The sequence below is a fragment of the Halomonas daqiaonensis genome (assembly GCF_900109725.1).
Taxonomy (GTDB): Bacteria; Pseudomonadota; Gammaproteobacteria; order Pseudomonadales; family Halomonadaceae; genus Halomonas; species Halomonas daqiaonensis.
The window spans coordinates 1-50,137 of sequence record NZ_FOBC01000026.1 but is presented as its reverse complement, the minus strand read 5'-3'; the positions used below and the strand labels follow the sequence as shown (position 1 = coordinate 50,137).

Here is a 50,137-nt window from a genome sequence, read left to right as displayed (position 1 = left end):
CAATCGGCGGCCGGCCCCGCTTGCCTGCCGAATTCGGAAAGTAGGACGGCGACAGTGCGTCGATCAGTCGTTGCCATGGCACCAGGGCATTCATCTGGGCCAGGAACCGCTCTCGGCGGGTAACCTTCTTCTTGTTCTGGTGCTCAGCCTGGGCGAACGAGATCTGCTTCATCGGGTGGCTCTGTCAGAGGATGGCAGGAAGGTCAGATTATACCCCGCCGGTACCCATCAGGCAGCTGCGGCGAGATTTGTGCAGCGTTTCCTTAGTAGCGTTGCCAGAATGGCCTAATCCCGTCATGGGGGAAGAACAGCGGCTTGATTGCCGCTTTCGCCGGCACCTCGATATGCTCCAGGCCGGGCGGAATGCCGTAGTGCTCCCGATAGGCATGGTAGAGGGGATAGAAGCGTTCCGTATCGAAATCATCGATCTGCTGGTAGGGCCACGCCTTGCCCATGAACGGCAGCAGCCATTCCATGGCCTTGCGGAGGCTCTGCCCCTGCGGCCCCTCGAAGCCCCAGAGGTCTTCCCCGCAGGACTCCGCCAGCTGGGCCAGGTGAATCCAGCCCTGCAGGTTGAAGCAGCAGTAGTGGGCCGTGGTGGTGCGCTTCAGCTCTTCCGGCTGGGCGCCATCGGCCGCAAACTGCTGCACGATCCGACAACGGCTATCGAGCAGCGTATGGCGTAGCAGCTTGCCCTCGCCGAGAAAGGCCGCAATGGCACCCACCTGAAGATCATAGTAGGTACCGTGGTTGTTCAGAGACGCACGCTCCCTGACGCCCTGGGGGCTGGTGCGCAGCCAGTGCAGATATTGAGCCAGCCACTCCCGGAAGGCGGCAGACTCACTGGCGCTAAGGGCACCGCGCTGCTCCAGCAGCCGCACCGCATCGAGAAAATAATAGAAATCCTTGGCCTCGATCAGCCCCGAACTGCTTCCTCGATTGCGGTTCCAGCCCTGGCGCACCTGGGCATATTCGAGATGGGGTGACATGGCACTTTCAGGATCAAGAAACCAACGGCGGATCAGCTGAGCCGCATGGACATCGAAACGGCCATTCGCGGTGGCGCTTCCGGCCAGTGCCAGCACGAAGGTATCATCGAACAGTCGCTGAAGACGCATACGGTCATAGTTGTCGCTCATCGGCTCATAGAGGCGCGTGCCGGGTACGCGCTTGCCGTCTCTGGGCCAGTAGGGCAAACCAGGGATCGGAATAGGGTTTGGCCAGTAATAAGGCGCCGGATGCCAGTAGTCATGAGAATTATTACTGGGTGGCAGGGTCTTTTTATCCACTACCGAGTAAGGACCACGTCCTAGAGCAGTTTCAGCCGCCTCCCTTAGTGTCGAATACAAAGCCTGGTCATTACTAAATGAGCGCTGCATGGTGCTGGGTGAGCCAATAAAGCATGTGTTCGATGCCTGATAATGGGCCTGGAAAGCCTGCTCATCCAGGTGCTCCAGCAAGCCAGCGATCGCATCGTTTCGCGCTACTCCACGGTCGACCACCCCCTTGGGCGTATTTTCCAGATGGGCTTGGCCTGAAAAAAGCCTCGCTACCCAGCCTGCTTTCGCGTAAACACCGGCCTCCTGACTATATTCAGGACATGGAAGATCCCAAGGCTCAATGGCCCACTTATCCCATACCCCCGGTATCCCGAGCCGCCAGAATAGTTCAACCTTAGGACGGCGACCGTAATAACACTCAGGATCGAACCCTTCCTGACTATCACTACGGAAAATCAGTTGCGGTTCCTCAATGGCTACAGGCCGCTCTTCCTCCGCAAGCAACGCATCATTATCGGTCATGCGCGCCATCGGTACGATAAAGTACGGGCACTCCGGGCGAGCAGTAACATCCCGCACGATATCTTGCCAGGCCGCAGAGGTGACAAAACAGTTGCCATCCCATGGCAAGACCCACTTGGCCAGCTTCTTGCCATCTTGCAAGGCGGCATTGCGTGCCCCATTATTGTTCATCACATAATTATTCTTGAATCGAAAGAGGCGCATGACAACACGACGCTTTTCACTGTCGCTTAGCCTTGAATAGCCCCTTGAATAGGGCGCATATTCACTGGGCACTCCCCCTACATCCCAGGATGTTGCCCGATAGTCTTCCCAACTGAAGGGAATGTGCAGGTACGGCATTCCTGCCGCTTCCAGCATGCCGATAATGGCACGCTCTTCTTCTGAATCGACAAGGCGATTGACGACGAAGCGCTTTTCACATCCTGGGAGTTCCGGCTCATGATCAAGAATGAAGGCCAGGTTCTGCCGTGACTGGCCCTTGGCATGGCGTGGAACCAGATCATTGCCGATAATCCGGTAGAGAACGAAAGTTTCGTCCTTCTGAGTGATATTGCTATGCTGGTAATTCTTCTTGGCCTCTACCACACTCGATGCATCAGGAGCCCCGCGCTCAAAGGGAAACGAGACTGGAACGGCACTTTTAAACCATCCTTTATCAGAGGCACGCTTTTTCAGCCTATACAGTCGTGACCGGAGCATCGCAAGTGGCTTTCTGGACTTTGAAACGCTATCTTTCAGCAACGTTACCATCAACCCTTACATCCTTTGTCGTGTCATCGATCACACTTTTTGCAATAGCTCCCACACTCTCCCACGCCCTTTCTCTGCACACCCACTCACGTCCGTTTTTCCCAAGCCTGCTTCTCAGAGAAGGATTCTTCACCAACTCTTCCAGCTTATCGGCAAGGTCTTCGATATTACCCTTCTTGAACACAAGGCCCGTCTCATCATCGTGTACCATTTCAGCTAGAGCACTGACACTTGACACTACCACTGCCTTTTCCGAAGACAGTGCCTCCAGTGTCTTCATAGGCGATACCATTTCGCACACGGGAAAGGGCTTTCTGGGAAAAGGCGCGATATCGATAATAGAATAATAACCCTCAACCTCATCATGCGGCACCCTGCCAGGCATGATTAATTTCTCTACAAAACCCTTTTCAGATGCTATGGCCTTTATCTGGTCTGAAATATCGCCGAGGCGATTGGCCAATGTATTTTCGCCTCCTACCAGCAATAGCCTGAAATCTAACCCTCTATCGTGCAGCATCCCGCATGCCCGTGCAATATCGTCGAGCCCTTCATATTCAGAAAAAGTACCGATATAACCAATAACAACTGAACCTCCACCCATGCCCAGCCGCTCTTTCAACTGAACATTGACAGGCTTGTGATAGAACCTCTCTGGATCACAACAGTTCGGCAACAGGGTGATCTTTTCTGCATCGACCTCTCTTCTAACGAGCTCATCTTTCATTGCTTGGGTCAGGGTAAACACATGATCAGCTTGCTGGGCAACGAATGCCTCCATGGCTTCTTGGACTTTATACTCAATGGAGTTGCTATAAGCAGGCTCACGAGAAGCTCGGCTCAGTTCCCAGAACCCTCGAATCTCATAGATAAAAGGAATGCCCAGATTCCTGCAGGCAATCAACGCCGGCAGGCCGCACACGAAATTTGACGCTGCAACAACGAGACCGGGATCGAGCTCTTTGAATTTCTCTTCCAGTGCTATTGATGCCTTGGGAATATAATCGACAAGACGCATCTCTTTCTTGTTAGGGGACAGCAACCTGTGGTACTCGACTCCATTGACATGGTCGACCAAAGGAGAATCCATCTCGCTATTGAAACCAAGGCCAGCATCCAGGGGAAACCCTGGCCGAGTAACACCAACGACCTGAAAACCCTTTTCAGTCAGGCACTCTGCAACGCACTGTGAACGTATTGCATAACCAAGCGTCGAGTGAGGTAAACTATTATTCAAGACATAACATATTTTTTTGTTATTCGCATTCTGCTGGCTTGCATTGCTGGAGCCGACCAGATCGCGGAGTGACAAGAGATTGACGGGAGATGCCCTCAACTTCCTGAAACGGAAACTATACCATAAATCACCCACAAGGCGCTCATATCTTTTCAAGCTTGACCATGCCACATCGATATCACCACACTCTTGGGCAGCAAGGAGCAGTGCATACAACGAGTCTTCCGATACATGATAGCCAACGGACTTCTGTGCCAACTCGAACCTGACATCACGAAGATGGCTGCCATTTAGTCTTCTGGATATAGTAGAGATGCGCTTTGACTTAGACTCATCACTCCTCCTTCTAAATTTCTTCTCCACCTCTTCAAAAAAAGCAGCATGACCTATTTTTTTCAACTTTCTTTCATACCGAAATCTTAGCAGGAAAATATAAATATCGAAAAGTTTTCCAACGACGCGTTTAGCGCGAGCGCTATATTTAAAATTACTTTTTAAAAACTCACAAACACGAAGAAACAAAACCAGCCTCACAAAATCGAAGATCAGATATACAACTCATCAACATAGAACCTATTCTCTTATATTTCCATTTCGGACAAGAAAAATCTCTGCACGCCACCCCCGGAATAATCCTATCTTCTGTACAACCTATCACCCTATCATCGCCAACGAGCATTTTTTTCCCCACCCCCTCGTCTTAATCGACCAGCGCGAGTCTGTTATGGCGGAAAATTGCCGCGCCGACCGGCGATGACGACCCGTTTTGTTATGCATTTCCACCAGCCAGGCGCGATATCCCTGCCGGTCGCGTGTCACTCGGAACTGCCTGTGGATAGTTTGTCGTCGATCGACGGTCAGTATGGCGCCGCCTTGGGATATCGAAACCGGGCGCGCAGGGTCTTAAGCACCGTCATGCGTCCGATATCCGTAAGCGGTCCACAAACCCCACCTGTTGCGGCGTGAGTCAGGCCGGTAGAGTGTCCTTCCAATGCCAGGGCAGCAGGGTGTCGAGGTCGTCATCCTCGCCGAGTGTCGGCAGGGTCTCGAACACGAACTGCAGGTACGCGTAGGGTGAGAGGCCGTTGGCCTTGGCCGTCTCGATCAGGCTGTAGATCGCCGCGCTGGCGTGGGCACCGCTCGGTGTGTGGCTGAATAGCCAGTTCTTGCGGCCCACTACAAAGGGGCGAATAGCGTTCTCGGCGGGGTTGTTGTCCAGCGGGATCAACCCGTCATCGAGGAAACGCGTCAGGCGCTCCCACTGGCCATTCAGATAGTGCAGCGCCTTGCCCAGTGCGCTTTTCGGCAGCACTTGTTGGACGGATTTATCGAGCCAAGTACGGAGCTGGGTGATCAACGGGCGGCTCTTCTGGTCGCGCAACGCCAGGCGAGCCTCGTGATCCAGGCCCTTGGCCTGTGACTCCACGGCGTAGAGCTTGCGTATCTGGTTGAGCGCCCAGTCGGCCTTGCCGGTCTTGCCCTTCGGCTGCACCTTCTGGGCTTCGACGAACTTCCGGCGTGCGTGCGCCCAGCACCCGGCATGGGTGATGCCATTACGACGCACGACCTCGGCATAGCCCTCGTAGCCATCGGTGACCAGGCGGCCCGCATAGTCACCCAGCAGGCGCACGGGCACCCGACCAGCGCGGCTGGCGTCATAATCGAACAGTACGATCTGTTGGCCCGGCGGGCCGCCACGTTGCAGCCACATGTAAGACGTTGAGCTCGCCGCTCGGTCGGCTTCGGTATTAACCTGCAGCGTGGTCTCGTCCATGTGGATCAGCGAGGCTTGCAGCAAATGCTGGCGCAACGCTTCGATCAGCGGGGCCATCCGTTCGCCGACCTGAACCATCCAGCGTGCCAAGGTATTGCGCGGGATCTCGGCGCCATGCCGGGCAAAGATCTGGCTCTGCCGATAGAGTGGCAAGGCATCCTGGTACTTGGCGGTGGCCACGTAAGCCAGCAGTGTGGGGCTGGCGTTGCTCTTGGGTAGCAGCTTTGCCGGTGCCGGGGCGATCTGCACGCCCTCTTCACAAGCCGGGCAGGCGTACTTGCGCCGGACATGGCGAATCACCTCGACCCGCGCCGGGACCACGTGGAGTTCTTCGCTGATCTCCTCACCGATCACCTTGAGCGCAGTGCCATCCTCAGCGCAGTGTCGCGCGTCCTCAGGAAGCTCGTGCACCACCTCGACGCGCGGCAGTTCAGGCGGTAAGGCGATACGGCCACCGCGGGTGCGGCGCTTGGTGGGTGCGTTGGTTTCGGGAGCCGGCTCGGCCGGAGCGGTATCTTCGCCAACGGCGGCGTCTTCCTCATCGACGGCCGCTTCCGCCTCATTGATATACAGGTCGTGCTGCTCGACGCGGTACTTCTCCGTGGAGGGACCGAACTGGCGTTCGATGGCCAGGCGGAACTGCTCGAACAGCGCCGCCTTGGCGGCTTCCCACTGGGCTTCCTTCTTGGCCATCAAGGCCAGCAGGCGGTCATTCTCCGACTCGGCCGCAGCCAGCTTACGTTGAAGTTGGGCGACGGTCTCGGGTGATGTGGAAGCGGCGGTTTTCATGCTGATAATACTACCAAAAACCGCCACGAAAGGGCAGCGAAATATCACCCAACCGATTGATATTGAAGCGCCTTATGGGGCTTCATGAGGCTGATGTCATAGCCGTCCAGTAGCCAATTGAGTTCCTGCCCGGAAAGCCTGAGCGTGTCGCCGTCCAGACGTGCCGGCCACTTGAAACGCTCCTTTTCGAGGCGCTTGTACCAGACCACGAAGCCGTTGCGCTCCCAGAACAGGATCTTCACCTTGTCGCGCTGGCGGTTGCCGAACACGAATACCGCTTCCTCGAAGGGATTGAGTTCCATGGCCTCCTGAACCAGCAGGGCCAGCCCATCGATCTGCTTGCGCATATCGACCGGCTCACGGCAGAGATAGACCCGCAGTCCGGTATCCGGCCGGATCATAGGGCCACCTCCACGGCCACAAAGCGTGCCGGGCGGTGACGCAACGGCACTGGCACACCCTGTACCACCAAGCGTTTTTCCCAGGCCAGAAGTGCCGCCAGATCCAGGGCTTGCTCCTGAGCGTATTCGCTCAGCGACAATTGCCGAGACGAGGCATGAAAAAGATGGCCCAGCCAGTAGGCCTGAGACGAAGTCAGTTCGTTCATGGTGTCCTCCTATCGATCAGAGGACACCAGTCTGGCCGACGCCGATCAGTTCAAGAAGATGGGGTTGGTGGCGCGCTTACCGATATCCTGGCCGAAATCGAGAATGATCTGCCGCGCCTTGTGGATAACCAGGGCGGCACGATACACCAGCTCCTGCAGTACCGTGCGCAGCCGGCGACGTTTCGCCGGATGACGCACCGGACTGAGCTCGCCGGTCATGCCGAGTTGCCCCATCAGCCGCAGGATATTGTAGGCCAGCTGGGCCAGATGCAGGATCTAGTCGTTAGTGGCAAACTTGCCGGAAGGCAGGCGCTCCAGGTCGAGGTCGGTCTTGATCTCGCTGTGAAACTGCTCGTGGGTGGCATGCGCCTGGTAGCGCTGGATCACGGCCTCCGGGGTGTCATCCAGGCTGGTCCACCAGCCTTCCAGCTCATAGTCGGGCTCTAACAGGAACTGACCATCCGGCTGGGTGGTGCGCTCCACCAGGCGCATGACCCGCTTGACCTCGTATTCGACCTTGTCATGCCGGATCGAGACGCGCTGCGTCCACAGGGCCTGACGCTTGCCGGGTCGCAGTTCTTCCCAATAATCTTCCGCGACGGCCTGCCAGGTGGCCAGGTCTTCCTTGGCCGAACTGCGGGGGTTCCACTTGACGATGTAGTCCAGGACGCGCCCGTCATCGGCACGGGCCTGGCGTTGCTGTTCCAGCAGTGCCAGGTGTTCCTGACTGTCGAAGCCGCTGTCTTCACGTACCAGTAGCGGTGCGTCGGTCAGAGGGTAAGCCCGCGTCAGCACGCGTTCGAGGAAGGCGTTGCTCTCCTTCATGGTGTGCTGCTTACCGGGACGGAGTTCCATGCCCAGGCACCAGCCCTCGTTGCCCAGGTACGCCGCAATGGGGGTGTAGCCGTCGACCTTCTGATAGGTTCGCGTCACGCCCTCCTTGTGGGAATTGCTGTTGTCCATCACGAAGGTGTCGATATCCAGGCAGACATGCCCCTTCTCCGCGGTGATGGGCGCCTCGGCCAGCGACAGTAACGTCGTGGACCAGGACGCGGTGCGCTCCTGAAGTCCCTGGGCGGCGAGCTTCTCCAGGCGTTGGCGCAGCGTGGCGGTGCTGGGCACCTTCTGCAGGGTGAGCAGCTGCTTGAACGGCGTGTCCTGGCGAAAGTTCTCGATGGCATCGAAGTCACTCATGCCCAGGCACAGTAGCCCCAGATAGGATTTGATGATGTCGCTGGTCGGCACCCCTTGAGAGGGGAAGCGAGCATCGAGGCTGTCGACGCCGGCAAGATCCAAGCACTGGCCGATGATCGAGAGGCCGGCATGGCTGGTGAGGGTGCGACCACTGGCGCGGAATTTGACGTTGGGCATGGTAGGCTACGGGTGAAGGGCTGATTGGGCTATATTGCCATGCAGGTCAGTGGGTTAGAAGTGTTTTCAGGTGCCGGGTTCACGGATTCAGGTAGTATTAAGGATATAACAGCGATCAATATCCCTGGGGGGCTCCCCACAGAAATTGTCCAACCATATACCCAAAGGACAAGAGAAAACCTACCCCTGTCGCACTATTTACATATTTCGGCAGGTCATCAACAAGCCCCTTCCTGAACCTGTTGTTCTTGCTATACAAAAAACCAAAAAGTAAAAACACGCAAACAACATAACCAACCAGAAACAGCATCAACCCAGAATATATAAGGCCAATAACAGCCGAAACCATCAGCAAGAACACACCACTTGCCACACTTCTCGAGTACCGCTGAAAAGCACGTCTTGCTGCTTCTTCTTGGTTTTCAAAAAGAATCATTTTCTGGCTCTTCAACAGCAGAGCCTCAGATTCACTTCTAGAAATACTCAAAATAACGCGCTCAGACGCCATGTGTACCACATAAAAGATCACGGCACACAAGCTGAGCAGCAAGACCAGAACATCGCGGCTGAATACAGAGAGGAACGCAGGAAAATAGCTAGCATATCTGGCGAGCCCAACAACATTATGATCTTGAGTGGCAGGAGGAATGCAAAAAAAGAATGGAGAGCTGTGATACCAGTGTCGACGTAATGATAAGCAGTGTGGTGCCAGGCACCACACTAAAAAACTTAGTAACTATTCAGGTGGTTTCGCGAGAGGGTCGCCAATCCCCTGATTTCTCTGGCACAGTGTGTCCAAACAACCGACACGCCATACGGTGACATGACCATCAGCGACATCAACGTCGACGAGGCCCTGGAGCGGGTCCGGCAGCAGCTCAAGGAAGACCGCACGGTCTCCCCGTCGCTGCGTGCCGCCATCGACGTGTTGATGCTGCTGGTCAAGCTCATGGCCGACCGACTGGCCACCAGTAGCCGCAACAGCAGCAAGCCACCGTCCCAGGACCCCAATCGCCAGCGCCGCTCACGGGCCAACGGGCAGCGCCGCCCCGGTGGGCAGCCGGGGCATGAGGGCAAGACGCTGGCGCCGGTGACGGAGCCCGACGAGGTCGTGAAGCTGCGCGTCGATCGCCGGCGTTTGCCGCGCGGGCGCACCTATCGCGCGGTGGGCGTTGAGACTCGTCAGGTGCAGGACATCGTGATCCAGGCTGTCGTCACCGAGTATCGGGTCGAGGTGCTGGAAGATGACCAGGGACAGCGCTATGTCGCGCCATTCCCCGAGGGCGTGACCCGCCCTATCCAGTACGGCCCTCGCCTCAAGGCACACGTCGTCTATCTCTCCCAGTACCAGCTGCTGCCCTATGCGCGTATTCGGGAGCTGCTCACCTCGCAGTGCGGCCTGTCGTTGAGCACGGGCACCCTGTTCGCCTTCAATCAGGAGGCCTACCAGCGGGCCGAGTCGTTTGCCGAGTGGGTGATCCCGGCGCTACGGGAAGCGGCCACCGTGCATGCCGATGAGACAGGGATGCAGGTCGGCGGCAAACGCTACTGGCTGCACAGCGCCTCCAACGAAGCGCTGACCTGGCTGGCGCCGCATCCCAAGCGCGGCCAGGAGGCCATGGACGCCATCGGGGTGCTGCCCTTTGTGCGTGGTGTGATGGTGCATGATCACTGGAAGCCCTACTACCGCTATCCGGATTGCCGGCACGCCCTGTGCAATGCCCACGACCTGCGTGAATTGACGGCTGCCTGGGAAAACGACGACCAGGCGTGGGCCAAGTCGCTGCATGACCTGCTGTTGGACATGCACCACGCCGTTGATGCCGCCGGCGGTAGCGTCTCCCCGGAGGAGGCCCAGCAATGGCGATCGCGTTACCGACACTGCCTGGCGGAGGGCGACGCCGAGTGCCCGCCACCGATGAAGCCACCGCCCGGGACGCGAGGACGTACCAAACGCACCAAAGCGCGCAACCTGCTGGAACGCCTCCAGGCGTGCGAGGACGACGTGCTGCGTTCCTCGAGGATCCCGCCGCCCCCTTCACCAACAACCAGGGGGAGCGCGACCTGCGGATGACCAAGGTTCAGCAGAAGATCTCGGGCTGTTTTCGCACCTAGGAAGGCGCCGAGATCTTCTGTCGAATGCGCAGCTTTCTCTCGACCGCGGTCAAGCAGGGCCTGGCGGCGCACACGGCATTGGAGCAACTGTTTGCCGGTGAGGTGCCTACCTTCATGCGACAGGACGACCTGAATCAGGCGGCGTGACCTGAATAGTTACAAAACTTATTCCCAACCGAAAATGATCACCTCAAGGTGGCCAGAATTTTCTCAAACAAATTATGCTTCCTCGGGCAAAATGTCGTCAGCTATGCCTTAAACAATAGACAACAACTCATCTCCATTTAACAGCATTACATGAGAACATATATTATTTTTTCTTAAGAACACCCAACCCCTTTTCCATCTCTACAAATTCAACAGAAAAACCATACTTTTCGCCCCAAACAGAGCAAATCGTCGACTCTTCCTCACGCGTAGTGTCATCCATCCATACTTGAGCACCATCTTTTAAACTGCCAACGATGGCTGGCATAGCCGGGTAGCGAGAAAACTTGCACGTCGCAGCTGGAGGGCCATCCACCAATAAGAGGTCAATATCCCAAGCATCTTTCAGACAGTCTTGAGAATACCAATACAGCTCCTCTTCAGAATCATCACTCAGATGTTCACCTTCCCAAGATTCTAAAGGAGCGATTTTCAAGTCAACCCAACCCGATAGATTATCCCTTTCCAACATCAATCGAGTTTTCGAGCCATAGTGACTCGAATGCTCTAGCGAAATCAGCTTTCCTGATCCATTTTGCCTCAAGGCATCGGCTATGACCAGCGTGGAGACTCCGCTTCCAAGTTCGACCACCGACTCCGGCTTCGTCGATAAAACAAAGTCTTGCAACTCCAATAACAGATCGGGTGAAGAGGCCCACCCCCTCAAGGGAGGCAGGCGGTGCCGAGTGGTGAGGCCATTAGTTAACCAGTGAAGACTTTCCATCTGGCGATAGTTCCTGAGCTCGGCACTCTTTAGTGAGTTGACAACATAACTCTTGATTGATCTTGCATTCTTGTCACTTTTTTCACCAATCTCACTTATGACATCACGCAACGTGGCCTCGTCATTGTCGCCAACATTTTTTTTAATATCAATCAAGAGCCTTTCAATTCTTTTTATCGAGCCAAACCCTGCGAACATTCTTATATCACTCCAGCCAGATATTAGTTGCAGAAAGCCATTATTCACAACACGTGAATCACAAGCGCTTTTTTCATCTCACGAATAGGCTAGCCTCTGAGGGCCCGTTCATAGAGAGCATAATCTTCAGAATACAAGTATTTTATATGCCTAGATGCACTCGGATCCACAAGGCACTCAAACCTTGGAAGCTTTCCTGTTTGTTCATAGATCTCAAACATATCCTTCGAGGTACTGTAGGGCGTTGATATTTCCTGCCTCTCAATTTGCTGAGTCGAGTTGGATTTTTTTAGGAAATATCTGTCTGCAATATGTTCGCCAAACACTTCTTTTGCCTTTCCATGTATCTGCGATATCGGCCAGACATGGCGATAGCGAATATCTGCCATATGTGACCTTTGAGTCCAAAAATGAGCATCGACTTTGTCATCACCTATGTCCGTTACATAAGCGTACAAAAAATCATTAAATGTGACATCTTCAGCCCGCTTTCCAGTATATTGCTCGACAGACTCATGAAGTATCGAGCGACGATCAAGACGCATCAAATATTGATTTACGAAACCAGAGAACAGCCTCTCTGCCGACTCCCTTACTACAATAATTGAATCTTCTTGAGATCGGCAACTGTCTTTATCTTGTGATATTTACCCATGAACCCTAACAGGTTTTGATATTCCTCTGCATGTTCTTTGTATGGAGACACTCCCGTAAAAAACTTCTTCCAACTCGAGCATGCATTCTTACGTATGTAAAGGTAGCTCACACTTCGACCATTGACAGTGACCTTGAAGTGTAGCTGCCGACTATTCAAAAGCACAAGAACCCCTTAACACTCAAAGATGCGTATAATTTGATTCGCAATCACATCGCGTTTGAAACTTTGCTCAACAAACAAGGCATCTGACCGCCTCCTTGTCTCGAGGCGCGACAACGGCTCGTTTGCGAGAAGCGAGATGGCATTAGATGCAGCAGCCATATCCGGATACACCCACTGCGGGGGATAAATCTCATCCGCGCCCTCCCAAGGCAGAATCACCGGTGTACAGCCGGCTGCGGCGCCTTCTGCCACGGCCAAGTGGAAACTTTCGTGATCACTGACGGACAATACATAGTGGATGCCCGCATACCACTCGGGCATATCGTTACCGTGGGGGTCGAAGATGACGGCATCTTTGAGATCAGGATCGTCTACCAGGCGACGGTATTGGGCTTCGTACCAGGCCATTTCCTCCCGGCGGTTGGCCATCCAGGGGTATTCTTCAGGGCGCTTTCCCTTGATGCGTAACGTGTAGCCGTCGTCTTCCTTGCGCAGTTCCTTGAGAATATCCAATGCGCGGTCCAGGCGCTTGCTTTGCGGCACCATGCCCACCAAGCCAAGTGCTTTGCCGTTAGTGGGCTTGCGCGGTACGGCTCGCAGGGCATCTACGTCCACTCCGTTGTAGATAACTACCCCGTTCTTTTTCAGTGCGAGGTTGCGCTTTTGAGCGTTGCGCAGCATATGCGGCCCCACAAAGATGACCTTATCAAACTGCTCGAACGGCACCTTGTCGAACAGCGCGCTGCGTAGCTCCTGGGCGTGCAACCGCCCTACCAGCCTCTGGCCTTCCCGCTTGTGCTTGCCGTACCAGATGGCATTGCCCAGCATCCATTCGCAGAACACCGTATCGGCCTGGCGTATGAGGCGCTTGCTGGCCATTTCATTGTGCTGCTTATGACCACTCCAGAAGTCAAGCAGGAGACGAATCCCGGCTTGGGTGAAATAAGGATAGAACGGCTTGATAAACTTGAGGTCATGCCCGGCAATCACCACCGTTTTCTTGGGTGGGACGTTGGGCGCCAGCTCGTGGGTCTGCACTGGCTTCCGCAGGGCCAGCGATGGCTGCTTCGCTGCCCAATTGTTGAGGGACTCGAGAGACATGCCTTCCGGCGGGCGGGTAAGCGCCAAATCTGGCGCAATGGCTTCACTCTCTAGGGCCACGCCGGGCCACTGACCCTTCGCCAAGGTAGAGTCGCGCATAATGCCAATGCGCACTTGAGGGGCGTAGCAGGTCGGCCAAGCCAGGTCCTCCAGATCTTCTGGCTCGAGTTCTTCCAATACTTGAGGCTCGGCCAGCAGCCAGAGATCATCTCGTTGGCTGATCTCGCCATCCGGCGTAGCGCATTCGATACCGGCGGCTTCCAGACGGGCCTGGGTCTCGGCCTGCCACTGGCTGGCGACGACGCGCCGAGGACGTAGCGTCTGGGCGAGCAAACATCGCATGCCAGCCGTGGTGATGTCTGATGCCAGGACGCTCAACGCCGGCGGTTCAGGTGCCATCATCACCAGGCCAGCCGTGCGCAGCATCTGCGTTAGACGCAGCTCAGTGGTGTGTGCGCGCATCACCGCACGGGCGCCCTTCAGGGCCATCCGCCAGCGGTAGGCCGGGTGATTCAGCAAGTTCTCCAGCGCTTGTGCAGCTTCGCTTTCAGTGCGCACGATCTGCCCTACCCCTTCGAGGTAGCGGTTCATGCCCAGCGCGGGGCCGGAGATGATCGGCGAACCGCAGGAGGCGGCTTCCATCACTCGCCGCGAGAACATGGTCGGGGAATCCAGCACCGAGTTGACGTTGATCTGCACCGGGTGGGCCTTGTAGGCCTGGATCATCTCCTCGTAGTTGAGGCTGCCAGCCACATAGTCGCCCAGGCCGCCAGGGTATTTGTAGGGCGATTCCGGATCGTCGTGCTGGCGGTCGTAGATCGTGAGGCCCAGCGGGGCCGCCGCACTCATGATCTTGTCCATGTACTCGGAGCGCTCGGGATAGCGCGTGCCGTAGTAGGTGCCGCCATAGGACGCCGTAGACTGCCATTCACGGGTGGAGGGTAGCAGGTTGTGGATCTTCGGCGAGGCGTAGAACGGGCAACTGCTGGCCGTCTGGCTCAGTGCCCTTGGGGAGGCCAGGTAGGGAATGATCCGACGGCTATCGGTGGTGAAGACGTGATCACACAGGCTGGCCGCCTTGCGGAAGCGCTCGAAGTGGACCGGGTCTTCCTTGTTCCAGAACAGCGAGGGAATGCCCTGACGGCGGCAGTGTTCCAGCAGTTCGCTGAGCGGAGCGAACTCTTCGTCACTGTAGCAGCCCACCTTGCGGTGCCACTGCCCGTCGTTGCCCTTCCAGGCGGACTCCACGAACATGGCGTCAATGGGCTGCCGGGCGAGTTCCTGCCGCCAGTTGTCCGGCGAGAGCGGCACCACCTTGACGGCGCTGGCCAGGGTATCGGTGGTGAACTGATCGGCGATCAGGCCCAGCGTGATCTGCTCCAGCGGCTTGGCCTGGGGGGCTTGTTGCGCAGGGGCTGCGGTGTGATTGGTGGAGCGCACACGCTGGAGGCTATCGGCGTAGAGCCTCGTGACGTGGTTCCAGGTGCGTTCCTGCTCTATCCAGGCACGAGCCACCTGGCCCAGGCGCTTGCGTTCTGCAGGGCTGTCAATCAGCGCCTTGAGCACGCGGCAGAGGTCGTCGGCGCTATCCTTGGTGAACAGCTGGGCACGCTGGTTATCTCCCGCCAGGGTCTTGTGGGGGGAGACATCGGAGAGCACCACCGCCTTGCCCATGGCCATGGCTTCGAGGGGCTTGAGCGGCGAGACCATCTCGGTGACGGCACACGAGAGTCGCGGCACCGGCATGATATCCATGCAAGAGAGATAGAGTGGCACAGCATCGAAGGGTACCCGTCCGGTAAAGCGGCAGTGCTGCTGAATGCCGAGCGTCTTGGCCTTAGCCTTGACGGTATCGATCAGCTTGCCGTCGCCGACCAGCACGAAGACGAAGTCCTGACCTTGGGCCTTGAGCTGAGCCAGTGCCTCCATCAAAAATTCCAGCCCTTCGTAGGCCACGGCGCTACCAGCATAGCCGATCACAGGGACACCAGGTTTGAGTTCCAGTTCCTGGACCACATCGGCATCGGGGGGCATGGGCTGAAAGCGCTCGGCATTGACGGCGTTGGGCACCACCACAATACGCTCGCGCGACACGCCCCACGACGCCAGCTCATCGGCCAGCTCTTCTGTCAGGGTTATGACCAGATCCGCTTCGCGGGCCGCCTGTTGCTCCAGCTCGCGCATCAACTCATAGCGCTCGGAGCCAGCCCACTCAGGTTGGGTGGAAGCTTGCGTTACCTCCCACAGGCCGCGAACTTCATAGACAAATGGCAGCCCCAGGCGACGCGCCGCCATCAATGCGGGAAGCGCGGTGATATGGTTGGATGCGGCGGCGATGATCTCGGCACCGCTGGTCTGGGCTTCGCGAAGATAGTGATCGGCGGCCTCGGCGAGATAGTAATCCAGCGGGGTCTTGTTGAGGTTCCATCCCGCACAGGCGGCGTAAGTCACCCCTTCCACCTCAGCCTCGTAGTAGCCCTTGTCGAGTGCTTTGGCGCCGACATCCCAGGGAAATCCTGGGCGAGTCGTGGCCCGGACTTTCCAGCCAGCTTGCTGTAGCCCGGCAGCAATACCGTGTGAACGGGTCGAGTAGCCGTTGCTGGCATGGGGCACCGACTGGTGCAGGCAGTAGAGAATATTCTGACGTCGCGTAAACAAGCCCGCATTTGGCTGACGCGGAGGAATAGAAACGCCACCCTTAAGGCGAGCCAGCCCCTGAATAAAGCTATATAAATCTTGGTGCTTCTTATTGAAAGCTACGCCTTTACGCCAAAGGTCATCCAGAATACTCAACGCATCACTGATGCCACCTTGCTTATAAAAAATGTAACTCGCACGCGAAAAGTGATCACTATAGGCTTTACTTTTTGCATAGGAAATCAATAACTGTGGAGAAAGTGCCGTTCCAGCCACTCTCAGAATTCTCTTTTTTGTCTTTACAAGAGACGAGTACACACCTAATGCATCAGCAACTTTTAGAGAGGCTGTTTTTCCTCTTTCTATCATTCTTAACTTTATTAACATCGCGACACCTCTAGCCTTATAACCAGATGTAGACTATCAAGTCAAGAACTTTAGTTCTTTTCCGCCCAAACGCCTCTGGTATCAATTAAGTAGTCGCGATCGGTATCCTTTACGATGATGTTCTTGAATGGCTTGTGATCCACTAGCATGACCAGCACATCCGCTGACTCCAGCGCGTCGTTCATGTCGACCAGCTGAGCATCGCCTAACTTCTCTCCAGGAAGACTGCCGATATTCGGTTCCACCATCATAGACTGGCCGGGATGCTTCGCTACGATGGCCTCTGCGATCTTCAAGGCCGGGCTTTCCCGCAGATCATCGATATCCGGCTTGAACGCGAGCCCGAAGCAGGCGATGGTCACGTCCCTGGCGGTCTTGTCCGGATTGGCACTCAGGTACTTGCCCACGGCCTCGTTGACCTTGTCGACCACCCACTGCGGCTTGCCATCGTTGACCTCCCTCGCGGTGCGGATCAGGCGCGCCTCATCTGGTGTCTCGCTGACGATGAACCAGGGGTCCACGGCAATACAGTGGCCGCCCACGCCAGGGCCAGGCTGCAGGATGTTGACCCGCGGATGACGATTGGCCAGGCGAATCAGCTCCCACACGCTGATGTCGATCTTGTCGCAGATGATGGAGAGCTCGTTGGCGAAGGCGATGTTCACGTCGCGGAAGCTGTTCTCGGTGAGCTTGGCCATCTCGGCGGTACGCGCCGTGGTGGTGATGCACTCTCCTTCCACGAAGATCTGGTAGAGCGCCGTGGCCGCCGCGGAGCACTTGGCGGTCATGCCGCCGATCACCCGGTCGTTCTCCACCAGTTCGCGTACCACGTGGCCGGGCAGCACGCGCTCGGGGCAATGGGCAATGCGGATATCGGACGCTTCCCCATGGGTCTGCGGGAAGGTGAGATCGGGCCGCGCTTCGGCCAGCCAGGCCGCCATCTGCTCGGTGGCACCCACCGGCGAGGTGGACTCAAGAATTACCAGATCACCCGCCTTCAGCACCTGGGCAACGGCCTTGCTCGCCGACTCGATATAGGTAAGGTCCGGTACGTGGTCGTTGCCGTTCTCTGCCTTGAACGGGGTGGGAACGGCAATCAGGAAGGCATCCGCCGACTCGGGGCGAGTCGCCGCCCGCAGGTAGCCTTCCTTCACGGCGGCATGAACCACGATATCCAGCTCGGGCTCGACGATATGAATATCGCCGCGGTTGATGGTATCCACGGCGTGCTGGTTGATATCTACGCCGATGACCTGCTTGCGACGAGAGGCAATAACGGCAGCCGTCGGCAGGCCAATATAACCGAGACCAATAACGGAGATGGTGTCGTAGTTCATGGTTCCGTCCAAAGACAGGTTGAGTTCAAGGAGTCTGGAGCTGATGCGATACCAAGGCGAGCGATGCCGGCTTGCTACAGGGTGCTGGCCAGGATCTCGAGAATGCGGCTGCAAGCCTTGCCATCGCCGTATGGATTATGGGCATAGCTCATGGCCTCGTAGGCGGCACTGTCGGTCAGCAGGGTATGCATCTCATCGACGATCCTCGCCACATCGGTTCCCACCAGCTTGACGGTACCGGCATCCACGGCTTCCGGCCGCTCGGTGGTATCCCGCATCACCAGCACGGGCTTGCCCAGTGACGGTGCCTCTTCCTGGATGCCACCAGAATCGGTGAGGATCAGGTGGGCCCGGTTCATCAGGTAGACGAACGGCAGATAATCCAGCGGCTCAATCAGGTGCACGTTGTCGATGTCGGAGAGCAGGCGCTTGACAGGCTCAAGGACATTGGGGTTCAAGTGCACCGGGTAGACGAGCTGAGTCTCGGAATGCTCTGCGGCGGTATCGTGAAGCGCCCGGCAGATCCGCTCGAAGCCGCCACCGAAACTCTCGCGCCGATGTCCCGTCACCAGGATCAACTTACGGTTGGCATCCAGGAAGTCGAACTGCTCGGCGAACTGTTGCTGAAATCGTTCGCTATCCTCGAGCTTATGCACTACCTCCAGCAGAGCGTCGATCACCGTGTTACCAGTGACATGCACCTTGGCCGGCGCAACCCCCTCTTCTAGCAAATTTTGGCTGGAGCGCTCGGTAGGTGCGAAGTGCAGCTCGGCCAGGGCACCGGTCAGCTTGCGGTTGGCTTCTTCCGGCCAGGGGGAGTAGATGTTGCCGGTGCGCAAGCCGGCTTCCACATGCCCCACCGGAATCTGCTGGTAGTAGGCCGCCAGCGTGGTGGCGAAGGTGGTCGCCGTGTCGCCATGCACCAGCACGATGTCCGGCTTGACCTCGGCCAGAACGCCCTTCATGCCTTGCAGGATCGACGTGGTCACGTCGGTGAGATCCTGCCCCGGCTTCATGATGTTCAGGTCGTGGTCGGGTATCAGTTCAAAGAGGTCCAGCACCTGATCCAGCATTTCGCGGTGCTGGCCGGTCACGCAGACCTGCGCCTCGAAGCGCTCATCGGCGGCGAGGGACAGGGCAAGGGGCGCCATCTTGATGGCTTCGGGACGCGTGCCGAACACACAGAGGATCTTGATGGGCATAAGTAGGCGGAGGATGTCTCGATTGATGGGGGCAGGGTCAGGTATGCCGGCGGCTATCCAACGGCGCAGCCGAAGGCGTCTCTACCGAAAGTGCCAAACGAGGCACTGGAGTCAGGATGTGCCGGAAACAGGCACGCTACCGCCCGAGGATTGTCCCGGGCGCATTCCCATGCCCTTCAGAAACAGGGATATGGCCAGGTAGGCCCTGCCCCCGTGACGACATCCTTCGATGGTCGCGCCATTCTACGCAACTGTACCGGCCGGCTCCACGCTGAGCGCCGAATGAGCGCCGCACACGGTAGCCGGAGGCTAAGATTACTTGGTCGCTGAAGGATACAGAGCCGCCACCGCGGCCACAATGGCACACCCCGACATTCATCGCCGTGCAAGTCGAAGCGTCGAACGCTGCATAGCAAGGGATGCGGGCTACCTCCTGATCCGAACGCGGCAGCTCAGCTTGTCGCAACGCGCATTGTCTTCTTCACGGGAGCGTGATCACGTCGGGCGGAAGATCTCGACCTCCAGGCCATCGATGTGGCGATAGTGGCGATCGTTGGCAGTTAGCAGCGTCACCCCAAGTTCCAACGCGGTTGCCGCAATCAATGCATCGGCCATCTGCATGCTGTGGCTGAGCGCATAGCTCTCGACCAGGAAAGTGGCACGTGCCGAAATGCCCTCCTCCAGATGCACAAGTTCGGTCTCCCAGTAGCGCATGGCCCGACGCAACTGACGAAGCTCTTGCGTGTTGCGCAGGCCTTGAACCAGTTCCATGTAGCTGATGGCGGAGATCGCAAAGCCCGGCATCTCATCCAACCTGTTGGCTGCGGCGGTATTCCCGCGCAGGTTCCAGATCAGCACATCGGTGTCGACCAGCATCAATCGTTGATGCCGAAGGTGCGCGATGCACGAAATCGGCGGACCTCGGCATCGACGTCCATCTCTTCTCGGTCCGCCCATAGCCCAAATGCCGGGTTACGCGAAGGTCGTTCTTCCGCTTGATTGGCCGCCAAGCCGACCAACCGCGCACAGGGCTTGCCACGAAGGGTGATTTCAACAACTTCGCCGCGTTGCGTAGCAGCCAGCAGCGCCCTAGCCTGAAGGCGTAGATCTTTTACCGTGGCGTGCATCTCTTCGCCCTCTTGTTGCCAAGACTTTTGACATTCGATTCACGATACCATGGTTACACTTGGTAGTGTAACTTAGCTGCCAGGGGCATGACCTTAAGGAAATTTAGAGCTTGAGCTACGCTAGAAAGGAAACACCAGCAGCGGCTGGTCACGGATGCACCCGAATGGGTATTGGATGTTAACTTTGGTTGACACTCCCCGTAACGTTAACTACAGTTATCACTATGCTCGAACTCATAAAAACAGATGTGTTTGATCGATGGCTCCGAAGCCTACGCGACACGCGGGCCCGTGCCAGGGTGGCGGCTCGGATCAAGCGGTTGAGCATGGGAACCCGGGGGATGTGAAGCCCGTAGGAGAGGGCGTTTCGGAAATGCGTATTCCCTATGGTCCCGGTTATCGCGTCTACTACATCACCAGAGGGCCCGTTATCGTGGTGCTGCTCTGCGGTGGCGACAAAAGCAGCCAGCCACAGGATATCGACAGGGCCAAAGCCATTGCCGCGCAATGGGAGGAGTGAATTCATGACCAACCAAAAGGTGTCATTCGGCCATTACGATACCGCTGAATATCTCCAGAACGAAGAAGATATTGCGGCCTATCTGGAGGCCATCATGGAGGAAAATGACCCATCTCTGTTGGCTGCTGCACTAGGGGATATCGCCCGAGCGCGTAACATGAGCCAACTGGCCAAGGAAGTAGGCATGAGCCGCGAGGGACTCTACAAAGCCCTGTCCGGTGAAGGCAACCCCGCTTATGCCACCATCAGCAAGGTCGCCAACGCCTTGGGGCTGCGCCTTACCATCAAGCCTCTCTCACGGCCTTCCGCCCACGGATGAACGCACGCTAAGCTCTCACCCAAGGGCCTCTACCGCAAGGCACGGCGCGACGAGCTGAAGAACTTCACCGGCATCGAACGGCTGCGGGAACGCCAGCTCATCGCTTGATTCTGCCGATCGCCGTGCGAGTCGAAGCGTCGAACCGACGGCTCCCACAACCCTATGCTGGCTCTGTGCCCTTGTGGGAGCGAAGCTTGCTTCGCGATTGGATGCCGGTTGCCATCGCCGTGCGAGTCGAAGCGTCGAACCGACGGCTCCCACAAAACCCAGTCCTGTATTGTGCTTGTGGGGGCTGTGCTCTTGTGGGAGCTGTGCTTGCACGGCGATTCTCGCTCCTTTCGCGGTGCAAACACCGCTCCTACAACATCAACCCTCCGGCCGGATGGGCCGGGTTTACCCGATAGGGACAATCACATGCCAATGAATCCCCCCGACCTGCTGGAGCAGGTCTTTTCCATCGCCAAAGACGCCGGCGACACCATCATGGCCATCTACTCCCGTGAGTTCACGGTAGAGGAAAAGGACGACAAGAGCCCGCTCACCGAGGCGGACAAGGCTGCCCACGAGGTTATCGTGGTGGGCTTGAACGCGCTGCCCGAGAGCATACCAGTACTCTCCGAGGAGGATGCCGGGGGCTTTGCCGGCGCGGATGCCGATGGCCGCTACTGGCTAGTGGACCCGTTGGACGGCACCAAGGAGTTCATCAAGCGCAATGACGAGTTTACCGTCAACATCGCACTGATCGAGAACGGCAAGCCGGTGCTCGGCGTGGTCGTGGCGCCTGCGTTGGAGGTGAGCTATCTCGCCGCTGAGGGCATGGGCGCCTTCAAGGTAAACACCAGCGGCGAACGAAAGCCGATCCGCGTCGCAGGCAAGCCCGCCGAGGGCGCTACCTGGCGGGTGGTGGGCAGCCGCTCCCACCATAGCCCCGACCTGGCCGAGTGGCTGGAGCAGCTTGGCGAGCACGATATGGTACCCATGGGTAGCTCGCTGAAGCTGTGCCTGATCGCCGAGGGCGAGGCGGACGTCTACCCGCGCCTCGGCCCCACCTGCCTATGGGACACCGGCGCCGCCCAGGCGGTGGTCGAGCAAGCTGGGGGCCGAGTGGAAACCCTGGAAGGCGAGCCGCTCAGCTACGCCACGCCTCAGGAACACCTCAACCCCTACTTTATCGTCTGGGGGCATCAGGCCTGAATCGGCAGCCCTGAAACGACGAAGCCCGGCACAGGCCGGGCTTCGTGGTTAAGTCCAGGGGGTCCAGCCCCTAAATCGCCTTTTGGTTCCGCCCCCGGGAGGGAAGGCGGCCGACGGAGTAGTAGGTGAAGCCCTTCCTGGCCATGCGCGCGGGGTCGTACATGTTGCGCCCGTCGAAGATGCTGGGCTCGCTCAGCTGTTGATGGATCAGGTCGAAGTCCGGCGCGCGGAAGCTCTGCCACTCGGTAACGATCACCAAGGCGTCGGCGCCCTTCAGGGCCGTTTCCTTGGTGCCGCACAGAGTGAGCTCGTCGCGGGTGCCGTAGAGGCGCTGGGTCTCTTCCATCGCCTCGGGGTCATAGGCCTGTACCCGGGCGCCGGCCTCCCACAGTGCTTCCATCAACACGCGGCTAGGCGCCTCGCGCATGTCATCGGTGTTGGGCTTGAAGGCCAGCCCCCACAGCGCCAAGGTCCTGCCGGCCAGCTCGCCACCAAAGTGCTCGCGAATCTTGGCGAACAGGGTGGTCTTCTGCTCGGCGTTACGCGCCTCAACCGCCTTGAGCACCTTGCTGTCGAAGCCGATGGCGTCAGCGGTGCGAATCAGCGCTTGTACATCCTTGGGGAAGCAGGAGCCACCGTAGCCCACCCCGGGATAGATGAAGTGATAGCCGATGCGCGGGTCGCTGCCGATGCCCTGGCGAACAGCTTCGATATCCGCCCCCAGGCGCTCGGCCAGGTTGGCGATCTCGTTCATGAAGCTGATCTTGGTGGCCAGCATGCAGTTGGCCGCGTACTTGGTGAGCTCGGCGCTCTTCACATCCATCACGATGATCTTCTCGTGCTGGCGGCTGAAGGGGGCGTAGAGCTCACGCATCACCTCCACCGTGGCCTCATCCTCGGTGCCGATGATGATGCGGTCCGGCTTCTGGCAATCGGCGACCGCGCTGCCTTCCTTGAGGAACTCGGGGTTGGACACCACATCGAAGGTCAGCTCCGCCCTGCCCCGCCTCTCCAGCACTTCCGCCATTCGCGCGCTCACCTTGTCGGCGGTACCCACCGGCACGGTGGACTTATCCACAATGATGCGATGGGCTTCCATGTGCTCGGCAATGGTCTCGGCCACCTTGAGCACGTGCTTAAGGTCGGCGCTGCCGTCTTCATCCGAGGGCGTACCCACGGCGATGAACTGGATATCGCCATGGGCCACCGCCATGGTCGCATCAGTGGTGAACTGCAGCCGTCCGGAAGCGCTGTTCTCCTTGACCAGTGCCTCCAGGCCCGGCTCGTAGATCGGGATATGACCCTGCTTGAGCTTCTCGATCTTCTCGGCGTCGACGTCGACACAGATCACCTGATGGCCGACCTCAGCCAGGATGGTGCCCTGCACCAGGCCCACGTAGCCGGTGCCGAAAACCGTAACGTTCATCCTTGCTCCTTAGACATGATAGAAATCCCGGTACCACGCCACGAAATTCGCCACGCCCTCCTTCACCGGAGTGGCAGGCTTGTAGCCCACCGCCTTCTCAAGCTCAGTGCTGTCGGCGTAGGTATCCGGCACGTCGCCCGGCTGCAAGGGCAGCAACTCCTTGATCGCTTTCTTGCCCAGCGCCTCCTCGATTGCCTCGATATAGGCGGAGAGTTTCACCGGGTCGTTATTGCCGATGTTGAAGAGGCGGTAAGGCGCGTTACTGGTGGCGGGGTCCGGGGCATCGCTGTTCCACGCAGGATTGGGCTGAGCGATATCGTCGCTGGCGCGGATCACCCCCTCGACGATGTCGTCGATATAGGTGAAGTCGCGAGTGTGGTTGCCATGGTTGAACACCGGGATCGGCTCGCCGGTCAGGGTTTTCCTGGTGAACAGGAAAAGCGCCATGTCCGGGCGGCCCCAGGGGCCATAGACGGTGAAAAAACGCAGCCCGGTAGTCGGCAGGCGGTAAAGATGGCTGTAGCTATGCGCCATCAGCTCGTTGGCCTTCTTGGTGGCGGCATAGAACTGCAGCGGATGATCGACGCCCTCGTGCTCCGAGAACGGCATCTTGGTATTAGCCCCATACACGCTGCTGGTGCTGGCGAAGGTCAAATGCTGCACCTGGTGATGCCGGCACGCCTCCAGCATATTGGTGAAGGCCACCACGTTGCTCTGCACGTAGGCATGCGGGTTCTCCAACGAGTAGCGCACCCCGGCCTGGGCAGCAAGGTGGATCACCCGCTCCGGCTGGTACGCCTCGAACGCCGCACTCACCGCCTGCAGGTCGGCGAGATCCTCACGCACGAACACGTATTCGCTGCCGGTGCGCGCTGCCGTCTCCTCCAGAATCTTGAGGCGTGCTTCCTTGATCGTCGGGTCGTAGTAGTCGTTGACCACATCGAAGCCGATCACGCTGTCGCCCCGCTCCAGCAGGCGCTTGGCGGTGTGGAAGCCGATAAAGCCGGCGTTACCGGTCACGAGAATTTTCATTGCCATCCTATGAGGATCGAGATTTCAAGAGATCAGTGGGTCGAGTGGCGGCACGTGGCTCTTGCTTGAATTCAGGATTCAGAAAGCTCAGCTCCTTGGTGTTCTGGATCGACGATCTCAAGTTCCAAGAGCAGCTGACTGAAAAGATACTATATCCTGACCCAACCATGATGTTCTGACACTCCCCGCCCGCCGCGCTTCGCGCTTTGGGCGAGGGTTCTAAGGTCACCCCCAGAACCTTCCTGCTTCAACACGCCTTCACTAGGCAGCGGCTAGGCCGCTGCCCCCGATCCAGTCGCTCCACAGGCTAACCCCGCCAGCCCGGCGGTTCGGATATTCCTGGCTGCATTGATGTCGCGATCGATGGCTTGCCCACAGCTTGCACAGTGCCAATGACGTTGCGAGAGCGGCAGTTTTTCAACCTTGTGGCCACAGCCATGGCAGAGCTTGCTGCTGGGGAACCACTGGCTCACTTTCACTACTTGCCGTCCCGCCCACTCGGCCTTGTACTCGAGCTGGCGGACAATTTCACCCCAGCCGGCATCACTGATGGCTTTAGCCAGTGAACGGTTCTTGATCATGCCGGTGATGTTGAGCGACTCGACGCAGATGACTTGGTTTTCGTTGATCAGCGTTCGCGTCGCTTTATGGACCGCATCGCGGCGGCAGTCCGCAATCTTGGCATGCAGCCGCGCCACACGTTGCTTGGCCTTGGCGCGATTCTTTGAGCCTTTTTGCCTCTTGGCCAGCCGGCGTTGTAGATAGGCCAGCTTGGCTTCGTATCGCTTCAGGTGGCGTGGATTACCGTATTTTCCCCCGTCGCTGGTGATGAAGAGATCGGTCAACCCCAGGTCAATCCCGGTCATCGTCGGCGTGATCGGCAGCGCTTCGGGCGAGAACTCGCACAGGCAGCTGATGAAGTAACGCCCGGCACGATCCATTGAAATCGTGATGCTGGATGGTTCACTGGGCAGCGGTCGGCTCCAGCGTATCGGCAGCGGCGTCTTCGTCTTGGCGATGGTGATCTCGCCATCCCGATAGCGAAACGCGGCCTTGGTCAGCCGGATCGATTGTCGGCCATCCTTACCCTTGAAACGCGGATAACGTGCCCTGAGCTTGGGGTTGAAGAAGTTGTCGAAGGCGGCTTTCTGGTCACGCAGGGTTTGTTGCAGTATCACACTGGACACATCGGCAAGCCAGGGGTACTCAGCTTTCAGCGCCACTAGCCGCTTTTCCGCGGCGGCATGCGACACTGTCTCACCGCGCTGCTGATACGCCTCGGTGCGATACTGCAACGTGTTGTTCCAGACAAACCGTGCACACCCGAACGACTGCGCCAGAAGCTCAGCCTGCTCAGGCGTAGGATAAAAGCGTTCCTTGTAGGCACGTCTTGTCATACTGGATAAATTATCAGCATAATAAAGTGTTATCAACACGGCACCGCTGCGTGGTGCGCGCTTATATCACCGCCCGATTGGGCGATGCTTTACGCGCTATTTGGTAACAAAGAGCGCTGGAAGACCGCCACCAGCATGGCAGCAATCAGCAGCACGATGATACCGGTAGGGCCGGTAAAGCGCAGCGGCATGGAAAAAGGCGCAGCACCACCACCGTAACAGAGCCCGCGGCCGAATCGAAGGCTCCTACAATGCCCTATGCTGGCACTTTGCCCCTGTGGGAGCTGTGCTTGCACCGCGAAAAACAACCCATCGCCGTGCAAGCACAGCTCCTACATAAAACCTCCACTATCGCTCTGTGAGGTAATCTCGACCGAGGGTGACCTCGACCTCCCGGCCGGCGTCCCTTGCCCATTGCTCGATGTGAGCCTTGAAGGCGAGTTGGACGTCATGGTCGCCGTGGACCAGGCGGATATGCCGCGGCGGGTGGCGCATGCGGCGGATGAAGGCGAGCAGGTTCTGCTGGTCGGCGTGAGCGGAGTAGCCGCTGACGGTGTGGATCTCGGCGCGGATGTCGATGCGCTCGCCGTCGAGGAGTACCCAGCCGCCGCTCGGCCCGTAGCGCTGGATGTCGCGACCCGGGGTACCGGCGCCTTGGTAGCCGATGAACACCACGGCATGGCGGGGGTCGCCGAGCATGCGCTTGAGGTAGTTGACCACCCGCCCACCGGTGACCATGCCGCTGGCGGCGATCACCACTGCCGGCCGATGGGTGCGCGCCAGGTAGTCCACGGTCTGCTCGTGCTCGGCGTGGTCATCCACGGTGTAGAGGTTGTCGAAACTTAGCGGGTGGCGGCCGCTGCGCACGCGCCGGTGGGCCTCCGCATCCCACCAGGGCTTGAGGTCGCGATAGACCTGCGTGAAGCGCGCGGCCAGCGGGGAGTCGACGATGATCTCGAGCTCGCGCCAGCGGGGGTCGGTGGCGGTGTGGATCAGCCCCTCGAGCTCGTAGAGCAGCTCCTGGGTGCGGCCGATGCTGAAGGCGGGGATCACCACGCTGCCGGCATTCTCCAGCGCCCGGTCGATGGCGGCCTTGAGCCGGGCCCGGCGGGTGGTGCGGTTTTCATGGTGGCGGTCGCCATAAGTGCTCTCGAGCACCAGGGTGTCGGCGCGATACGGCGCTTTCGGCGCCGGCAGCAGCGGCGCGTAGGGTGCGCCGAGGTCGCCGGAGAACACCGTGCGGTGCGTCTCACCCGAAGCGTGGTCGCGCACATCGACCTCCACATAGACCGAGCCGAGGATGTGCCCGGCGCGCTGCAGCTTGACGCGGATACGGTGGCGCGCGTCATCGATCAGGGTATGCCACTGCCGGTAGTCCAGCGGGACCAGCCGCTCCTCCAACTCGGCCAGGAAGCGCTCGATCAGCGAGCGGTCGCGGGTGAAGCCGATCTTCAGCGCATCCTCGATCACCAGCGGCAGCAGCCGCGCGGAAGGCACCGAGCAGAGGATCGGCCCCTGATAGCCGGCCGATATGGTTGATATGCACATGAGTGACGATCAGCGCCAGCACGTCGTCCACCGGAAAGCGCACCCGGTGCTGCTCGAGGCTGTCGAGGTGGTCGGCGGCCTGGCCCTGGAAGAGCCCGCAATCCACCAGCAGTGCGCGGTCGTCACTGATCTGCAAGCGGTGGCAGCTGCCGGTGACGCCCTCGGCGGCGCCGTGGTGGAGAATCCGTGGGGGTTGTTGCATCCGGGGGACATCGCTGCCCGTTATCCGATGCTCAGAGTGTAGCTCGCCTATCGCCTTAGACTTTAGTCGTAAACAAGTGGTTGACCTCCAGTATAATAGCAACTTGCTCACATCCACCAATGGGCCGTCAGGGCCCCGGAGAGTCACGATGAACGTCAAGGCCGCTCGCCAGCATCTGGGGTCAGCTACTCCCCGCGCCCCCGCTACGCTCGGCGAACCGTCGCCGTAGCCTCGAGCGCGCTCTCATCACATGGAGCCGCCCCTCGCACCGTATGCCGTGCTTCTATATTTGAGCGCTCGTATGACGCTCAAATCTATAAAGCGTAAAGATCTCACACAAGCAGGCCGTCGATCGATGATCGACGGCCTGCTGAATTCTTGCGCTATCCCGGCCCGAGGGCCGGGGGTCCAACGCTTACTTGGCAGCCTTGGGAGGGGCTTCCTTGACGGCCTTCGTGGCAGTCTCGGTAGCTTCCTTGGTGCTTTCCTGAGCCTGCTTGACGCTGCTCTCGGTCAGCTTCTGGCTCTCCTCGACGAACTCCTGCTGCAGGGCCACGGCCTTCTCGGCATCACCCTTCATGCGCTCGGTAAGCTCTTGGGCGACCTTCTGCTGGCCTTCCATGTAGCTCTTGAGGCCTTCAGCGTCCTTGACTTCCATCAGGCTGCGCAGCTGCGCCAGGCCGGTGTCGGTATAGGCCTTGGTAGCCTCGAGCTGGGCGTTGACCAGCTTCTCGGTGTAATCGACGGAGAGAGAAGCGAAGGCGCGTGCTGGAGCGAAGAACATGGACTCGAGCTGAGCGGTGTCAAACTGCTTGGTGTCAAAGGCGAATGCGTTGGTCATGAGGGAACCTCCTGGTTCTGGATGACATGGAGCGGGAGATTCCCGCTCTGATGTCATCCACAATAGCAGGTATTTTTGTGCAGTGCAACATAGCGATTTTGATAAAGCGCGGCGCGTCGACAAGCGACGGAGGCCTATACCCCTGCGACCGGTGCGAACCGGCATGAGGGACCATCCCAGGGAATGAGGGTCTGTCCGATTACGCTGGGCACGCCACGCTTCCAGCAGCAGGTCGCCGAGTTGCTTGGCCGACGCACCGGCGCCGCCCAGGCCGTAGTGGAACAAGCCGGCGGCCGGGTGGAAACCCTGGCAGGTCAGCCACTTCGCCATGCCAAGCCCCAGGAACACCTGAACCCCTACTTCGTCGTCTGGGGTAACGCGAGTTGAGCATATCGGGTAGGGGCCGGGGTTGCCCCCGGCGCCCTCCCACACCACCGGGCATACGGTTCCGTACCACGGCGGTTCATGGAGAACGATTAAGCCCTCTTGACCGTGTCCAGTACCGAGATCAGACCCAACCAGTCGAACCACTTCCGCGGCAGGGCCTGATTCATGTGCGAGGCACCGGCATTCCACCAAGGACCTCGCCCATTCCCCGCTGACTTCCAGGCACGCTGCTCGTCCAGGCCCAACGCCAGGAGTTTCCGGCGCCGAGTTACCGGACGCTTCCACTGCCGCCAGATCATGCAGCGCAGTCGGCGACGTATCCATTGATCTAGCGCTTCCAAAGGGCGCTTCACGTCGACGAGGGAGAAGTAGTTGGCCCAGCCCCGCAAGACCGGGGTCAGCTCTTCGATGACTCGTCGGATGTGGCACCCCCTGGCACGCCTGAGGATCTCGCGGACACGTTGCATCAGGCGCCGCAGGCTGGCCTTGGCCAGCGTCAGCTTCGGCAGCCTGTGTCGGGTCAGCGTGTAGCCCAGATACCCCCGGTTCCAGGGGCGATCCACTGCGCTCTTGTCGCGGTTGACCGTCAGCCTGAGCGAGCTCTCGAGAAAATCACTCAGGCTGGTCATGACGCGCTCGCCCGCTCGCCGACTCCTGACATACACCTGCAGGTCGTCGGCGTAACGGCAGAAGCGGTGACCGCGGCGCTCCAGTTCCTTGTCCACGTCATCCAGCAGGATGTTCGCCAGCAGTGGGCTCAGCGGCCCACCCTGGGGCGTGCCCTGCCGGCGTGGCGCGGCCAGGCCATCCTGGAACATCCCGGCTTCCAGATAGCGTCGGATCAGGCGCAACACTCGCTTGTCGCAGACGCGGCGCGCGACCCGGGCCATCAGCAGGTCGTGGTTCACTCGGTCGAAGAAGGCTTTCAGGTCAAGGTCGACCACCCAGCGGTGGCCGGCGGCGACATGGTCCTTCATCGCCGAGACGGCCTGCTGGGCGCTGCGCTTGGGGCGGTAGCCGTAGCTCGATGCCGAGAATCCCGGGTCGAAGCGCGGCGTCAGCACCTGCAGCAGCGCCTGCTGGATCAGCCGGTCGGTGACCGTGGGGATGCCGAGCTGTCGCGTCCCGCCCTTGGGCTTGGGGATCTCGACGGCTCGGATTGGGCTGGGGTGGTACTCACCGGCCAGCAGCCGCTCGCGCAGCGTCGGCCAGTGATGTTTCAGGTGGTCGGCCAACTGGTGCACCGTCATGCCATCAGCACCCGGCGCGCCCTGGTTGGCGACCACCCTACGGTAAGCCCGCGCCATGTTGGCCTTCTCTACCACGGCCTCCATGAGCGGGGCGGGCTCCGCTTTCGTCCACGATGACGACGCCGGGACCGTCTCGACGCCCACCGGCCGGAACTCGGGGTACTGCCCCTGCCCCTCTGGGTGAGTGGTGGTATCAGCACCAGTTTCGGTCTTCATGATCGATCCTCGAGACGTCATCGCCTACTCGCGGTTCTTCATGTTCGGCCCTTGGTGCCGCGGTGAACCGGCACGTACTATGGCCTCTGCTGACGTCTGGCGGCCCATCCCGTCGCCTCTCGACGCCGGTAGCACCGTGGCAGACCACCAGACCTCCCAGGGTAAGACGCGCGACCTTCCTCCCATCTACCTGCCGCATATACTGCCGCCCCTTCCGGATAGCTATTGGGCTTTGAGTGCGTTGGCCCTCTCGCCCAGGTGCGACAGCCTCGTATGCGGTTCCTGTTCGTCAGGCCGGGAGTTTGCCTTCAGCTTCCTTCAGATTCCGCCTCGCGGCGGACACCCTTGCTGTTCAGCTAACGGTTCCCGCTATCAGGGTCCGTAGGGGACTTTCACCCCCGAGTCATCCCGAGGCACCACCCTCGGGAACAGCGCCAGTCAGGCGCTGCGCGCCATTCCTGGCGCACCAACGACAAAGCCCGGCCGGGCTTCGATTAGAGCAGTACACGCTCAACGGGGGACGTGGGAAGGGGCGATCAAGTTCCGTTAGGGTCAGCCGCGGACCCCCGGCCGACCCCTACACTGGCGCGGCGCTGCCCGCTTCCAGGTAGCAAAATCAGCGCGATGGGAAGGCTGATCCGTATCGACAAGGGCTTTCAACAGGCCTGGGATCCTGAACCCAGGTCCCGGTGAATGCACCCACGAATCATGCTACGCATTGATTCGGGGCTTCCCGCTCTCGCTGCCAGAGCGTTGAGAGCGTGACCGGCATTCTCGGTTTGCCAGGGGAGCTTTTGCCCACTGGCAACTGCCCGTCCTTGCGGCGGGTCAGCTGGTGTTTCCAGGCCCAGTAGCGGGCGCCGATGTTGTAGCTGGCATTGAGATCCGCGTTGTACTGCTTGCCGCTCTGAAAGGTGGCCAGTTCGTGCTATGCCTTATCCCGCTTGATGCGACCCGAGCCGTCGAAGGCCCAGGAAGAGGTGCCTCGCGGGTAGACGGTGACGACCCGGCCGCCGGCCTCGGCCATCTTCTGCTCGATCAGCGTGGCCAGCCGGCGATGCAGCCAGTGGTGGAAGCGCTGGCGCAGTCCCGAGCGCTTTTTGCCAGCCTTGGGACGCCAGCCCTTCAGATCCTCCAGCACGATCACATCGGCCCCATGCGTCAACGCGAAGTCGACCAGTCGGCGGGAGGTCTGCTGGGCCATGTGCTCGTTGATATGCTGGGCCTTGCGGTACCACGTCCGCCCGAATCCCCTGCAGAGCTTGGCGGTCTTGCGCGCCTTGCGGCGGATCAGCGTGGCGCGCTTGTCACGACGGTCTATGTCCGCGGCGGGGTGGAAGAACCTTCGCGCCACGACAGTGCCGTCCGGTGTCACGATACTGGCCGTGGCCAGCGTGTTGATCCCCACATCAACGGCGCAGGCGTGCTGCTGATCGGGGAGAGCTTCTGGTGCCATCGCCACCGGCACTGCCAGGTGGCAACGCCGGTTGAGCACCAGGGTCGGTGACTTGACGGTGCCCAGGCGGTGGCGCTGGCGTACTGCCTTGATCGCCACGTCATGCCACAGCCACTCCTTGCCGTCCCACAGCTTCAGACTGGCGGTGGTGAACTCGGTATCGAACTTGACCAACTGCCCGCGATACATCACCGGGTAGCAGCCAGCGACCGGGTTGAAGCGCGGTGGCCGGGCATGACGATGCTTCCGTTCGCCCACCTGCCAGGCCCGATAGCGGGTCAGGTAGCTCGATACCTGGCCCTTGACGAACTCGATGGCCGCTCGGCGCAGGTAGGACGGGAACTTGTAGAAGCGTCGAATGAAGTAGCGATGGCGCGGCGACGGATTCTTGGCAGTGGGGTGCATCAGCCGCTCCACGGCTGTGGCAAAGCTGGGCGCCTGCTGCAGCGAGGGCCAGTTGGTCAGCACCACCACTGACAACGCACGGCAGAACTGGCGGTATTCCGCCAGCGTCAGACGCATCAGGTGTCGCTGCTGCGGCGTGGCTTGTAGGGGCCACTTGTCCGTGCGAATCATCGCTCGAGCCATGCGAAAAGCCTAAGCCATTCCCTGATATTTATCCAGCATGCGCCTTGGCTCTCGCCAAGGCTTGCCGCTTGACTAGCGCATCACGCTTCGCGTCGATGCGTAGGATGCGCGGCTGGTTTGCTCAATATGTCTGTCCTCCGCGCCTTGCTCTGCATCCGTCTCAGCCCTCCTCAGTGCAGACCAACACACGACACAAAGACCGAGATAGCCGCTAAGACCCCGAACGTCACGTAACATCGACTGGGTCAGGCCGAAATCGATGAAAGCGACCGGCACCATGATGCCGGCTGTCGCCAACACCCTTATATTGGGGTCAGTGCCTGACGTGGCGAGTCTCCGCCAGAAAGCCACAAAGGTACAAGATAGAGAAGCAGCAGCACGCTGAGGCCCACCAATCCACGACGAGCGGCTGTATCGATCAGGTCACTGTGCAACTGGTCGTGTTGACGAATGCCCGGGTGGCGAGCGCCTTGCTCGACCAATGCATCTCGCGCGGCTTCCAGATGTCCTTCCCCCCAGCCCGTCAGAGGTCGTTCAAGAAATAATGCATAACCTGCACGCCACATCTCTAACCTGAGACCCACCGACGTCCCGCGAGACTCGTCCTGCCAGTATTGCTGCACATTATCGACCGCGAGTCCGATCCGGCCTGACACCCCAGTCTGGGGTATCAGTAAAACGACCATCAGCATCACCACTACCCCACCCAGGATGCAATGGCGTACGTTGGATGGCATCAACCCTGCTGCCGCCCGATGCCCCAGCAGCATCAAGAATGGCATCGCAATCCATCCACCCCGCGTTCCGGAGAGCAACGACCCCAGCAGGCCAGCCATGGCTGCCGAAAGGGCAAAGAGTAGCCACCACGGATGGCGCCCTTTTCCAGTCCCCGAGCTCCAAAGCGCTGCCAATAACGAGAGCGCCCCCAGCAGTAACGCTAGATTTCCGAAGGGAATGGCATTCATGCCATTGCTTGCGCGCTCATGCCCCAGCACCACACGCTCGTAAAGTGCAATGCTGCCTGCACCCAGAGCTCCACAACCCACGCCCTGCCAGAGCACGACCGGGTCAGGTGGAAAAAGGCGCAGCCAAACCAGCATTACCGCTGCCAGCAGAGGCCACAAGGGAAGCAGGATACCTTGATTACCCTCGCCCACCGGCCAATGGCCACTTCGCCACACATCCAGCAACCATAATCCGCCATAAGCAACCAGGGTCAGACAGAAAAGCCCGTCCTCTCGATCGAGCCCCTGCCAATCGGCGTCACGCAGTGCAAACACCAGACCTGCCAGCAATGTTGCCGCCAGCAGCAGCGGCACCACGGCATAGCTCCACTGCGTCACGATCAACAAGGCGATGAAGGCGAATACCCCGGCACTGTTCAACCTGGTCCAAAGCCGGCAAGACCTCATGCCATTCGCTCGATTGGATGGCCAACTCGAGTCGAGCGTCTCGAGAACGGCAGCAGACACTTCAACATTTCATCGTCCATGTTGACCAGAAACGGAACGGAGGGTAGCACGCTACATCTTATCTCCCCACTTATTCGCGGCCTGCAAGGCCTCGAAGGCCCCGAAGGCCTCGAAGGCCTCGAAGGCCTCGGTTGAAGGGTAGCTGTAGGGACCCGCTTGACCCGGGACTCCAAGGTAGGCAGGAGAACCGTTTTCCTATCCGCCCGCCTGCATGGGGACTGTAGCCACGCTGCTACCCACAGCCAAGTGCTCAACGGCTGCCGTACTCGTCGAGCGCACGCTGGAAGGCAGTATTCCGGGGGTAGCGAGAACGGATCTCACGGAGGAACTGACGCCCGGTGTTCGCATGTCCCATCGCCATGGCGGTCTCGACGCTCGCCATCACGGCACATGCTGCCCTGTCATAGGCCTTGCGGTGTCGTGGCGAGACGATGGCATGACAGCGCGCCCGGGCGGTATCGAAGCACCACTGCAGCCAGGTCATGGCGTCAGAGGGAGGCAAAGGATGACACTGGCTGGCCTGAACCAGGGCATCGCCCAGCCGAGCGGACACGCTAGCCTCGGCCACCTGTCCCAACGACTCGCCGTCTTCGGCCTCAGCCGGCCAGTCAGCCGCCACCCCCAACGACCCCATGCCATCCTGGGCCAGCTGCCGCCACATGACCTGGGTTGCCGCGCCCGCCTCCCGTACCGGCCCGCCAGCCAGCGCCAGCGGTACGCAGCAGAACAGTGCCCGGAGCGCGTTGTCACCGAATGACCAGCCCACCACGGCGTCCCGCTCCGCCAGGTCTCGCGCCGGCTGCCACTCACCGATCAGCAGCCAGGCCAGCACGGCCACCGAGGCCCTCCGCTCGAATGTCGAGGGGGTCGCCAGATGGCTGCCGGGGCGCTCCAGGGTCACCCGACACCGCTCCGTGGTCTGCTCGGGCGGCGTTTCTTGAAGACACCAGGCCGCCTCGAGCAGGCAAGCCTTGCGCTTCTTGTCATCGGGCACCGCCGCCCAAAGGGTCAGCAGGCGCTGAGGAGTGGGCTTTGCCACCAGCGCCTCGAAGGCGATGTCGGCCCGCCGCTCGGCATCCAAGGCGCCGTCGCCGGGCAGAATCAGGTCGGCTAATCGTCCCCAGATTTCGGCCCGGCGAGGAAAATGCCCCTGCGCCTCCTGCCAGGCCGCGACCGCCTCGTTCGTGTCACCCTGCTGCACGGCCTCGCGAACCCAGTCGAGCCAAGCCTCGGGGGAGCCACCACCCTCACAACGCGCCAGCGCGGCCATGCCGGCCACCCCCTGTCGCTGCTTAAGCGCCTCGCGAAGCCACATGTCCTGTAGGATATCTTGTGGCTCGGCCAGTGCCGCGATCAGCGCATCCAGAAAAGCGTCCCAGTCAGGCATGGGTGTCACCTCTACCTCATCGATCTCTTGCAGGGCGAGGTAGAGCGTGGCCGGCCTGGCCGTGATCCCTGAAAAGCGGACACGCGCAGCGGCGCACAGCATGGCGTCCGGCCGCTCGCCTGGTTCGCAGGCCAAGAACACCGCACGTAGGTAACGAGCGGCGTGCTCCCTGGCCAAGTCCAGATCGGCCTCTTCCAGGCTGGGCCGACGTCCGACGTCGTCTTCCACCTCGAGGATCGACCAGATGCGTTCATAGGCGTGCTGCGCCGATACCGCCCTGCCCTGCACCAACAAGTGTCTAACCCGATCCAACAGGTCATGGACGCTTGGCAGCAACTCAGCAAAAGGGCCGAGGCCATCCTCCTCGTCATACCAGCCAGCGTCCTCCGCTTCGGCGATGGCCGCGACCTCCATTGCCAGGCTATCGATTTGGGTCTGTAGCCCGTCCTCAGCCGAGAGCTCGGTGGGAGCGGTATCGACAGAGCACCGATGTCGTCGAATACGTTCCAGGAACGGTCGGCGATTGCGCGGGTGTTCCTCATCTCCGAGGTCGATGATCAGCTGCATCAACTCACCGGCGGTACATCCCTCCAGCAACGTCTCCAAATCTCGATGCAGAATCGATTGGCTCAGGGGAGGCATGCAAGAAACTCCTATCTCGGTGGGGAAATCCACAAGAACTCTGCGGTGCTGAAGATGAAGATGCGATCGCCCAGGCACCCTTCTGCTGCGGATAGCCAAGCGGATCTGCCATCGATACCCCGGCACTCTGCTGCAGCCCTATGCGCATACGCTCGGATTGATTCACATCGATATCCTCGCGAATCCAACGGCGAGGTTAAGATCAGCGGCGTCACACGGGCAACAAGCAGGACGGTCTGTCGCGGGAGAGCGTCAGGGAGGGCATATTGGGGGGGGGGGCGGCGCAGACACGGGAAGGCGTGGTTAATAAACACCCGAAATATCAAGGACAGAAATTCCTGAATCCAAGATCGACAAGCGTATGCATAGGCGCATCCTGATCCGGTTGGCCGTGATCAACGAGGCCGCAAGCGTTGAGGACATCAACTTACCGGGCTATAACTTCCACGGCTTGCAAGGCTTCAACCCCAAACGTTACACCGTGCATGTGAACGGCCCATGGTGCCTCACCTTTGAATTCGAGGGAGGCAACGCCTATCAGGTTGATTTTGAGCAATACCACTGAGTGAGGTGGAACCACTATGGCTATTACCGCAAAGCAGAACCCCAACCATTGCCCGCCGCACCCCGGAGAGGTGATCGAAGACATGCTGGAGGATTTGGACTTCAGCAAGAGTGCCATCGCGAGGATGCTGGGCATCTCACGCCAGCAGCTGCACGCCATCCTGGCCGCGCGTAAGCCAGTATCGCCAGAAATGGCTGCACGTCTTGGCAAGCTATTCGGCAACGGTCCCAGCCTATGGCTGCGTCTCCAGGCGGCTCACGACGCCTGGCATGCCGAACGCGAAGTAGACGTCAGTGCGGTGCCTTCACTGAGTGTGGCCTGAAAGTATTCAGAAGCAGATCAGTGCTGAGCTTGTGGGGATGAATCTTTATTTCTAGGGATGAAACTTTGTTTTCATCCCACATGTGCCATCATCGGGCAAGGCGGCCCCGACCCCGAGATGGCACTGTTGCCGCCATCCCCCCAACTCGCCGTCTTCGGCCTCGGCCGGCCAGTCAGCCGCCACTCCCAACGGCCCATGCCATCCTTGGCCAGCTGCCACCACACAACCTGGGCTGCCGTGCCAACCTCCTTTATTGGCCCGCCTGGCAGCGACAGCGACGCGCAGTAGAACAGTGCCCAGAGCGAGTTATTCCCGAACTACCAGCCGACCACACCTTCCCGCTCCGCCAGATCTCGTGCCGCCCCCCCACTCGCTAATCAACAACCATGCCAGCACTACCACCGTGGCCTTGCGCTCGAGCGCCGACGGTGTCGCCAGATAGCTGCTGGGGCGCTCCTAAACCGCTCCATGTTCTGCTCGGCACCGCTCAGCATGCGCAAAGAAAACGACATTATAGTGTCGATAAAAAGCTTAAGCGATGCCATACTATCGGCATGAAAACAAGACACGTCACCCTAAGCCCCAAAGCTTCCTTTTCACTTAGCCTGTTCGCCGGGCTGATCGAGGAGGGGCGGCTTCGCAAGGGGTGGACCCGAGACGAGCTCGCCGACCGCGTCGGCGTCGGCATAGTGACACTCCGCCAGGTTGCCAAGGGCTCTCCCCGTGTGGCCATCGGCACCTATTTCGAGGCGGCGGCGCTGGTTGGCGTATCGCTGTTCACCGATAACCTAGACACGCTGAAACGCGAGCATGCTACCCAGCGGGAACGGCTTACGCTGCTCCCCAAGCGCGCTCGCCGTCAGCCACAAGATCCCATAGACGATGACTTCTAGCCGGCGCGCCTATGTCTGGGTCTGGCTGCCCGGCCAGACATCACCCGTGGTGGCCGGTCTAGTCGAGAGTGATGACCAAGGCCGGTACCGATTTACCTATGGTCGCCGCTATCTAGCGCGTCAAGACGCGATCAGCCTCTACCCAAGTGAGCTTCCCCTTCGGCCCGGGAGCCATGAGCAGATAGATGGCGCACTGCCCTCCTGCCTGCGTGACGCTTCCCCCGATGCGTGGGGACGCCGCGTCATCATCAACCGACTGACGGGTAACAAGGGCGAAGCTGCTGGTGAAGTCGATTTCAACGAGCTGGTCTACCTACTGGAATCCGGGTCGGACAGGATTGGTGCGCTTGATTTCCAACTCTCTCCCACCGACTACCGGGCCCGTGAGTACCAGGACGCGACCCTGGCGGAATTGCAGGAAGCATCGGCGTATGTGGAAGCAGGGGAGCCACTCCCCCCTGCCCTGGACCAGGCCATTCAACACGGCAGCAGCATCGGCGGCGCCCGTCCCAAAGCGCTGCTGGACGACCGAGATCGCAAGCTGGTAGCAAAATTTTCCTCCAGCACCGATCTCTACAGCGTAGTGAAGGCGGAGTTCGTCGCCATGCGGCTCGCCAGGCTGACGGGACTCGACGTCGCTCCCGTCGAGATGGCTCGCTCACTGGGCAAGGACGTCCTGCTGGTGGAGCGCTTCGACAGGGTGCGGGCCGCTGACGGTTGGTGCAGGAAAATCGTGCTCTCGGCACTCACACTGCTCGGTCTGGATGAGATGACGGCGCGCTATGCCAGCTACGAGGATCTGGCCCATCGAATACGAGCCGAGTTCGACCAGCCAGGACAAACACTGCGCGAGCTGTTTGGCCGCATCGTCTTCAACGTGCTTTGCGGCAACACCGACGACCATGCACGCAACCATGCTGCCTTGTGGGATGGCGTGAGCTATCGACTGACGCCGGCCTATGACATTTGCCCACAGTCACGAACCGGTGGCGAAGCCACCCAGGCCATGCTGCTGTATGGCCTGGAACGCAGGAGCCAGCTCGTTCATTGTCTGGCAGCCGCGGATCAGCTTGGACTAAGCCACGCCCACGCCCGGGAGATCATCGACCACCAGCTCGCCACGATCCGTGATCACTGGGATGCTGTATGCGATGAGGCCGACCTTACCCCAGTCGACCGTGACTTCCTGTGGAGCAGGCAGTTTCTGAACCCGTTTGCGCTGGAAGGGTACACCGAAGCGTGAGATTGCCCGCATACCGCTCCCTGGCGATGTCCCCCCTCACTAGTGCACGAGTGATTCCAGCGCCTCGCCTTGGCTGATTCACTGATTGATCCTCAAGGCCTCCATCGCCCTATTCCCGCGCCCTTCGAACCTCGGCCCCTACACCTAATCGCCGTATACTTGCAGATTGCTGCCTGCCAGTGCCAGGTCTGCCAGCGAGGCTTTGTTGCCATCTGGCACGGTCGTGCGGACCGGATTACGGGGGAGAGGATCACGATCCCAGGGGGCTCGGGGTAGCAGAGCCCCGGGGCGTCCTTCGGCTTGCTCCAGAGTAAATGCAAGCGCCCCGGCCATTGGTCGGGGCGCTTGGGTGATAAGCTAGAGTGTCAGCCCGCATAGCGCTCGAGTTCATGCAGGGCCGCACGGGCCAGGAAGCCGGAGCGGCTCTTGAACTTGCCATGGCGCGCGACGGCGCGGTCGATGCGCTTGATGAGCAAGTCCGGCAGGGTGACGTTGACCTTGTGGCTTTTACCCAGATAGGGGGTCATGTCGATCTCGACCGCGGCCCATACCCAGCCAACATAGTCAGGGTTCGCCAGGTGCTGCTCAATGGCGCTGGCCGAAGGGATGGGGTCGCCGTGATCGGCCAGGCTCTCGAGGTGGCCCTCGATGGCCTCGCGAGCGTTGTCGATCGCCTCGTCGAAGGTGTCGCCCGTCGAGAAGCAGCCCGGCAGGTCGGGGACGGCCACGCTATAGGCGTGATGTTCGTCACTCACTTCAATGGCGATGGGATAGTGCATGTGTGTCTCCTGTGGCGCGCCGGTGATGACCGGCCTCACTTGAGGCCGGCTTGCTTTCTGCCCCCTGTATCAAGCCCTTCTTCAGATCCTTTTTCGGGTGAGGCACCGTGATGGTGCCGGGCTTGGTGGGGTGCCGGAAGTGGTGATGGCTGCCCTTGATGCGATCCAGCGTCCAGCCATCCGCTTCCAGTTCCTTGATCAGTTCACAGCTTTTCACCTCCGGCTCCCTGCCATCTGATATTGGGGTTATCGTAACCCCCTACCAATCCTCAAGAGCAAGATTTTAATAACCCCCATAACCCTGATAGCCGTGAACCTCTATCTTCACCGAGCTAGTTAGCGCGCGTTCGCTGATGTCGATCTCGCGTTTCCAGCCCCTGAGGACCACCGGCGTCTCGGGTTAGAGCCCTACGCCAGCCCCCCCCAATACGCAACAACCCGGCAAGAAGCCGGGTTGCTGGTAATGAATATATTCCAAACTTTTGATTTAAATAACCATTACTGATAAGGGGGGGACTTATCGCTAATGCCCCACCAGGCCCGCCACAGAGCCGCTCGTGGCCGACCGCCCCCTCCTGCATGCCCCCACCGGCGTTTTGACATCGAAGGGCCTGTTTCAGCCTCGAAACGCCTGCCGCGCTATTGGCTGAATTTCAGCCTCGAAATGTGGCACTGCCGTTATCCTTGTCGCATCGGGGTCGCCGTTTCAGCCTCGAAATGCTCCTTTCGACATCGAACCCCATTTCGCGCTATTGGCTTATTTTCAGCCTCGAAATTCTCAGATACCGGACTATTGAGTTTTCATTATGGGTCGTTTCAGGTTCAAAACGCCTGCTTCAGCCTCGAACCCCATAGCGCGCTATTACCGTATTTTCATTCTCAAAAAAAGCCATCTCATACTCACTAAAATCATCAAGATTAGGTAAAGATTTTTTTCCTATTATCAACACCACTATCTTTATGAAAACTACTTTCACGAAACACATGGCCAACAATGATATCAAACCCAGTCGCGAAAGAGTGATATTTGCATATCTACCCGCCACACCATGACATATCAGACCTTGAGAGAAAGGAAAAACCACACCATTCTACAGATGCCATTGGGGGTTTCAGCGCCTAAACACCCCATACTCCAGTCGCATGATAAGGTCGTAAACGCGTTGAGGGTCTTCAACCACAACATCTGCCGGCGTGCGGCCTCGGAGAGCAATTTCTGGGCTCGTCATCCAACGTTCGGCGCCTTCTCGACTTTCAAACAAGCGCTCGGCGGCTTGCCAGATATCTGTCTCGGTAGGCGCCTCCAGGATTTCGCGTCCAACATCGGGCATGTCCTGCCAGGCTTTTAGCTCATCAGGGTTTGGAGCCTGAGGATTGCACTGTGCCAGTAGCTGATCGAGTGAGTAAGGTCGCTCTTCCGCGGGAACACCCTTGGTGGTATCTACATCACGTCGCGTGAGCGTTTTCCTCAGCCAGGCCTGCACTTTCGCGCACACCGGATCATTTTCTGCAGGAGGTACGAGAGTGGCGTCGAGCTCGCCGCTGCGGCGTATGAAAAACTCGTCAGGGACTGTCAGGAAGTTACCACCGCGCAGGTATGCGATGATCTCGCCGCTCATCGCGGCCATGTAGGAGCGTTCGCTCTGCAGGCATTCCAGTGCCTTGCGAAAGCTCTCCAGGGGTTGGGGGAAACGGTCACGGAGGTCGATGGCCCTGTAGGCAAAGATCTGGGCTAGCGGGTCTGTGGAAGGATGTGAGGACGGTTTCATGGGGAGGCTACCCAGCTGATGATATGGCTATCAGGGTAGCCCATGGTGATACTCGATCGCTTACCAACAAAAAAGCCGCCTCGATGAGCGGCTGTAGAAGGGATTCTGGAGAAGAGGAGGATCAATTGCTCTCCGCATGACGCGGAGGCTTGATCAAGCTCTCTGCCGGGATCCCGAACATTTCGTGGAGCTTCCAGACCATGACCAGGGTCAGGTTGCGCTTACCGTTGAGGATCTCGTAGACGCGGTTTCGCTTGCCGATAGCCGGCTCCAAATCCTTGGCGGTAAGACCTTCCTGCTCCATCCGAAACTTGATGGCCTCGATGGGGTCCGGCAGATCCACGGGGAATTGCTGCGCTTCGTAGTGCTCGATCAGAGTCATCAGGATGTCGAAGCGGTCGCCGTCCTCAGTGCCGGGCTCAGGCTCGTTGTCGAAGTACGCAGATACCTCGCGCAGGGCGGCCTTGTAATCGACCTCGGTGCGAATCGGGCGAATATTCATAGATCACTCCATCTCAACTGTCTCGGCGTCCACCTTGTCGTACTCCGCGTGGGTGCCGATGAACTTGATATAGACCGCGCCGAACCGATACGCAACGCTCACGATAAGCCGGTAATCGTTGCCCTTGATGTCGAAAACGACGCGCTTGTTACCCAATATGCTGGCTCTTGGGTATCTCGCCTTGATGTCATGCGAGCTCTGCCACTCCGAATGCTTTACTTCGTCTGCCCAGGCCTCCAGCGGGCCCTTGGCGTCGGGATGCTGCTCCCAGAAATCCCTTAGGTTTTTGATCGCTATTATTCTCATGCCACCTCCTTGTCAGGCATTTTGTCCCAAGTTGGGACCACTGTCAAACCTTACAGTTCATCCCGCCTCAGCGTTCGAACGGCAGACGTAACAGCATGCCCGGCCAGGGCTTCGCCGGGGTCGCCTCAGGGCAGAACTGTCCTCCGCCTTGGCCGCTCCGCCCTCGACTAGGGTGCATCCCTTCGAGGTCAGGGTGCCGTCCACCTCGAACAGGCCGCTCTCCGCCCAGCTCTCCAGCGTCGGCGCCAGGTCATCGCGAGCCACAGCCAGGCGCCACGCCGTCACGCGCTCGCCATCTTCCAGTCGGGCCAGGGCCTCCTCGCGTTTGCGAGCCTCTTCGGCCTCACGACGTTGCCGGCGGCACTTGCGGGCGAACCCCTTGATCTTAGCGACTTCCTCCGCGGTCAGGCCGCCTGCCAGAGCCGTCAGGCGCTCCCGAGTCTGCCGATGGGCTTCACGCTCTTTCTCCAGGGCGGCCTCCGTGGGCCGGGCGGTCTCTTCCATCTCGTCCGCGCGGCGGCGATCGAGGTCGGCCGTCGCCGCCCTGGCCACCGTGGGCGCGTAGTGCTCGACCACGAAGTTCGTCACCCGGGCGGCGTGCTCTTCGGGGCTCTCACGGCCCCACAACAGCCCCTGCCCTCGAGCGACATCAGCTCCCTTGGCAGATCATCAACGCTTGGGACAACGTCATGGATCAGACCGCCGGGTCATCATCCGGAACCATTGACGCACGAGGAGGCGGCGTAACAGCAGCGAGGGCGACGGTAGACAGCCGTGTCATCAGCGCCACCGCGGACAAAATTATATGCAATATATTCAATGACTTACAATATTTCGCGGCATCGCTGATCGGGATGCAGCAAAAAAATTTACATCTACGTCCGCAAAGTGGCGCTAGCAGGCCCCTGTAGTTATGACAGGCACGAAACACGTGCCTGTTGATGACACCATACAGAGGACGACGACAATGCAACTGCCACATCAACGCCAGGTGCAGGTAACACCCAAGAGCCGCCTGTCCATCACGACATATACCGCCAGCCTTCGCCTGCAGGATCTCGACCTGGGGACCCAGCAGGGCCAGCGCGTCGAACACGACGTGGACTGCACCTCCCACCGCCCGGTCGGTTTTATCCATCGGGACGGTGACGTCGAACTGCTCAATCGCGCGTTACTGCCCGACCTGACGGATCATCTGGATGCCGAGCAGTCGGTGCTCTGTGACCTGATCAAGATCAGTGAGGTGAATGACGAGGAGGAACTGGCGCTCAGGTTTTGGTACGAAGAGCGCGCCTGGTGCCAGCACCATCGTCATTCACGCTACACCCCCCGGACGCCGAGCTGGCAGGATATCGTCACGATCCTGATCGAGAACGATGATGTCGCACTGGCCGTGGCCCGTTGTTTGTTCGGTCGAAAAACCCTGCGGCTCATTGACCTCCAATGGCTCTGCGCCGAGCGGGCTTCACTGGCAACGATTAGCACGTTCAGAACGCAGCTGGAATATCAAAACGCAGCGTAATGGCTGAATTCCCGCGGTGAGGTCGGCGACACAGCCTCACCGCGGCTTTGATTTCACAGGACGATTCGATATGACTCAGACCTCCACCGAGCGACATCAGCTCCCTGGGCAGATCATCAACGCCTGGGACAACGTCATGGATCAGGTGACCACCCTATCAGAGGCCGACATCTGCTTCGTGCGCGCTGCCATTCGCTACTCCCTGCCACCTATCAGTCGCCTGGATGTCCTCAAAGGGCTACTTTTTTATATCAACGATCACCAACCGCATACCACAAGGTCGGCTGAAGCACTGGTTGAGCACCTACCTGTTCAAACCGAAAAATGCCGGCATACCGCCACCTCCCACCCGCTTTACACTGCCATGATGCACCTGACAGGGAACAGGCATCTGGCACATCCTTTTCAGCAATCTTGTCGGCGAATGTTGAGTGACTATTTCGCTCATGTATCGGAGCAGGCTCACCCAGAAACGCTATACAACCACATCGTGCAGAGCCGGGATGTCCTGTGGGCACTCTCCCAGCAGGGGCTATCCGGGCCTACGGGCGGTGACAAAGACGATGACTACCTGGTGGGACAGGTTAACAATTATCTGACCCGCGTTAACGCCGTGACGGAGGATGAGAAAAGAAAATCCATCACGTTCCTGAAGCTCTATCACGGCAAAAATCGCATCACTAGCGACCATCTCATTCCTCGTGAACCGGGCATCCGCAGTGGCACCCGCGGCCAGCAGCGCCGAAAAACGAAACAAAAACCGCGGGATAAGCGCTTGGACCAGGAGCTGCTGGAGAGCCTGCAGCAACGGGCGTCGCGCCATCAGGCATCATCGGGCGCAAGTACCACCACGAGGGACCTCGATGCCCCACAGAGCGCGGCGCAGCCGGATGGTGAGTTCGACGAACTGATCAGGCGTGGCCCGTATCGTGACGCCGCTGCTGCCAGCCCCTCCACGGCCGCCAGCGAGGCGGATGAACACGACATCCTGCTGCAGCGCAGGACACCCAGCACCATGACCGTCGACGATGACCGTGCCGTCGTGCATCACGTCCAGCGGATGTCACTGGTCGACACCCTTACCTCCATGACCGATATTCATCGTCTGACGACCCGTCAGTTGCGAGAGGCATTGGACAGCTGCCGCCATGATCCCACCCAATGGGCACTGAGCATGCTGCTGTTATGCACCGGCATGCCGCTTGCCAGGCTCGAAACGCTCACGGTCGTCATGGCCTCCACAGAAGACCACCCGCCGGAGGACGACGAAACGCCCAAGGTCGTACACGACGGTACCCTACTGACCTTTCGCCTGCTCGACGGCCCCAGCCGCCTCCCCGACACCGATGATCATCGCTGGGTCACCCTGGCCCTTCCCCATGCGCTGATACAGGCCATACACCAGGCGGTCGAGCACCATGGCGACCGACCCTTCCATGACACCGCCAAACAGCTGCAGAAAACCTGGGCCCGGCAAACAGTCCACTCAGCCGGTCTGCCACCGACACCCAACCGCCTGACGGCCAGCAGCTGGATGCTGATACGTCCCGCGGCGCGGGACGATGTGACCGCCAAAGCGTTGAGCGGACGCTTCGGAATTGCCCTGTCGGCCCCCGCCGCCTATCGCACCCTTGCCCCTGGCGAGCTCAATACACTCTTTCAGCACGCAGTGGCCTGCCTACTCTCCAGCCTGACAACCCGGTCCCCACCCCACTGGCTGACAATCGCCCCAGTGGCATGGGGCGTGACGCCGAACCCCCTTGCCGCAAACTGGCACACAGGCTCTCCCCATGCGGTCCCGATCAGCGCCTTTCGCTCGTGGTTTGAATGGCTGCAACGCGGGATGGGGTCAGCCGTCCGCCGCTTCATGAGCCCACTGCGTCCACGCGACCGCTCGCCCGATACCCTACTCGAGGTCCTGGCCATCTCCGCGGCTCACAGCTATCTCGTGTTCTTGCTGTCAACGGGTTGCCGCCCCCAGGGCTCGCGGGTGCGTTGTGAGCGCGTGGCGGATGACCTGTGGCTGGCCGACAAGGACTCACGACGCGCACAAGAGAGCCGCTGGATACCGATTGCCAAAGAACTGCAGGCCAGTCTCGACGCCCATCAGACGCTCGTGGCGGAAGCGATGGACTGGCTGAGGCGCCGGGGTTTTGAGGTCACGGACCACCGTCTCGCCGGGGAGTATTCCCTCTGCGCTGAGATCAACCGTGCTCAGCGTTCACGCATGGCGGTCACGTCGATCACCCACCGAGGGTTTATCCAAACGCTCACCACGCTACAGCCACCCGATGCGCGACCTGACCTGGTGCCGGCGAAGGCCGTTCGCAACGTCACCCGCCATAGCGTCACCACAAGCTGCCGAGGACGGCTTCCCACCCCTCAGCTGGACGCGATACTGGGGCATGTCCACGGCTTTCGACAGCAGGGTCCCGGTAGCTCGGCGGCGGGTCCCGGCCGGCGTGTCTGGCAAACGATGATCTCCGACCTGCTGAAAGAAGCCGGTCATCACCCCCTCAATAGGAGCTCGCTGTCATATGCGCTCGGCCAATGAGATGACCTCACTCGATATCTTGCGTCACCTGCAGCGTGATCAACAGGATCACACGCATTCGCAGCGCGGTGACGACTTTGACAAGTTGTCGCAATCGGACCTGTGTCGGTCAGATCGCGCGGAACGCTCGGCTCTCGTGTGGGAGGTCTGCCAACGCTTGCCGGCGCACATCGACGAGCACGGCAGGGTGAGGGCATCGGCCGTCTGCCAGATGACCGATGAGCTCTATGAATGGGCCACAGCCCATCAGCCCAAGCCCCCCCGACGTAGCAACCACCGAAAGCGAGTGGCGATGATTTTCGCCTCGCTCAATGCGTTGCCAGGATTAACGATCCAGATACCGACGCAACCCGTACGTCCGCCTCGCCCCAGTCATGCCCCTACCTCGGTCGAGGAGGCTCAGGGGCTGGCCGCCATGCTCCTGGTGGATCGCCATCTCGATACCTGGCGACAGCATGCCCGGCACCGTGACCGCTGGTTGCTCACGTTGGCACTGCGCCTGAGCTGTCGACTCGGCATGGGCTCGGAGGTGCTGCTCGGGACTCTGGCCATGCTGGGGACACGGCATGTCGACACCGCCACCCGCCAGATCCGCCTGCCTTCTCAGCTGCAAGATGACCGAGACAGCCTACCAACAGGGGAGGCGAACCCCTCACAGGCACTCGGAACCGCCCCACAGCAGGATCCGGCTTACCAGCCGATGCACTACTACACCCTGGCGCTGCCCCGGGCCGTATGGGATCCCCTCCGGCACCTGGTCCATGCCGCCACCGGCGATCAAGGCGAATGGCTGGCGTTGGAGAGTCCTTCAAAACCGATAGCGACGCTCAAGACCCGTCAAAAACAGCTTCGCGAGCGACTCGATCGCGCTGCCAAGGCGCTGGTCAAGGAGATGAAGATACAGCATCCCCAGCATCGCGCGCTGCTGGAACGCCTATCAGGCTGGCCCAAAATGAGCCGGTGGGGGCCCATGGTCGCGCAGCGCAAGGGCATCGCCTCGATTTGGCTCGATATCCTCTCCGAGTACCCCCTCCCCACCGATTCTCGCGAGCCCATCACCGTCGGCGCGGATCGAGGACGTTACGCCCCTGCCGGCGCGGCCAGTCGTCACCATGCGCGGCCTGATAGCGAGGAGCTGCGTTTTCTGGATGACGGACCGGCGACGCCAAGGCCTCATGACGCGGCCAGCATGCACCGGCCGGATGATCTCGCCATTACCGCCCCTGGCGCCGTCGAGAGCGGCGCCGAGCCGTTGTCCATCGAGCAAAGCTTTGCCCTTCGCCATGCCGTCCGGGCCTTTTCCCGTCAGCTCCCCACCCTCACCACGGGGAAACGGTTATCGGGCCAGGTGTACCGCGAGCCCCTTCAGCAGCTGCGACGTCACACGTTCGACACGCTCACCGACATCGTCGGCACGCCAGACAGTTTCGGGCACTGGCTCGTGGCGTTCGCCTGTGCCCGACTGATCAGCCATGGCGACACCATTTCCAGCGCACAGACCTTCCTGACGCGTCTGATGCCACCGCCCCTGCTCCTCAACGAGGCCATCGCGGATGTGCCTGGCTGGGATCAGGACAGCGTTGACGAGCTCTGTGCTGAAGGCCAGTCCTACGCGCGTTGGAGCCACAATACCCGCCAGCATTTTCTCCGCACCATGGGCATGTTTGTCCGGTTCTGCCAGGACTACGGCATTCTCGATGATGTCGTTCCGCCTTCATCGACGACAACGCGAATCTCGACCCGTCGCACCCGACTGATCAACCCCGTGCAAATGGATCATGCCTGGAAGGCGCTGGTCGGCCACGCACGTCCCAGCCAGACCAACACGCAATTCGCGCTGGCATTGGCGCTGGGCTATTACGGCGGCCTGCGAGCCTCGGAGGTCTGTCAGCTGACGCTGCGGGATGTTCTCATCGAGTCGCCGACGTTGGAGGAGGACTGGGCGGCGCTTCAGGATGGCTACGCGTCGGGCCGCCGCTTGTCGACGGATACGGGCCCTTTCCCCCTGCAGCCGTGCTGGGTCTATATTCGTGAGAGCAAATCGCGTTCTGGCCGGCGACGGATTCCGCTTCACCTGCTGGCTCCTCCAGAGGTCACTCAATGCATGGCACGGTGGTGGGAGACGCGCCGTGCCGTGGCGCCCACTCTGCCCCTCAAGGAGATCGGCCTGTTTGGCCCGCTATTCAGCCCCCAGGCCTACCGTCGCCAGGGGCTGATCGATCCGCTGCTGAGCTGGCTTCGCGACCGCTGGGGAGAGGGTGTCGATTTCCACGGCCTGCGCCATTGCGCCGCTTCCTGGTGGCAATTGCGTCTGCATGCCGCCCAGCATGAAGATTTCCGTGAGACCCTTCATTACAAGTTCCACTGGATGTTCCAGCCATCCACACTGGAGGCGTTTCTGACGTACCTGTGTGGCGCCGAAGGCGATGACGCCATCGAGCGGGGAACACTGATGGGCCAGTTGGCCAAGTTGATCGGCCACCGGCATGTGAACACCCTGCTGCATACCTACACGCATTCGCTGGGCATGATCCATAGTCATGAAGTGAACCGGACGTGGTCCAACCGCAAAGCCGCTTACTGAGGTGGCGCCCCCCGGTGCCTCGCGCCAATGACTACGCCGGGTACGCCTGGCGAAGGCACCCGTGGGGCAACCGGCGCTTCTGGGATAGCGACTGACCGCTGAGATCCGACCCGTGTCCGTCACTCCCCATATGATCCTCCCAGGCACTCGCGCCTGGATTAGTGGCAAGGTGTTGCACCGTGGCAATGACGGGCTCGAGCACCGCCAGAGCTTGATCAAGTCTCCAGGCGCGATACGTCTCCATAGTCGCGCCGGGTCATGCCGTCATCACGATAGGCGACAAGCCCACTCGGCGGGCATGGTCGGCATGGTCCGCGTGACCACCGCGCCTGATGGCGGCTTCAACATGCGCCTCCCGTCATCAGTACCGGCCGACTCGCTCGGCCGGTCTTCATCGGGCGCCAACCCCTTCAGCCGCTTCAGGTGCTTCAGGCGCTGGCCGCGCATGCCAACGGCATCGTCACTTATGCCTTCGCTGTCGCACCATGCTGGCCTTCGTCCCCCGGCTGCTTCACATCCGTGCTCGAGCTGAAGACCGGCGGGAGAAAGGTGCCCTCGTCGGCGCTCTCCTCCAGCTGTCCAGCCATCAACATTTCCTCCTGGGTCGGGTAGTGCCTGAGCAAGCGCCGAGCTTCGTTGCGGAGGGACTCGGGAAGCGACAGGTCCTGGCCAATGTCGATCAGGAATGCTCGTGCCTGGATCACGGTACGCGTTCGCTCAGCAGGTGTTGTCATGCGGCCCTCCTCCCTATGCTGGGTGGACATGGTGGCCTACCCTGCCAAACGGCCTTGATCACGCAAGATCACGACCAACGCAGGATGGGCATAGTGGATGTCAAACTATCCTCCAAAAAGTGTCGATGCCAGAACTGGCCACCCGCCGGGAACCGACACGGTGCCGATGAAACGCGGTAGGAGGGGAGCCTCCAAGCGTCCTGCATCGTCATGGTGAGCGAGCAATTTCGCCTCTAGGGAAACGCTGCACAAATCTCGCCGCAGCTGCCTGATGGGTACCGGCGGGGTATAATCTGACC

40 protein-coding genes and 5 pseudogenes are annotated in these 50,137 nt (G+C 59.8%); 13 read left to right on the top strand and 32 right to left on the bottom strand.

What is annotated here, in order from left to right:
- From BMY30_RS17730 to BMY30_RS17725, 8 genes and pseudogenes are all read right to left on the bottom strand, one after another.
- Positions 1–172: pseudogene (locus BMY30_RS17730) on the bottom strand (IS5/IS1182 family transposase); the annotation flags it as partial.
- 91 nt (positions 173–263) lie between these two features.
- Positions 264–2,555 carry an alginate lyase family protein gene (locus BMY30_RS16250; protein WP_211607381.1) on the bottom strand — a complete coding sequence of 764 codons (2,292 nt, stop codon included), beginning with the start codon at positions 2,553–2,555 and terminating at the stop codon, positions 264–266.
- Positions 2,533–4,314, bottom strand: coding sequence for a glycosyltransferase family 4 protein (locus BMY30_RS16245; RefSeq protein ID WP_139195541.1), 1,782 nt, complete (start codon positions 4,312–4,314; stop codon positions 2,533–2,535). The genes BMY30_RS16250 and BMY30_RS16245 overlap by 23 nt, the downstream gene beginning before the upstream one ends.
- A 445-nt stretch (positions 4,315–4,759) precedes the next feature.
- Positions 4,760–6,355, bottom strand: coding sequence for an IS66 family transposase (gene tnpC / locus BMY30_RS16240; RefSeq protein WP_089715637.1), 1,596 nt, complete (start codon positions 6,353–6,355; stop codon positions 4,760–4,762).
- Positions 6,356–6,399: 44 nt separating this feature from the next.
- Positions 6,400–6,756 carry an IS66 family insertion sequence element accessory protein TnpB gene (gene tnpB / locus BMY30_RS16235; RefSeq protein WP_089715635.1) on the bottom strand — a complete coding sequence of 119 codons (357 nt, stop codon included), beginning with the start codon at positions 6,754–6,756 and terminating at the stop codon, positions 6,400–6,402.
- The gene (locus BMY30_RS16230; RefSeq protein WP_089715633.1) at positions 6,753–6,962 is read right to left on the bottom strand and encodes a hypothetical protein; all 210 of its coding nucleotides are present in this window, start codon (positions 6,960–6,962) and stop codon (positions 6,753–6,755) included. Before BMY30_RS16230 ends, tnpB begins: the two co-directional genes overlap by 4 nt.
- Positions 6,963–7,007: 45 nt before the next feature.
- Positions 7,008–8,333 (bottom strand): annotated as a pseudogene (locus BMY30_RS16225) (IS1380 family transposase).
- 115 nt (positions 8,334–8,448) lie between these two features.
- Positions 8,449–8,841, bottom strand: a complete 393-nt coding sequence (locus BMY30_RS17725; RefSeq protein WP_139195540.1) for a hypothetical protein — start codon at positions 8,839–8,841, stop codon at positions 8,449–8,451.
- 315 nt (positions 8,842–9,156) lie between these two features.
- Between BMY30_RS17725 and tnpC (BMY30_RS16220) the strand changes: the two are divergent.
- Positions 9,157–10,595, top strand: a pseudogene (gene tnpC / locus BMY30_RS16220) (IS66 family transposase).
- A 163-nt stretch (positions 10,596–10,758) separates the two neighbouring features.
- Here tnpC (BMY30_RS16220) and BMY30_RS16215 read toward each other — a convergent pair.
- From BMY30_RS16215 to BMY30_RS16185, 7 genes are all read right to left on the bottom strand, one after another.
- Positions 10,759–11,577, bottom strand: coding sequence for a class I SAM-dependent methyltransferase (locus BMY30_RS16215; protein WP_089715632.1), 819 nt, complete (start codon positions 11,575–11,577; stop codon positions 10,759–10,761).
- Between the two features lie 89 nt (positions 11,578–11,666).
- On the bottom strand, positions 11,667–12,179 hold the full coding sequence (locus BMY30_RS18545) for a sulfotransferase family 2 domain-containing protein (RefSeq protein ID WP_425283470.1): 513 nt from the start codon (positions 12,177–12,179) through the stop codon (positions 11,667–11,669).
- A 227-nt stretch (positions 12,180–12,406) separates the two neighbouring features.
- The gene (locus BMY30_RS16205) at positions 12,407–16,522 is read right to left on the bottom strand and encodes a glycosyltransferase (protein ID WP_089715627.1); all 4,116 of its coding nucleotides are present in this window, start codon (positions 16,520–16,522) and stop codon (positions 12,407–12,409) included.
- Between the two features lie 50 nt (positions 16,523–16,572).
- Positions 16,573–17,859: a UDP-N-acetyl-D-mannosamine dehydrogenase gene (wecC, locus tag BMY30_RS16200; RefSeq protein ID WP_089715625.1), complete on the bottom strand. Its 1,287-nt coding sequence runs from the start codon at positions 17,857–17,859 to the stop codon at positions 16,573–16,575.
- Between the two features lie 74 nt (positions 17,860–17,933).
- On the bottom strand, positions 17,934–19,055 hold the full coding sequence (wecB, locus tag BMY30_RS16195; protein WP_280140913.1) for a non-hydrolyzing UDP-N-acetylglucosamine 2-epimerase: 1,122 nt from the start codon (positions 19,053–19,055) through the stop codon (positions 17,934–17,936).
- A 501-nt stretch (positions 19,056–19,556) separates the two neighbouring features.
- Positions 19,557–19,937, bottom strand: coding sequence for a type II toxin-antitoxin system VapC family toxin (locus BMY30_RS16190; RefSeq protein ID WP_089715622.1), 381 nt, complete (start codon positions 19,935–19,937; stop codon positions 19,557–19,559).
- A complete protein-coding gene (locus BMY30_RS16185; protein ID WP_089715620.1) occupies positions 19,937–20,188 on the bottom strand; it encodes a type II toxin-antitoxin system Phd/YefM family antitoxin in 252 nt (83 codons plus the stop codon). Before BMY30_RS16185 ends, BMY30_RS16190 begins: the two co-directional genes overlap by 1 nt.
- A 373-nt stretch (positions 20,189–20,561) precedes the next feature.
- Between BMY30_RS16185 and BMY30_RS18540 the strand changes: the two genes are divergently transcribed.
- From BMY30_RS18540 to cysQ, 4 genes and pseudogenes are all read left to right on the top strand, one after another.
- On the top strand, positions 20,562–20,708 hold the full coding sequence (locus tag BMY30_RS18540; RefSeq protein ID WP_425283469.1) for a type II toxin-antitoxin system RelE/ParE family toxin: 147 nt from the start codon (positions 20,562–20,564) through the stop codon (positions 20,706–20,708).
- Between the two features lie 4 nt (positions 20,709–20,712).
- Positions 20,713–21,027 carry an addiction module antidote protein gene (locus BMY30_RS16175; protein ID WP_089715618.1) on the top strand — a complete coding sequence of 105 codons (315 nt, stop codon included), beginning with the start codon at positions 20,713–20,715 and terminating at the stop codon, positions 21,025–21,027.
- 24 nt (positions 21,028–21,051) lie between these two features.
- Positions 21,052–21,135: pseudogene (locus BMY30_RS18535) on the top strand (hypothetical protein); the annotation flags it as partial.
- Positions 21,136–21,441: 306 nt separating this feature from the next.
- Positions 21,442–22,221 (top strand): 3'(2'),5'-bisphosphate nucleotidase CysQ, encoded by a 780-nt coding sequence (gene cysQ / locus BMY30_RS16170; RefSeq protein ID WP_089715616.1) that lies wholly within the window; start codon positions 21,442–21,444, stop codon positions 22,219–22,221.
- 70 nt (positions 22,222–22,291) lie between these two features.
- Here the strand turns inward: cysQ and BMY30_RS16165 are convergent, their stop codons facing one another.
- The 6 genes and pseudogenes from BMY30_RS16165 to BMY30_RS16145 all read right to left on the bottom strand — a co-directional run bounded on the left by BMY30_RS16165 (position 22,292) and on the right by BMY30_RS16145 (position 28,667).
- Positions 22,292–23,647: a UDP-glucose dehydrogenase family protein gene (locus tag BMY30_RS16165; protein WP_089715614.1), complete on the bottom strand. Its 1,356-nt coding sequence runs from the start codon at positions 23,645–23,647 to the stop codon at positions 22,292–22,294.
- Positions 23,648–23,656: 9 nt separating this feature from the next.
- Complete coding sequence (locus BMY30_RS16160) at positions 23,657–24,679, bottom strand: NAD-dependent epimerase (protein ID WP_089715611.1); 1,023 nt, start codon at positions 24,677–24,679, stop codon at positions 23,657–23,659.
- A gap of 272 nt (positions 24,680–24,951) precedes the next feature.
- Positions 24,952–26,076 carry an RNA-guided endonuclease InsQ/TnpB family protein gene (locus BMY30_RS16155; RefSeq protein ID WP_089715607.1) on the bottom strand — a complete coding sequence of 375 codons (1,125 nt, stop codon included), beginning with the start codon at positions 26,074–26,076 and terminating at the stop codon, positions 24,952–24,954.
- 348 nt (positions 26,077–26,424) lie between these two features.
- Positions 26,425–27,624 (bottom strand): MBL fold metallo-hydrolase, encoded by a 1,200-nt coding sequence (locus tag BMY30_RS18530; RefSeq protein WP_425283468.1) that lies wholly within the window; start codon positions 27,622–27,624, stop codon positions 26,425–26,427.
- A 31-nt stretch (positions 27,625–27,655) separates the two neighbouring features.
- Positions 27,656–27,826: pseudogene (locus tag BMY30_RS18525) on the bottom strand (hypothetical protein); the annotation flags it as partial.
- Positions 27,827–28,241: 415 nt separating this feature from the next.
- Positions 28,242–28,667 (bottom strand): phasin family protein, encoded by a 426-nt coding sequence (locus tag BMY30_RS16145; protein WP_089715606.1) that lies wholly within the window; start codon positions 28,665–28,667, stop codon positions 28,242–28,244.
- A 183-nt stretch (positions 28,668–28,850) separates the two neighbouring features.
- On the opposite strand from BMY30_RS16145, the gene BMY30_RS18380 reads away from it, so the two are divergent.
- Entirely contained in the window at positions 28,851–29,054 is a 204-nt protein-coding gene (locus BMY30_RS18380) for a hypothetical protein (RefSeq protein ID WP_089715604.1), read from the top strand.
- An 89-nt stretch (positions 29,055–29,143) separates the two neighbouring features.
- Here the strand turns inward: BMY30_RS18380 and ltrA are convergent, their stop codons facing one another.
- The 4 genes from ltrA to BMY30_RS16120 all read right to left on the bottom strand — a co-directional run bounded on the left by ltrA (position 29,144) and on the right by BMY30_RS16120 (position 36,065).
- Positions 29,144–30,520 carry a group II intron reverse transcriptase/maturase gene (ltrA, locus tag BMY30_RS16135; RefSeq protein WP_089715602.1) on the bottom strand — a complete coding sequence of 459 codons (1,377 nt, stop codon included), beginning with the start codon at positions 30,518–30,520 and terminating at the stop codon, positions 29,144–29,146.
- A 928-nt stretch (positions 30,521–31,448) separates the two neighbouring features.
- Complete coding sequence (locus BMY30_RS16130; protein ID WP_244516252.1) at positions 31,449–32,498, bottom strand: IS200/IS605 family accessory protein TnpB-related protein; 1,050 nt, start codon at positions 32,496–32,498, stop codon at positions 31,449–31,451.
- Between the two features lie 368 nt (positions 32,499–32,866).
- Positions 32,867–33,949 carry an O-antigen ligase family protein gene (locus tag BMY30_RS16125; RefSeq protein ID WP_244516251.1) on the bottom strand — a complete coding sequence of 361 codons (1,083 nt, stop codon included), beginning with the start codon at positions 33,947–33,949 and terminating at the stop codon, positions 32,867–32,869.
- Between the two features lie 337 nt (positions 33,950–34,286).
- Entirely contained in the window at positions 34,287–36,065 is a 1,779-nt protein-coding gene (locus BMY30_RS16120) for a tetratricopeptide repeat protein (protein ID WP_089715600.1), read from the bottom strand.
- Between the two features lie 319 nt (positions 36,066–36,384).
- Here BMY30_RS16120 and BMY30_RS16115 point away from each other — a divergent pair, with 319 nt between their 5' ends.
- The 4 genes from BMY30_RS16115 (at position 36,385) to BMY30_RS16100 (ending at position 39,088) form a co-directional block, all read left to right on the top strand.
- Entirely contained in the window at positions 36,385–36,630 is a 246-nt protein-coding gene (locus BMY30_RS16115; protein WP_342027796.1) for a type II toxin-antitoxin system RelE/ParE family toxin, read from the top strand.
- A 16-nt stretch (positions 36,631–36,646) separates the two neighbouring features.
- Entirely contained in the window at positions 36,647–36,952 is a 306-nt protein-coding gene (locus BMY30_RS16110; protein ID WP_089715595.1) for a HigA family addiction module antitoxin, read from the top strand.
- A 554-nt stretch (positions 36,953–37,506) separates the two neighbouring features.
- Positions 37,507–37,845 carry a helix-turn-helix domain-containing protein gene (locus tag BMY30_RS16105; RefSeq protein WP_089715593.1) on the top strand — a complete coding sequence of 113 codons (339 nt, stop codon included), beginning with the start codon at positions 37,507–37,509 and terminating at the stop codon, positions 37,843–37,845.
- A complete protein-coding gene (locus BMY30_RS16100; protein WP_089715591.1) occupies positions 37,835–39,088 on the top strand; it encodes a type II toxin-antitoxin system HipA family toxin in 1,254 nt (417 codons plus the stop codon). Before BMY30_RS16105 ends, BMY30_RS16100 begins: the two co-directional genes overlap by 11 nt.
- 365 nt (positions 39,089–39,453) lie before the next feature.
- On the opposite strand, the gene BMY30_RS16095 is transcribed toward BMY30_RS16100, so the two are convergent.
- From BMY30_RS16095 to BMY30_RS16070, 6 genes are all read right to left on the bottom strand, one after another.
- On the bottom strand, positions 39,454–39,867 hold the full coding sequence (locus BMY30_RS16095; protein ID WP_089715588.1) for a type II toxin-antitoxin system HicB family antitoxin: 414 nt from the start codon (positions 39,865–39,867) through the stop codon (positions 39,454–39,456).
- Positions 39,845–40,084 carry a type II toxin-antitoxin system HicA family toxin gene (locus tag BMY30_RS16090; protein WP_089715586.1) on the bottom strand — a complete coding sequence of 80 codons (240 nt, stop codon included), beginning with the start codon at positions 40,082–40,084 and terminating at the stop codon, positions 39,845–39,847. The genes BMY30_RS16095 and BMY30_RS16090 overlap by 23 nt, the downstream gene beginning before the upstream one ends.
- A gap of 895 nt (positions 40,085–40,979) precedes the next feature.
- Positions 40,980–41,636: an antitoxin Xre/MbcA/ParS toxin-binding domain-containing protein gene (locus BMY30_RS16085; protein ID WP_089715584.1), complete on the bottom strand. Its 657-nt coding sequence runs from the start codon at positions 41,634–41,636 to the stop codon at positions 40,980–40,982.
- Positions 41,637–41,757: 121 nt separating this feature from the next.
- Complete coding sequence (locus tag BMY30_RS16080) at positions 41,758–42,138, bottom strand: helix-turn-helix domain-containing protein (protein WP_089715582.1); 381 nt, start codon at positions 42,136–42,138, stop codon at positions 41,758–41,760.
- 3 nt (positions 42,139–42,141) lie between these two features.
- A complete protein-coding gene (locus BMY30_RS16075) occupies positions 42,142–42,444 on the bottom strand; it encodes a type II toxin-antitoxin system HigB family toxin (protein ID WP_089715580.1) in 303 nt (100 codons plus the stop codon).
- Positions 42,445–42,501: 57 nt separating this feature from the next.
- Positions 42,502–43,071 carry a hypothetical protein gene (locus BMY30_RS16070; RefSeq protein WP_089715578.1) on the bottom strand — a complete coding sequence of 190 codons (570 nt, stop codon included), beginning with the start codon at positions 43,069–43,071 and terminating at the stop codon, positions 42,502–42,504.
- Between the two features lie 340 nt (positions 43,072–43,411).
- Here BMY30_RS16070 and BMY30_RS16065 point away from each other — a divergent pair, with 340 nt between their 5' ends.
- The 3 genes from BMY30_RS16065 (at position 43,412) to BMY30_RS16055 (ending at position 49,104) form a co-directional block, all read left to right on the top strand.
- The gene (locus BMY30_RS16065; protein ID WP_089715576.1) at positions 43,412–43,966 is read left to right on the top strand and encodes a hypothetical protein; all 555 of its coding nucleotides are present in this window, start codon (positions 43,412–43,414) and stop codon (positions 43,964–43,966) included.
- Between the two features lie 70 nt (positions 43,967–44,036).
- The gene (locus BMY30_RS16060; protein WP_089715574.1) at positions 44,037–46,520 is read left to right on the top strand and encodes a hypothetical protein; all 2,484 of its coding nucleotides are present in this window, start codon (positions 44,037–44,039) and stop codon (positions 46,518–46,520) included.
- Positions 46,521–46,806: 286 nt separating this feature from the next.
- Positions 46,807–49,104: a site-specific integrase gene (locus tag BMY30_RS16055; protein ID WP_139195539.1), complete on the top strand. Its 2,298-nt coding sequence runs from the start codon at positions 46,807–46,809 to the stop codon at positions 49,102–49,104.
- Positions 49,105–49,568: 464 nt separating this feature from the next.
- Here the strand turns inward: BMY30_RS16055 and BMY30_RS16045 are convergent, their stop codons facing one another.
- Complete coding sequence (locus BMY30_RS16045) at positions 49,569–49,838, bottom strand: BPSL0761 family protein (protein ID WP_089715568.1); 270 nt, start codon at positions 49,836–49,838, stop codon at positions 49,569–49,571.
- Positions 49,839–50,137: the final 299 nt, after the last annotated feature.

Coding starts and splice junctions, on each gene's coding strand:
- BMY30_RS16160 (WP_089715611.1), bottom strand. CDS start 24,679: ATGAAAATTCTCGTGACCGGTAACGCCGGCTTTATCGGCTTCCACACC.
- BMY30_RS16145 (WP_089715606.1), bottom strand. CDS start 28,667: ATGACCAACGCATTCGCCTTTGACACCAAGCAGTTTGACACCGCTCAG.
- BMY30_RS16215 (WP_089715632.1), bottom strand. CDS start 11,577: ATGTTCGCAGGGTTTGGCTCGATAAAAAGAATTGAAAGGCTCTTGATT.
- BMY30_RS16065 (WP_089715576.1), top strand. CDS start 43,412: ATGCAACTGCCACATCAACGCCAGGTGCAGGTAACACCCAAGAGCCGC.
- BMY30_RS18540 (WP_425283469.1), top strand. CDS start 20,562: ATGCGTATTCCCTATGGTCCCGGTTATCGCGTCTACTACATCACCAGA.
- ltrA (WP_089715602.1), bottom strand. CDS start 30,520: ATGAAGACCGAAACTGGTGCTGATACCACCACTCACCCAGAGGGGCAG.
- wecC (WP_089715625.1), bottom strand. CDS start 17,859: ATGAACTACGACACCATCTCCGTTATTGGTCTCGGTTATATTGGCCTG.
- BMY30_RS16205 (WP_089715627.1), bottom strand. CDS start 16,522: ATGTTAATAAAGTTAAGAATGATAGAAAGAGGAAAAACAGCCTCTCTA.
- cysQ (WP_089715616.1), top strand. CDS start 21,442: ATGCCAATGAATCCCCCCGACCTGCTGGAGCAGGTCTTTTCCATCGCC.
- tnpB (WP_089715635.1), bottom strand. CDS start 6,756: ATGATCCGGCCGGATACCGGACTGCGGGTCTATCTCTGCCGTGAGCCG.
- BMY30_RS16165 (WP_089715614.1), bottom strand. CDS start 23,647: ATGAACGTTACGGTTTTCGGCACCGGCTACGTGGGCCTGGTGCAGGGC.
- BMY30_RS17725 (WP_139195540.1), bottom strand. CDS start 8,841: ATGGCGTCTGAGCGCGTTATTTTGAGTATTTCTAGAAGTGAATCTGAG.
- BMY30_RS16085 (WP_089715584.1), bottom strand. CDS start 41,636: ATGAAACCGTCCTCACATCCTTCCACAGACCCGCTAGCCCAGATCTTT.
- BMY30_RS16230 (WP_089715633.1), bottom strand. CDS start 6,962: ATGAACGAACTGACTTCGTCTCAGGCCTACTGGCTGGGCCATCTTTTT.
- BMY30_RS16175 (WP_089715618.1), top strand. CDS start 20,713: ATGACCAACCAAAAGGTGTCATTCGGCCATTACGATACCGCTGAATAT.
- BMY30_RS16120 (WP_089715600.1), bottom strand. CDS start 36,065: ATGCCTCCCCTGAGCCAATCGATTCTGCATCGAGATTTGGAGACGTTG.
- BMY30_RS16110 (WP_089715595.1), top strand. CDS start 36,647: ATGGCTATTACCGCAAAGCAGAACCCCAACCATTGCCCGCCGCACCCC.
- BMY30_RS16080 (WP_089715582.1), bottom strand. CDS start 42,138: ATGAATATTCGCCCGATTCGCACCGAGGTCGATTACAAGGCCGCCCTG.
- tnpC (WP_089715637.1), bottom strand. CDS start 6,355: ATGAAAACCGCCGCTTCCACATCACCCGAGACCGTCGCCCAACTTCAA.
- BMY30_RS16155 (WP_089715607.1), bottom strand. CDS start 26,076: ATGACAAGACGTGCCTACAAGGAACGCTTTTATCCTACGCCTGAGCAG.
- BMY30_RS16130 (WP_244516252.1), bottom strand. CDS start 32,498: ATGCGTCTGACGCTGGCGGAATACCGCCAGTTCTGCCGTGCGTTGTCA.
- BMY30_RS16045 (WP_089715568.1), bottom strand. CDS start 49,838: ATGACAACACCTGCTGAGCGAACGCGTACCGTGATCCAGGCACGAGCA.
- BMY30_RS16060 (WP_089715574.1), top strand. CDS start 44,037: ATGACTCAGACCTCCACCGAGCGACATCAGCTCCCTGGGCAGATCATC.
- BMY30_RS18530 (WP_425283468.1), bottom strand. CDS start 27,624: ATGTGCATATCAACCATATCGGCCGGCTATCAGGGGCCGATCCTCTGC.
- BMY30_RS16100 (WP_089715591.1), top strand. CDS start 37,835: ATGACTTCTAGCCGGCGCGCCTATGTCTGGGTCTGGCTGCCCGGCCAG.
- BMY30_RS16075 (WP_089715580.1), bottom strand. CDS start 42,444: ATGAGAATAATAGCGATCAAAAACCTAAGGGATTTCTGGGAGCAGCAT.
- BMY30_RS16095 (WP_089715588.1), bottom strand. CDS start 39,867: ATGCACTATCCCATCGCCATTGAAGTGAGTGACGAACATCACGCCTAT.
- BMY30_RS16250 (WP_211607381.1), bottom strand. CDS start 2,555: ATGGTAACGTTGCTGAAAGATAGCGTTTCAAAGTCCAGAAAGCCACTT.
- BMY30_RS16185 (WP_089715620.1), bottom strand. CDS start 20,188: ATGCACGCCACGGTAAAAGATCTACGCCTTCAGGCTAGGGCGCTGCTG.
- BMY30_RS18380 (WP_089715604.1), top strand. CDS start 28,851: ATGAGGGTCTGTCCGATTACGCTGGGCACGCCACGCTTCCAGCAGCAG.
- BMY30_RS16190 (WP_089715622.1), bottom strand. CDS start 19,937: ATGCTGGTCGACACCGATGTGCTGATCTGGAACCTGCGCGGGAATACC.
- BMY30_RS16105 (WP_089715593.1), top strand. CDS start 37,507: ATGAAAACAAGACACGTCACCCTAAGCCCCAAAGCTTCCTTTTCACTT.